The sequence below is a fragment of the Bacillus sp. RE35 genome, assembly GCF_052146655.1.
In the GTDB taxonomy this organism is placed as follows: Bacteria; Bacillota; Bacilli; order Bacillales; family Bacillaceae_G; genus Bacillus_A; species Bacillus_A cereus.
In genome coordinates this window covers 302,501-360,171 of the sequence record NZ_CP197377.1, presented here as the reverse complement: position 1 = coordinate 360,171, position 57,671 = coordinate 302,501, and the positions used below count along the sequence as shown (strand labels likewise).

Below are 57,671 nucleotides of genomic sequence, written 5' to 3'. Positions count from 1 at the left end.
CGAAAAATGGTCGTGGTAATTCACGCCAAAAATTATCTATCATTTCAAATTCAAATCCTCTCACTATGAATACAATTTCAAAATCTCAATTTATAATTTGTGAAAATCAGCAATATTTATTTTAACTAAAATCGCTTATGAATGGTATTTTTGTAAACCAAAAAGCAGGTGGTATAGATTTCCCCTATATCAACTGCTTTCCTATTATACCAACTTAAGCCAAGCCACACACTCCACATGCGTCGTATGCGGGAACATATCAACAGGCTGTACTTCCTGTGTTTTATATCCGCCTTCTTCTAGTACTTTTAAATCACGTGCTAATGTTGCTGGGTTACACGATACGTATACGACGCGGTTTGGCTTCATGTCGATGATTGTATTTAGTAATGCTTCGTCACAGCCTTTACGCGGTGGGTCTACGACCATTGTGTCGGCGATTACGCCTTCTTTGTACCATTTTGGAATGACTACTTCTGCTTCTCCTACGCCAAATTCAGCGTTTGTCATGTTGTTTAGTGCTGCGTTTCGGTTTGCGTCTTCGATTGCTTCTGGGACGATTTCAACGCCGTACACTTTTTTCGCTTTTTGCGCTAGGAATAACGAGATTGATCCGATTCCGCAATAGGCATCGATTACTGTTTCGTTACCATTTAATTTTGCGTATTCTAACGTTTTATCGTAAAGCACTTTCGTTTGCTCTGGGTTTACTTGATAGAATGAACGTGCTGAAATCGCAAATTTAATGTCACCGATAAAGTCATAAATGTATTCTGATCCGTACAGTACTGTCGTTTTGTCTCCGAAAATTACATTCGTACGCTTCGTATTTACGTTTTGAACAATTGATTTTACTTCTGGGAATTTCGCTGCAATTTCTTCAATAATTGCTTTTTTGTTCGGCAATTCTGCTGTACGCGTAATGAAGACAAGCATAATTTCTCCTGTTACTTGTCCGTAACGAGCCATTACGTGACGAAGTGTTCCTTTGTTACGCTCTTCGTTGTACGCAGTGATACCGTGCTTTTCACAAATACGTTTTACTTCTTGGATTAATGTATCGTTTTCTTCTGCCTGAATTAAGCATGATTCCATATTAATGATGTTATGCGTTCCTTGGCGATAAAAACCAGCTACAAGTCCGCCTTCACGTTCTCCGATTGGTACTTGTGCTTTATTACGGTATACCCACGGATTCTTCATGCCAAGTACAGGATGAACAGGAACATCAGCTAGTCCTCCGATACGCTGCATAACGTCACGTACTTGTTTTTCTTTCGCTTGTAATTGTCCTTCATAAGTTAAGTGCTGAAGCTGACAACCGCCGCACTGATTATATACTGGGCATTCAGCATCTTTACGATATGGACTTTCTGTATGAAGCTTCATTAAACGACCAAATGCGAAGTTTTTCTTCACTTTAATAATTTTAATTTGCGCTTCTTCACCTGGTAATCCGTTTTTAACGAAAATAGGATAGCCCTTTACTTTCGCAACACCGGCACCATCATGTGTTAAATCTTCAAATACTACATCTATAAACTCGTTTTTCTCAACTGGTGGCGTCATTTTAGTACTCATTTTCCGACCTCTCTTTTTCATAACACTGCGTTACATTTTATCATACTTATATGGTCTTTTTCTATTGGAAGAAAAAAAGCTATTGACGATACTTCTCTGTTAATGTTACGCTACTACTAATTTAATACGGACGATGTTACCTCATATATACTTGATAATATGGATCGAGAGTTTCTACCCGGCAACCTTAAATTGCTGGACTATGGGGAAAACTAATGAATATTAGCCTATGCGCAAAAAAGGACTCATATTGATTAGCTTTCTCTCATAGATGAAAGTGAATCCATATGGGTCTTTTTTTATTTTTATTTTTCTAAAAGGTCAGACATCTTACGTATGACATAAAACCTCATTCCTTTATTTTTAGTAATATAACGAGCGTTTTATGTACAAACTTTATACGAACTTCTGAAAGGGGCAACTACATGCAATATGTAATGAGCATTATCGGTATTATTGCCGTGTTAGGTTTATGTTTTGCTTTGTCAAACAACAAAAGTAAAATCAACTTCCGTGCAATTGCAATTATGATTGGTTTCCAAATTTTAATCGGTTGGTTTATGTTTGCTACAAAGATTGGTCAACAAATCATTATTTTCATTAGTAAAGTTTTCAACAAACTAATTAAACTTGGTACGACAGGTGTCGATTTTCTCTTTAATGGAATTCACAGAGATTTTGTCTTTTTCTTAAACGTATTATTAATTATCGTATTTTTCTCAGCACTACTTTCAATCTTTAGTTATTTAGGTGTTTTACCATTCATCGTTCGCGTTGTCGGCGGTGCTATTTCAAAAATTACTGGTTTACCACGTGTTGAGTCATTCCACGCAGTAAACTCTGTATTCTTCGGTTCAAGTGAAGCGTTAATCGTTATTAAAAACGATTTACAGCATTTCAATAAAAACCGTATGTTTATCATTTGTTGTTCTGCGATGAGCTCCGTTTCTGCTTCTGTTACAGCATCATACGTAATGATGTTAGATGCAAAATACGTACTGGCAGCTCTTCCGCTAAACTTATTCTCAAGCTTAATCGTTTGTTCGTTATTAACACCAGTTGATACGAAGAAAGAAGATGAAGTGATTCAGAAATTTGATAGAACTCTATTCGGGGACAGCTTTATCGGCGCAATGATTAACGGTGCGCTTGATGGTTTAAAAGTAGCTGGTATCGTTGCCGCATTAATGATCGCCTTTATCGGTGTGATGGAAGTTGTAAACTACGTAATTAGTGCAGCTTCAGGCGCAATGGGACATGCTGTTACTTTACAACAAATCTTCGGTTACGTACTTTCTCCATTCGCATTCTTAATGGGTATTCCAACTCAAGATATTATCCCAGCTGGTGGTATTATGGGTACGAAGATTGTTTTAAATGAGTTTGTAGCAATCCTTGATTTAAAAGACACAGCTACAACATTAGCTCCACGTACAGTTGGAATCGTTACAGTATTCTTAATTAGCTTCGCAAGTATTAGCCAAATTGGTGCAATCGTTGGTACAATCCGTGCCCTTTCTGAAAAGCAAGGAAGCGTTGTTTCTAAATTTGGTTGGAAAATGCTATTTGCATCAACACTTGCTTCTATTTTATCTGCGACAATCGCTGGATTGTTTATTTAATAAAAAAACACCTTACTTTAACAAGTAAGGTGTTTTTTTTGATTCTTTATGAAACCGAGTGAAATTCAACTGCTTCTTCTGTATTGATAATCCTATCTTTATATATACCTTTTATTGAAATGTAAATGATAGATTTGTTTATATTTTTTAACTTTCCTAATGAAAAATGATAAAGTAATCCATCGCTTTTTAAAGTCCACATCTTCCCACTCCATGGACCAGTAGCTTTTTGTTCATCCGACGCCTTTATTTCACCTTCATATTCGCATTCTCCCAAAGGAGTTTTAATTGTATTCTTCTCTGTATCAATTCGAATATTTTTAATTAGCTTCAAATTTTCATCAGAGAGAATTTGAATTTCATGATCTTTCTTTTTAAAAAAGAGTTTTCCGTCTTTGGTATTTATATATTCTGCATTATCCATTTTATCTATCATAAAATCATATTCTTCTTTTGTAATACCTAAGTTTTGATGATAAGGAAACGTTTTTTTCGGTATAATTTCTTCTTCGGCATACTTCAAATACCAATCTAAATTATTTGTAATACTATTGCTCATTTTATTTCCGATTTTCTCTAATTTCTCTTTTATCTCATAAGGAAATTCTATTGTCATAATATCCGCCGTCACTTCCGCATTCATAAGATGCGATGGAATATACTCTTCCACGCTATTCGCTTTACTCACTTCACTTTGACAACCAACTATAAATAGCGATATGAAAAAGATATATATTATTTTTTTATATTTCATTTCTATTCTCCACTCCATACATTATTCTTACTTAGTTTTATAGCGGTTTTCATTATAGTATAAAATCTTTATATTTTAATAAAATACATATCCTTATGCAAAATTGCATATTAATATGTATTCTTCTTACTTTAAAATTAGCTTAAATCACTTTCCAAATTATACAAATAACAAGTTAAAAATGTTATAATTTTCAAAAAACCATTGGAGGATATTATGAAAGCCCACGCAATTTTCGATTTCTTACATTTACTAGTCTTAACGCTGAAAAGCTATTATGTATGGGGAATGCCTATCTATGTCTTCATTATTCCTCTTATCTTTGTAGTCGGTTATATTATTATTAATTCTAATAAGAAACAAAAAAATACATCTATTCAAAGTCACTAATCTATTACCTTAATAGCCTCCTAAAAATCATATTCCCCTCATTTTCTTCAAATGATATGATGAACAAGGGTAAATCCCCACCACTCTTATAGCGGTGGGGATTTTAATGTCAATATGCAACATACTACACAATAGAAGGTGATTTTTATGAGAAAATACGCAGCAATTGCTTTATGTACGTCTGCCATTCTAGCAGGCTGCAATACTAGCAATGTAAGCCAAGAACCTAAAAAAGAGAAAAAGGTTCAAGAAGTAGCTATACAAAAAGAGGCTCTACAAGAACAAGGTAAAATTTCTTATACTCCCATCACACACGAATCTACAAACACAAGTATTCATATTACAGACTTAAAAGATTCTTTAAATGAAGTACAATATAAAATTTGGCGCACAGCTGATGGAAAGGAACGTGCTAAATCTTTTTCTTCTAAAGAAAAGGAGAAACAATTTACAATTCCTTTTGACATAAAAGAATTTGAAGGAAAACGCGGTGAGTTCCAAATTGAAGCAACAGGAATGAAAGAAGATGGGAAAACAATCCCGCTTACGAAATCTACTATTACTTTCGAACAAAAGGTTCCTGTTCTTATGTATCACGCAATCGATGATTATCATGGTCAAGGTATTAAAGACTTATTCGTATCACCAGCTAACTTTGAAGCACAAATGAAACATTTAAAAGACAATGGTTATACGCTTTTAACGTTTGAACGCTGGGGTGATATAAATAAAGTAAATAAGCCGATTTTCGTTACATTTGATGACGGTATGAAAAATAATATGAATGCATTTCGCGTTTTACAAAAGCTAAAAGATGATACTTTTAAACCGGCAGCAACAGAATATATGATTGTTGATAACGTTGATGTAGAAGGAGCATTGTCTACTTCTGAAATAAAAGAAATGGTTGATTCCGGCATTTTCTCGGTGCAATCTCATACTGCAACACATGCAGACTTACCGAAAATTACAAACTATGAGGAAGAGTTAAAAGGTTCAAAAGAAAAACTAGAAAAAATAACAGGTAAGCCTGTTATCGCGATTGCTTATCCATTCGGTCATGTAGATGATAAGGTTGTTACAGAAACGAAGAAGTATTATCAATTTGCGACGACGACAAAGCCTGGGCAATTCATTACGAAGGGTGAACCTGATGAATTGTTAAAGATGAAGCGCGTTCGTATACACCATACAACGACTGTAGAGCAGTTTGCTTCTTCAATTAAGTAAATATAAGGGCTCAATACATTTTGAGCTCTCTTTTTACTTTATATTTATATATATTTTTAGAATTTTCTTGTATTATATATAGTAAGAAATCTTTCAAATTAAAGGAGATTATACATATGTCATTTGAACAAACGTTAGAGAAATATGCTGCTCTTGCAGTTAATGTTGGTGTTAATATTCAACCTGGACAAACTTTATCAATTAGTGCACCTCTTGAAGCTGTACAATTTGTACGCCTCGTTACAGAAAAAGCATATAAATCTGGTGCAAAACACGTATATGTAGATTGGAATGATGAGACGTTAACACGCTTAAAGTTCGATCTAGCTCCTGAAGAAGCTTTCGCTGAATTTCCATCTTGGAAAGCACATGCTCGTGAAGAATTAGCAAAAGAAGGCGCTGCATTTATGTCTATCTATGCAGAAAACCCTGATTTATTAAAAGGTGTAGAAGCATCGCGTATTGCAACAGCTCATAAAGTAGCTGGAGAAGCAATGAAAGTATACCGTGATTACGTACAAGCAGATAAAGTAAGTTGGTGTGTCATTTCTGTTCCTACGAAAGAATGGGCTGCGAAAGTATTCCCTGACGTAGCGCCAGAAGAACAAGAAGCAAAGTTATGGGATGCTATTTTCAAAGCTACTCGTGCTGATTTAGAAAATCCTGTAGAAGCATGGAAAGAACATGATGAAACATTACATACAAAAGTGGATTACTTAAACGAAAAGCATTATAAAGCTCTTCACTATACAGGTCCTGGAACAGATTTAACAATCGAACTTCCAGAAAAACATGTATGGGCTGGTGCTGGTAGCTTAAATGAAAAGAACGTACCATTTATGGCTAATATTCCAACTGAAGAAGTATTTACAATGCCACTTAAAACAGGTGTAAACGGCCAAGTTTCTAGTACAAAACCGTTAGTATTTGCAGGTAATATTATCGATAATTTCACGTTAACATTTGAAAACGGGCGTATCGTAGACTATAAAGCTGAAGCTGGTGAAGAAGCTTTAAAACATTTAGTAGAAACAGATGAAGGTTCTCACTTCTTAGGAGAAGTAGCTTTAGTACCTCATGACTCACCAATTTCAAACACAAATGTTTTATTCTACAATACACTATTTGACGAAAATGCATCTTGCCACCTTGCAATCGGAAATGCTTATGCATTTAACTTAGTTGGCGGAAAAACAATGTCTAAAGAAGAACTTGCTGAAAACGGCGCAAACGCTAGTATCACACACAACGACTTCATGATTGGATCAGCTGAGCTTGATATTGACGGTATTACTGCTGATGGCAGACATGAGCCTATCTTCCGTAAAGGTAACTGGGCGTTTTAAATTTATTACCATAAAGAAACACATTGGATAATCAAATGTGTTTCTTTATTTATTTGGTCTCAATTCAAATTTTATCGTTCTATTTTCATGCGTAAACTCCGGTCTATACGTAGCGATATACGTATTTTCTTTCGCTACGTCAAATAGCATGATATCTTGAATTTTTTCATCTGGTGCTAACTTTTTACTAATAAAGCTATCAGGGTTATTATATTCTTTAAATCTTGTACCTTTCTTATCGGTAATCTCAAATTCATAAAATGCAAAAGGTATTTCCTTTTTACTATTATTTTCTACTTTGAAAATAATCCCCAAAATCTCCTCTTTCTTTTTATTCTCATCATAATCCGGATATCCTAATTTAACTGAATCGATAGTTACTTGCAAACCATCTACGTCTACTGTCTCCCCTATTTTATACACTTTATCTTGAACATCTTCTTGTTTACTTTCATTACTATCTTTAGTCTCAGTGCAAGCACTTAAACTAAAAGCTATGCCAAAAATTAAAACAATTTGACTTACCTTTTTTAACATACTCTTTCCTCCACATAAGACAATATTTCATATGTATCATAACAAAACGCTTTACTCTTTCTTGTCATATTTTGTCGTATTAATTGTTAACTGCACAAATAGAAAAAAGCTATCTTCTACAAAAGATAGCTTTCATGATGCCGATGAAACCTTAAGCCCAATGACACCCAAAACAATAAAAAGAATACAAAATGCTTGAAATAAACTAATATGCTCTTTAAAAAAGTACACACTAATGATTGTAATAAGTAATGTTCCAACGCCAGACCAAATAGCATAAGCAATACTTAAATGAATCTTTTTCACAACGATGGCAAACACGCTGAAACAAATCCCATAAAACACGAAAATCAGTACACTTGGAACGAGCTTTGTTAAACCATTTGATAGTTTCATCGCAATTGTTCCAGCTACTTCAAAAATAATTGTAACAAGTAATAATAGCCAATATACCATACTAGAATCTCCTTCTCTGTTACCTTATAGAGATTCTAGTATACTACTTATAGTCCCAATGAAATATATTTAATTTCTAAATATTCCTCGATGCCGAAATGGCCTCCTTCACGACCGATACCACTTTCTTTAAATCCACCAAATGGTGCTTGTGCAACTGATGGAAGACCATCGTTTAGACCGATAATACCGTACTCTAACGCTTCACTAATTTGGAATGCTTGGCTAATGTCTTTCGTGAAAATATACGCAGCTAAACCGTATGGTGTATTGTTTGCACGTTCGATTACTTCATCAACTGTTTTAAATTTCGCAACTGGTGCCACTGGCCCAAATGTTTCTTCATTCATACAAAGCATCGTATCATTTGCCAACCCAATTACAGTCGGTTGAATGAAATGTCCCTCTAACTCTGCGACCTTTTGACCACCATATAAAACTGTTCCACCTTTTTGAATAGCATCTTCAATATGTTCTTGTACTTTTGAAACTGCATTCTCATCAATAAGTGGCCCGACAGTCGTTCCGTCACCGAAACCGTCTCCTACTTTCAACTGCCCTACTGCCTTTTGGAACTTCTCTACAAATACTTCGTATACTTCTTCTTGAACGAATACTCGGTTTGTACATATACACGTTTGTCCTGCATTACGGAATTTCGAACCAATCACCGCTTCTACTGCTTTATCTAAATCTGCATCATTCATTACGATAAACGGAGCGTGTCCCCCTAACTCAAGCGAAACTTTTTTCATCGTTTGCGCCGCACTAGCCATTAACTCTTTCCCGATTTCCGTTGACCCTGTAAAGGACACTTTTCGAACGCGACCATCTTCCATCCATGTATCAGCAATTGCTTTTGCACTACCTGTTATGATATTGATTACGCCCTTTGGAATATCTGCTTCATGGGCTAATTCAGCTAATTTCAATGCAGTTAATGGCGTTTGACTTGCCGGTTTCACAACGGCTGTACAGCCTGCTGCAAGCGCTGGGGCTACCTTTCTCGTAATCATAGCAGCTGGGAAGTTCCAAGGTGTAATAGCTGCCATAACGCCAACTGGTTGCTTCATAACTAAAATGCGCTTATTCGGATGAGCAGCAGGAATCATTTCACCATATACGCGTTTCCCCTCTTCTGCATACCATTCAACAAAACTGTTTGCATAATTTACTTCACCAAGCGCTTCTGCAAACGGCTTCCCTTGTTCCTTCGTCATAATCGCTGCGATCTCTTCTTTATTTTCATCAATAAGCGTAAACCACTTTTTTAACTTCGTTGCACGATCTGCTGCCGTTAACTTAGACCACGTTTTAAAAGCTTCATGTGCAGCATCAACAGCTTGCTTTGCCTCTGTTACTCCGCCTTTTGGTACAGTTGCAAATATTTCCTTCGTCGCAGGATTATTTACTTCAATTTGTTCTTGTAGTGTAATCCACTCACCATTTATATACATCGCCTTTTTATCTATACTTACGAAAGTCGCCTTTTTATCCAATGTTTTCTTCCTCCTCTATGAACTTCTTAATTTTTCTAGTAGCAGCAGATTGACTAATTTGCAAAAACTCAGCCACTTTATAACTTGATCCATACGTTTTATATGCTTTAAGAATTATATTTCTCTCTACCTCTTCCAGCATTTTATAAAGGCTTTGCCCCGATTGTTCAACTGCAGCCTCTTGCATAGAGAGTGGCAAATCCTCTACCGTTACAACATCATCAACAGTAATAACAATTCTCTCAATTACATTCTCTATTTCTCTATTGTTCCCTTCCCATGGATATCCAACAAACATTTGTAACGTACTCGGCGCTAGTTTCACATCACGTCCGTACTTTTTATTAAAGTGCTGCAAGTAATGATAAATAAGCGGCAAAATATCTTCTGTTCTTTCCCTAAGCGGGGGAATTGCAATTGGAATGACATTCAAACGATAGTATAAATCTTTCCGAAATGTTCCTTGTTTCACCATCTCGCTTAAATCTCTATTTGTTGCCGCCACAATTCGAACATCTACTTTTTTTAATTCTCTTCCGCCTATAGGACGAAATGTTTTTTCTTGCAATACTTGCAAAAGCTTCGCTTGAATTTCAAGCGGCATTTCACCGATTTCATCTAAAAAAAGAGTTCCTTTATGCGCGGATTCTAATAGTCCCTTTTTCCCTTCACGATTCGCACCTGTAAAAGATCCACCTGAATATCCAAAAAGCTCCGATTCAATTAAATTAGTTGGTAATGCCGCACAATTAATTTCATAGAAACTTTCATGCTTACGGTGACTCACTTCATGTAAATGGCGTACTAATCGACTTTTTCCTACTCCAGTCTCGCCTAAAACGAGAACAGTACTATCCACTACAGATACTTTTTTGATTGTATCGACTATTTTTTGCATAGCTAGACTTTTAAAAATAAGTCCTTCATGCTCATATGTTTCTCTTAATTCTTTTTTATATGTTTTTAGCTGATTATCCATTTCCTCTACCTTTTGACGTAATTGATAGAGTTCAGTAAGGTCGCGAGAATAACTAATCACTCTTCTTAAATTTCCCTCATCATCAAAAACAGGCCTTGTACGAACGTGTAAATACTCTCCTGATTTTGTAGTTTGAACGAGTTCAATTGGCCTCTTTTTTTCAATCACTTCTAATGTCGCTGATGGATAAAAGATTCCATCCTTTTGTAGTTCTTTTACATGCTTACCAACTAACTCTTCTGCAGCTAGTTGGTAGTGCCTTTCACATGTACTATTTACACGTACAACGATCCCTTGCTCATCTGTAACAAAAATTTCGTCAAACGCATATTCAAATACATCTTTTAAATCCATTAACACTCGTTCCTTTTCTGCAACCATCCTAGCCACCCCTAACTTCAAATCCATCGATCCACTTCACTACCTTTATTATAAAGTGAATTTTCTGCATTTAATATAGAGTCAACCAGAATGTTTGCTATTTATACTTCAGTTTTTAAACGCGAGCGATGTTTGTTTGCTCATAACAAGCTTGCAATGATTCTTCAATTATTGTTAAACCTTCTTCAAGTTGCTCATCTGTAATAACTAAAGGCATTAACACACGGATAACATTTCCATATGTCCCTGCTGATAATAACAGTAACCCACGCTTATTTGCTTCTGCACATAGATTAGCCGTTAACGTTTTGTCAGGTGCTTTCGTCTTACGATCTTGAACGACCTCAAATGCACACATTGCGCCTAACCCACGCACATCACCGATGCAATGATATTTATTTTTCATCTCTTCGAATCGGTTCATTACGACTTTTCCTAATTCTATCGCTCTATCATTTAATTTCTCATTTTCTATTACATCGAGAACAGCTAATGCAGCCGCACATCCTAATGGACTTCCTGCATACGTTCCACCAAGTTCACCTGGTGCAGACTCATTCATAATTTCTTTACGTCCAATGACACCACTTATCGGTACACCAGCACCTAATGATTTAGACACTGTAATTAAATCTGGAACGACATCATAGTGATCAATTGCAAAATATTTTCCTGTACGACTAAAGCCTGTTTGTATTTCATCCGCTACAAATAAGATGCCGTTCTCTGAACAAATGCGGCGTACTTCTTGAACAAATTTCTTACTTGGGACGATAAATCCACCTTCCCCTTGAACAGGTTCCATTACAACAGCTGCAATTGTTTCTGGTGCTACTTCCGATATGAAGAAGTTCTTAAACTCTTCAATAATAAAATCATCATACTGCTCTTCCGTTAATCCCTCTGGGCGACGGTATTCGTATGGAAATGGCGCTTTATATACTTCTGGAGCAAAGGGACCAAACCCAAATTTATATGGCTTCACTTTACTTGTCATCGTCATTGTCATTAATGTACGCCCGTGGAAACCTTTAGAAAATGCGATAATACCAGGTCTCTTCGTATATTTACGAGCGATTTTCACCGCGTTCTCAACTGCTTCTGCACCACTATTTAAAAACAGGACTTGCTTATCGAAACTTCCTGGTGCCAATGCCGCAAGCTTTTCTGCTAATTCAATATATGGCTCATACATCATAACGTTAAATCCAGTATGAATGTATTGATCGACTTGTTTATGGAGCGCTTCTTTAACCGTTGGATGACAATGCCCTACGTTAATTGTCCCGATTGCTCCTGCAAAATCAATGTACTGATTGCCATCAACATCTGTTACAAGAGCACCATTTGCAGATTGTACAAACGTTGGGATGCCGTTACTTACTCCTTTTGGTACTATATTTTGACGGCGTTCCAATAAAGATGCCGCTTTCGGTCCTGGAATTTGTTCATTTACTTTAGCAAATTTTTTTGTATTCATTGCGTACCCCATCCTTTTCTTTACATTGTTTTCTCTTCTTATTGCAAAATATATGCCAACTTTCTTTTCTAGCATTTATCCTATATTCTTTGTATCCAGGCATAAAAAATAAGTCTATAAAGACTCATTAAGAGTCTTTATAGACTTATTTTCCTTACACATTAGACTTTTCTTTCTCCCAGAAAAACTCACCCGATTGAGAAATAAACTCTCCAACAGAATCTAACACTAAATCAGCAAGTGGTTCTAATGTTGGACGGTCTCCCGTACCAGATAGCACCCCAATTGCATAGCAATCGCCATTTTTAGCTAAATGTAAATCAGTTGGCGTATCTCCAACAACCGCAACCTCACATGATTCTAAATTAAATTTCTCACAAAACACTTCTATAATCTTTTTATCTGGTTTTTGCGCAAGGAATGTATCCGAGGCTATAATATAATCAAAAAAGTTCTCCAACTTATATTGTTTTAAAAATAATTCTGTTGGTGCGAAATCATCCGCCGTGACAACCCCTAATATAAATCCTTTATCTTTTAATGCCTGTAACACTTTCGGTAAATCCGCTGTCATTTTCATATGCGAACGATGCTCATACATAAGGGAAAATAACTTCTCACTTACCCACTGATGCACCTCTTCTTCTCTAGCAGACTCAATATAATTACAAAGCCCCTTCGCTACATCAAGGCTTGTTCCAGCAGCTATTGCACTCCTCGGATTAACAAATGCTCCCTCTACACCAATCTCTTCTAATAAGGTCTGCCCTATTGTACTTGGTAAATGATATAAACTTATACATTCAGCTACAAGTTCTTCAGCTACTTTTATCCAAATTGAATGAAAATCCATTAATGTCCCATCTTTATCAAATAGTATTGCTTTTACCTTCTCCATAGCATCCTACCTCTCGTTTCTTATCTCCTCCAGTGTATCAATAAAATATGGATGTAAAATAAAATAATTGTAAAAATACCATAAAAATCAAACTAACTCCCAATTTACAATTCATTTTAACAAAGTAAAAAAGGATGCCTTTACAGGGCATCCTCTTGATGTTCAGGAACAAATAGTTCTAAACAATGATATATATTTTCGAATTCCATCGGTGCATCTCCACCATACTCACCATCTAAATTAATCATTAGTTTATCTGGTGAATGTACTTTAATGCGGTTCGCTTGTGTATATAACACTTTTGGATTATTAATATGTTCACCACGTTGTGCTTGTGTTGCTGCTTTAATTAAATCAGCGATAGAACCTTTTTTCAGTACTAATAGGTCAAATAACCCATCGTTAATAGATGCATACGGTGCTACCTTTTCAAATCCACCTACTGAACGAGTATTCGTAATTAAAAACATCGTAATTTCTTCTTGTAGTAACTTTCCATCATACTCAATTTCAACATATGTCGGATGCAATGATGGTAACATCTCGATACCTTTTAGGTAATAAGCAAGCTGCCCTAATACTGTCTTTAACTTACTCGGTACTTCGTATGTTAATTCTGTAATACGACCGCCACCAGCGATGTTAATAAAATATGTATCGTTCGCTCTACCAAGGTCTAATGGCACTGTTTTTCCTTCGCAAATAATATCTGCTGCCTCTTCAATAGAACGAGGTACACCAATTGCACGTGCAAAGTCATTTGTCGTTCCAACTGGAATAATTCCAAATTTCGGACGGAATTCATGCCCAACTAAACCGTTTACTACTTCATTTAACGTACCGTCGCCACCAGCCGCAATAACAACATCAAACTTACGATCCGCAGCTTGCCTCGCCGCCACAGTAGCGTCTCCAGGACCCGTTGTCGCATGACAAGATGTCTCATAGCCAGCTTGTTCTAATTTTTGTAATACTTCTGGTAAGCTCTTCTTAAATAGCTCACGCCCAGAAGTAGGATTATAAATAATTCTTGCTCGCTTCATCATTTATTAGCACAGGAAATTTCTTTATGTATCGAAAAAGAACATACTGAACTTCTATTCAGTATTCCCATGCCTACCTCCTCTCATCTTGCTATCCTTCTTTTATCCCGCTCAAACAGGCAGTAAGAACCCGATTCGTGTAGTCCATCAAAAGTAAATATTCATTTCAATGGTTTTTTATTTGACCCCAAAATTTATCCCGCTATTTGCGGGCAGTAAATGCCCGATTGGTGAGGGCTAATAATCAGTGTTGGATGAACCTCCCACTGATTAAAGTTTCACTTTATTTCTATCCATTCTTCCATAAAAATTTACATATAACGAATAATAACTATCTATTATTTCATGAGATGAAAAAAACCTCTATGTTTAGATTTATCATTATTCCCACCTTTTTGCAACTATCATACCATAGTTGCTATACAAACATTTTTCCACTTTTGACAGTTAATCAAACGTTTGTTTAAACGATTTTGTCTCATTTAAACAAACGTTTGATTAACCTAGAAAAACACCCATGTACGGGTGTTTTTCTGCTTAATCTTTAAAAGTTACTACTATTATCGCTTATTAATCTCTTCAAGTAAGATTTTGTTAACAAGCGGTGGATTTGCTTGTCCTTTTGTAGCTTTCATAATTTGACCAACTAAGAAGCCAATTGCACGGTCTTTACCGTTTTTAAAGTCTTCGATAGATTGCTCATTATTATCAAGAATTTCTGTTACAACTTTACGAAGTGTACCCTCGTCAGAAATTTGAACAAGACCTTTCGCTTTAACGATTTCTTCTGGGTCTCCACCTTTTTCAATTAATTCATTAAATACTTTCTTCGCGATTTTAGAAGAAATTGTACCTTTTTCAATTAATTGAACCATTTTAGATAAACCAGCAGGCGTTAATGCAACGTCTTTTAATTCTTTTTGTTGTTTGTTTAAGTATGCAAGTACTTCACCCATTAACCAGTTCGATGTTAATTTCGCATCAGCACCGTCTGCAACAGTTGCTTCAAAGAAATCAGACATCTCTTTCGTTAATGTTAACACGTGTGCATCATAAGCTGGTAAGCCTAGTTCTGCAACGTAGCGAGCTTTACGTGCATCTGGAAGTTCTGGAATAGAAGCTCGAACTGCTTCTTTCCACTCATCATCAATGTAAAGTTCAACTAAGTCTGGCTCCGGGAAGTAACGGTAATCGTCAGATCCTTCTTTCACACGCATTAAGATTGTTTTCTTCGTTGCTTCATCATAACGACGTGTTTCTTGTTGGATGATACCACCAGATAACAGTTCTTTTTCTTGGCGCACTTGCTCGTGCTCAAGACCTTTTTGTACGTAAGTGAATGAGTTTAAGTTTTTCAGTTCCGCTTTTGTACCGAACTTCTCTTGTCCAACTGGACGAAGAGAAATGTTCGCATCACAACGTAAGGAACCTTCTTCCATCTTACAATCAGATACACCAGTGTATTGAATGATTGATTTTAACTTCTCTAAGTATGCATATGCTTCTTCTGGCGTACGCATATCTGGCTCAGATACGATCTCGATTAAAGGCATACCTTGACGGTTGTAGTCTACTAATGAACCATCAGCTGTATGCGTTGATTTACCAGCATCTTCTTCTAAATGAAGACGTGTAATACCGATACGTTTCTTTTTACCGTCTACTTCGATTTCAATCCAACCATTTTCACCAATTGGCTTATCAAATTGAGAGATTTGGTAAGCTTTCGGGTTATCTGGATAGAAATAGTTTTTACGGTCAAACTTCGTTTCCGTTGCGATTTCACAGTTTAATGCCATTGCAGCTTTCATCGCAAAGTTAACTGCTTCTTTATTTAAAGTAGGAAGTACCCCTGGGTATCCTAAGTCAATTACACTTGTTTGTGTATTTGGCTCCGCTCCGAATTCTGTTGGACTCGCAGAGAAAATTTTCGAATTTGTTTTTAACTCAACGTGAACCTCTAAACCAATAATTGTTTCTAAATTCATCTATGCTCGCCTCCTTACAGACTTGCTTTTTTTGTATGATAGTCTGTTGCTTGCTCAAACGCATGTGCAACGCGGTAAATTGTCGCTTCATCGAAGTGTTTACCAATGATTTGTAGACCAAGTGGCATGTTGTTAGCACCGAATCCACATGGAACTGAAATCGCTGGAACACCCGCTAAGTTTACTGGGATTGTTAAAATGTCATTTGCATACATTGTCATTGGATCGTCAACTTTTTCTCCCACTTTAAATGCCGGAGTTGGTGTTGTTGGTCCAATAATAACATCATAGTTAGCAAATACATTTTCAAAGTCGTTCTTAATTAATGTACGTACTTGTTGTGCTTTTTTGTAATATGCATCATAGTAACCAGAGCTAAGAGCAAATGTACCAAGCATAATACGACGTTTAACTTCATCACCGAAACCTTCACTACGTGTGTTTTTGTAAAGATCTAATAAGTTATTTACATTATCAGAACGAACACCGTAACGCACGCCATCAAAGCGTGAAAGGTTAGCAGATGCTTCAGAAGAAGATAGTAAGTAATACGTTGCTAGAGCGTATTTAGAGTGTGGAAGAGATACTTCCTCCCAAGTTGCACCCATACCTTCTAATACTTTTAAAGCAGCTAGTACTGACTCACGAGCTTCTTCGCCAACACCTTCGCCTAAGTATTCTTTCGGTACAGCAATGCGTAAACCTTTAACATCGCCTGTTAAACCAGCTAAATAGTTTCCAACTTCAACGTTTGCAGAAGTTGCATCCATTCGGTCAATACCTGAAATAGCTTGTAATAAGTATGCATTGTCTTCTACTGTACGTGTAATCGGTCCGATTTGGTCAAGTGAAGATGCGAATGCTACTAATCCGTAACGAGATACGCGTCCGTAAGTTGGTTTTAAACCTACAACACCGCAATATGCAGCTGGCTGACGGATAGAACCACCCGTATCAGAACCTAGAGAGAATAGTACTTCTCCTGCTGCTACAGCTGCTGCAGAACCACCACTAGATCCGCCTGGAACGTAATCTAAGTTCCATGGGTTTTTCGTAGCGTAGAATCCTGAGTTTTCATTTGAAGAACCCATTGCGAACTCGTCCATGTTTAATTTACCGATTGTAATTGTGTCAGCAGCTTTTAGCTTTTGCACAACTGTCGCATCATAAATTGGATCGAAGTTTGCTAACATTTTGCTCGCACAAGTTGTACGAAGACCGTTAGTTACAATGTTATCTTTTACACCAATTGGCATACCGAATAATAAACCATTATCTTCAGCGCCGATTTTTGCATCTAATTCTTTCGCTTTTGCGCGTGCATTTTCTTCATCTAATGTAAGAAAAGCTTTTACGTTATCTTCAACATCCGCAATACGTTTGTAAGATTCTTCTACTAAATCCGTAACGGAAATTTCTTTGCTGTTTAACTTCTTATGTAACTCTGATACTGAATGATCAAATAATGACATCGAAATTCCCCTCCTCTATTCTAATACTGCTGGAACACGGATTTGATTATCTTTGTGATCCGGTGCATTTTTTAATACTTCTTCGACTGGTAAACCTTTTTCTGGTACATCTTCACGCATAACATTTTTCATAGTTAATACATGAGTTGTTGGTTTTACATCTGTTGTATCTAATTCATTTAACTGTTCTGCAAATGTAACAATTGCATCTAGTTGTTTTTGAAATTTTTCTGCTTCTTGATCAGTAATTGCAAGACGTGCTAAATGTGCTACGTGCTTTACATTCTCAACGGAAATTCTTGACACGGCTAGGCCACCTCCATAATATATCGTTCAATCTACAATACTATTGATGATACCAAATTTTCAGTACTTCAAGCAAGTCAACACAGAGTACTTACGCCATTTTTACATAAAAAAAGAAAGGCAAATGCCTTTCTTTACAATTTACTCTTTATCTAACGGTTTATTTTTCGGAAATCTCTCGTTATCTTCTTCATTATCACGAATTGTTTTTTGTAATACAAAACAAGACATCGTTAAAAATAATGTTCCAATTAAATAGTATCCTTTTACACTAAGCGTTTCATCTAACGTATAAATCCCAATTAGCATACCTGAAAGCGCACAAACAAATGAAGTCCATGCTAAAAATGTGAACGCTTGCGTATTACGTCTTCTCATCGTTCTCCCCCTCGTTAGCTGTATACCCATTATAGATAAGTATATTTACCATGATGGATTTTTATGTAAATTCTAGTTTTATATTTATAAATCTATCATAAAAGAATACTATTTTAAAGAAAGTTTTCTGTCTAATCTGAAAAAACAATTAAAATCATTGACAATTTTTTAGACTTACTGCTAGATAACGCCAAGAAACTTTTCTATCCTGAAGAATGGGTAAGCCTAGATTTAACACTTTCTAAAACAGAAGTATTTTGTTTACTTTGGATGGAACGAAATACAGATATTACAATGACGAAAATTGCTGACCTTCTTGATATACCGATGAGTACAACGACGGGCGTTGTAAATCGCCTTGTAAAAAAGGGATATATTGAGCGCTACCGTGATGAAAACGACCGACGTATTGTATTAATTCGGTTAACAGAAAACGGCGTAATGCTCGTTCAAGAAGTAAAACAAAATGCAGCCCACTACTTTAGCTTAGTGACAGAAGCATTGTCAGAAGAAGAAAAAGCATTCTTACTACAAATCTTCCAAAAGATTATGAATCACATTGCTACGTCACAGCAAAAAACAGAAGAAAAAGTTTCTACACCTAAAATGAAAAACATTCCGATTGAATAAAACCCTATCTGGGTTTTTATTCAATCATTTACTTCGACACTCGTAATATTCGATATTCGAAACAAAGGAGATATGAATGATGAGAATTATTTTGTATACAGGTAAAGGCGGCGTAGGAAAAACTAGCATTTCAGCAGCAACAGCAATTCAAAGCGCAAAACAAGGATTAAAAACTTTAGTCATGAGTACAGATCCCGCTCATAGTTTAGGAGATTCATTTGGTATAAAGCTATCTTCTGAGCCATTAGAAATTCGTGAAAATTTGTGGGCACAAGAAATTAATACGATTTATGAGATGGAAAAAGGATGGGGAAAATTACAGAAATATATTACACTACTCTTCACTTCCAAAGCAGCCGATGATATTACAACAGAAGAATTAACGATGTTTCCTGGTATGGAAGATTTAATTAGCTTACTTCGCGTACTCGATTATTATAAACAAAACACATATGATGTTATCATTATTGATTGTGCTCCAACAGGAGAAACATTAGCAATGCTAAGCTTTCCAGACATGCTCGGCTGGTGGATGGAAAAATTGTTTCCTATTAAAAGAAAAGTTTTAAAAGTCGTTCGTCCTGTAGCTCAACCACTCCTTGGTGTCCCTCTTCCAACCGATGATATTATGGACGAATTAACAAATACACTTGAACAGCTCGGAGAAATGAGAGATATTTTATCAAACCGAGAAGTAACAAGTATCCGCATCGTTGTAAATCCTGAAAAAATGGTCATTAAAGAAGCTCAGCGTAGCTTTACTTATTTAAATTTATACGATTATAACGTAGATGCCATTATGATTAATCGCGTCATCCCTAACACCGTCACCGATCCTTATTTTCAAGCATGGAAAGATACGCAAAAGAAATATAAAACATTAATTCAAAATAGTTTTGATCCACTTCCTATTTACGAAGCTCCAATGTTTGAACAAGAAGTTGTTGGTTTACCCATGTTAGAGCGTGTAGGAGATGCTTTATTTAAAACTGATCATTGTCCTACTGAAGTGAAATTTAACGGCCGCACACAATATGTAAGAAAAGATGGCGATGATTATATTTTCATTCTTTCTATTCCCTTCTCAAACAAAAGTGAACTTTCATTAAATCAAAAAGGTGATGAGCTAATTATTCGAGCTGGCTCTGTGAAACGAAATATTACATTGCCAAAAACGTTAACACACCTTTCTATTCAAGGGGCAAAATTTGAAGAAGATATACTAAACATTCGGTTTGGAGGTGTAGTGCATGCATGAGGAACTACTACGAAGGGTAATTCGTACAAAAGTAAAAGTCGGGATGCATATATTAGATGAGCTACCTAATCCAATCCAGCAATCAGCTAAGCAAATATTAAATATTTTGCAAGAGGAGCTAACTGCTTATCCGAAAGAACGAGATCATCATGAAGTTAATTTAAAAAATATCATAATTGAATAACTATCTCTGTATAGAGAGCCTTTTTTAGGCTTTCTATACTTTATTGGAGTGATGTAAGTTGATGAAAAAGCATTCCACTACTATACTCTGGATCATTCCCTTATCATTTTTCATTCATAACCTTGAAGAAGCTTTCCAAATGCCACAATATCTTGCTAATCAATTTTCAATCCGTCTTATAACTAGCCAACAATTTTTCATTGCCATTTCCGTATTAACAATCTTTGTATTACTTATCGTCTTTCTATATCAACTTAACTTCTTGTCTTCTATATGCTGGATTATTTTTATACAAGGGGCCATCTTCTTTAACTCTGTTCAACATATTATTTTGTTTTTCATTTATCGCTCCTATAACCCCGGCGTAATATCAGCATTTTTCATTACTCTCTTTTCTATTTTCTTTTTTTTATCCAAAAAACACTTAATTCATCAAAAGCAATTCGTAATTACACTCCTTTTCAGCTTATTTTCTTATCCCATTATAATTTGGATTACCTTACTGTTCGCTAGCTATTTTCATTCATAAAAAAAGACCAGGAAAACTCCTGGTCCATTACTCTACTTAACAAACATTGGATTCTACGTTATACAAAATTGGAAGGTACAGAATTAGGGTTTGTTAAGTTTATATGTTGAACGAACTAACAGCGGAGGGGTTCCTTCTGTTAGTCCATTAAACCCAATCATTATTTTACGATTTTTTCAAGCTCCTCAAGTGAAAGATCTACTGAAATTGAACCATCATTTGTTTCTTTCTTAATTGCATCTGTTACTTCTTTTGAATGGTATAATTCAATTACTTTTTTCAGTGTTGGATCATCTTTATCTTTCGTACGAGCTGCGAAAATATTAATATAAGGCTTCGCATTTTCATTCTTTGGATCTTCTAAGAAAATAGGATCCTTCGCTGGATCTAATCCAGCTTGACCAGCAACACCGTTATTAATAACTGATGCCGCTACATCTTTTAACACACGAGGTGTTTGCTGTGCGATAACCGGTGTAATTTTTAATTTCTTCGGATTTTCAGCAATACCACTTGGATCTCCAAATAGACCAAAATCCTTTTTCAGCTTTAATAATCCAGCTGCATCAAGAAGTTTTAATGCACGTGCTTGGTTCGTTGGATCGTTTGGAATTGCAATTTCTGAACCATCTGGGATTTCATTTGATTTCTTATATTTTTCAGAGTATAAACCCATTGGTGCAATTTGTGTTGTACCAACAGCTGTAATATCTAACTTATGTTCCTTTTTAAATTGCTCTAAGAACGCAATATGCTGGAATGAGTTTAGTTCAATATCTCCATCAGCTAACGCTTTATTTGGCGTTGTGTAATCGGAGAACTCCACCAGTTTAATCTTAATCCCTTCTTTTTCAGCTTTTTTCTTCAAAATTTCCCAAGCGTCTCCATCCGTTCCAGTTACACCGACGCGAACTACTTTTTCTTTCGCTCCTGCACCCGTGTCTCCACTTGAGCAGCCGCTTAATGCTGAGACTCCTACAATCGCTGATAATGCAAATGCTAAAATTTTCTTCATTCTCTTTTCCTCTCTTCCTTTTTATGATCTGCGTAACAAGACTTTCGCAAAGTAATTCCCTAAATTTTGAGCTATCTGTACGAGAATAATAAGTAACACGACCGTTACGAACATAACTGATGTATCAAAACGTTGATAACCATATGTCATTGCTAAATCACCAAGACCGCCACCACCGACAAGCCCAGCAACTGCAGAAAATTCAATTAAACCAACTGTCATAAATGTGACACCTAAGATTAATGGTGCTAACGCTTCTGGTACAAGGATTTCAAAAACAATTCTAATTGGCGAGGCGCCCATTGCTTGCGCTGCTTCAATTACTCCTTTCGGAACGGAAACAAGGTTTGTTTCAACCATTCTAGCAATACCAATTGATGCGACTAACGTCATCGGGAAAATTGCTGCTGCTGTTCCAATCGTCGTTCCGATAACACTTCTCGTTAGTGGACTTAACGCTACTAAAAAGATAATGAATGGTACCGGACGAATTGTATTAATTATGATGTTAAGAATAGAAAAGACCCATTTATTTTCTAAAAAGTTTCCTTTTCTCGTTACATATAAAAGTAAACCTAGCGGTATACCGAGAATTGTAGCAAATATAAGGGTTACAATTACCATTAAGAGGGTATCCCCCGTCGCATCTAGTATGCGCGGCCAAAATATACTCCAATCAACTCGCATGAGCTTCTACCTCCTTCAGCTGCACTTGCAGTCTTAGATGTTGTAATGCTTTTTGAATTTCCCTCTGCTCACCTTGCAACTCTACAAGAAGATTTCCAAATAGCACATTTTGAAGTTCAATAATATTTCCGTACAGTACATTTACATCGACGTTATAGTTTTTTGCGATATATGATAGTACCGGCTGTCCTGTCTCCTCACCAGTAAATGTTAGACGATAAATTTGACCACCATTTTGAATTTTCGCTAGAACACTTTCCGGTAAATGATCATTAATGACAGAACGTACAAAGTTTTGAGTCGTCTTTGTTTTTGGTTGCGTGAAAACATCAAACAGTTTTCCTTCTTCAATAACTTTTCCCTTCTCCATTACAGCTACACGGTGACAAATTTCTTTCACAACATGCATTTCATGTGTAATAAGAAGAATTGTTAAATTGTATTCTCTATTTACTTTCTTTAATAAGTTTAGAATTTCTGTCGTTGTTTCTGGATCTAAGGCTGATGTTGCCTCATCACATATAAGAATATCTGGCGATGTCGCAAGTGCTCTAGCAATGCCCACACGCTGCTTTTGTCCACCTGATAGCTGCTCTGGGTAATAGTTTGCTTTATCTTCTAACCCTACAAACTTCAGCAGTTCATTTACTCTTTCTTTTATCTCATTCTTTGGTACTTTCGCTAACTTTAATGGATAAGCAATATTTCCAAATACTGTTCTTGAATTAAATAAATTAAAACTTTGGAAAATCATTCCGATTCTTTGTCTCAGTTTACGTAATTCTTTCGTCGATAATGATGTAATATCTTTATCATCTATTGAAATCGTTCCTGCCGTCGGTCTCTCTAACATATTTACTAAGCGTAATAACGTACTCTTTCCAGCGCCACTAAAACCAATAATGCCAAAAATTTCGCCTTTCTCAACTGATAATGTTACATCCTCCACCGCATGAACAGATTGCCCAGCTGATTCATACACTTTACTTACATTGTTAAAAGAAATCATTTTTTCCCCTCCTATATGCTGTAAAAACTTGAAGCAGAGCTTTCGAGGTAAAATAAAAAGTGCTCTCCTTCTTATCAACCATAAAGATAAGAAGGAGAGCACTTATATGTACTCATTCACATCTTCTCATCTTCCAAGCCTTTATATGGCTTGCTGGAGTTAGCACGGTATTAAAAAAACCCGTTGCTGAGGTATCGTAGGGCCAGTCCCTCCACCTCTCTGGATAAGAATGTATCGATTTAATTGTCGTTTAATTAATTCTCATTATAGAACTCAGAATAATAAGAGTCAATACATTTTTTAGAAAAATATTAATTATTCCTTTATTAAAATTTTCAGATGAAAATTCATGAGAAAATAGTAACTTTCAAGGTTATTTAAAATTCTTCTTCCTCATATTTTTAAACAGGAGAATCCTCTCTACGAATTGAATAAATTTATTTGAATATGAAACTCGGAGGAAGATAAATATATGAAAACAGCTCTTTTACTCGTCGATATTCAAAACGATTATTTTCCAAATGGAAAGATGGAATTGCGTAATCCAGTAGAAGCAAGCGAATATGCTAATCAGTTATTACAACACTTTAGAACAAACAGCGAACCTATTCTTCATATCCAACACGTAGCTATAAAAGATGACGCTACTTTTTTCCTACCTAATACAGAAGGTGTACATATTCACGAAAGCGTACGTCCACTTAGAGAAGAAACAGTTATAGTCAAACATTATCCAAATAGCTTCCGAGAAACTAATCTTCTAGAGCAATTAAAACGTTTAAATATTGAACATGTCGTTGTATGTGGGATGATGACTCATATGTGTATCGATGCTACAGTAAGGGCTGCATTCGATTTTGGCTTTCAATGTACCGTTATACATGATGCTTGTGCTACAAAAGACCTGTCTTTTAAGAACGCTACTATACCAGCTGTTTACATTCACAATACAATTTTAGCTAGTTTAAATGGCGTATATGCAAATGTAATAAGCACGCAAGAATTTTTAGCTACATAAAAAAACACTCCTTTCAGTGAGCAAAACCGAAAGGAGTGTTCCTTGTCGAACCATAGATTTTCTTTCAAATTGTATTATACAGGAAATTCTCAAAATGAATACTAAAAAATATGACTAATAAGTCAACTTTTCTCATCATTTTATTTCTGTTCACATGTTTATCCCGCTATTAATAGGTTTTAGCTCATTCCCTTCGAACGATGGTAATATATAGGATTTCAATTTTAAAAGGAGCTCTTCACATTCTGTGAAGAGCTCCTCTACTATTTCTTATAAAGTTTCAGAAGTAGTTTTTGCTTGCATATGAAGTGCTAAGTAATCAGGTCCACCAGCTTTAGAGTCTGTACCAGACATGTTAAAGCCACCGAATGGTTGGTAACCTACGATTGCACCAGTACATCCACGGTTGAAGTATAAGTTACCAACGTGGAAGTCTTCGCGTGCTTTTTCAATATGGTCACGGTTGTTAGTAATAACAGCACCTGTTAAACCGTATTCCGTATTATTTGCAATTGCAAGTGCATGATCGAAGTCTTTCGCTTTACAGAATGCTACTACTGGTCCGAAGATTTCTTCTTTCATTAAGCGAGCATCTTCTGCAACGTCAGCAACGATTGTTGGTTGGATGAACCAGCCTTTAGAATCGTCTCCTTCGCCACCTGCTAAGATTCTACCTTCTTCTTTACCAATTGCAACATAGCTCATTACTTTATCGAATGCAGCTTGGTCATTAACAGGACCCATGTTTGTACCTAATACTGCTGGGTTAGCAACTGTTAATTCTTTTGTTAATTCAACAGCACGATTTAATACATGATCATATACATCTTCATGGATTACTGCACGAGAACATGCAGAACATTTTTGTCCTGAGAATCCGAATGCTGATGCAACGATAGACTTAGCTGCTAATTCAAGATCTGCTTCTTTATCAACAACGATTGTATCTTTACCGCCCATTTCAGCGATAACGCGTTTTAACCAAATTTGTCCTGGGTTTACTTTCGCTGCACGCTCATAGATGCGGATACCTACATCACGAGATCCCGTGAAACTTACGAAACGTGTACGAGGATGATCTACTAAGTAGTCACCAACTTCAGAACCATTACCTGGAACGAAGTTTACTACGCCAGCTGGTAAGCCAGCTTCTTCTAATACTTCCATAAATTTCGCTGCCACTACAGGAGTTGTACTAGCTGGTTTTAGTAATACTGTGTTACCAGAAACTAAAGCAGCTGTTGTCATACCTGCCATAATTGCGAATGGGAAGTTCCAAGGAGAAATGATAACACCTACTCCTAATGGAATGTAAGAGAAACGATTATATTCAATTGGACGGCTTTCTACTGGAATACCGTCTTTTAATTTTAACATTTGACGACCATAATATTCCATAAAGTCGATTGCTTCTGCTGTATCAGCGTCTGCCTCATTCCATGGCTTACCTGCTTCTTTTACAAGAATAGCAGAGAATTCATGTTTTCTGCGACGAACGATTGCTGCAGCACGGAATAAAATGTCTGCACGCATTTCTGGCTTTGATTTTCTCCAAGTTTGGAATGTTTCATCCGCTACTTGCATTGCTTTTTCAGCTAACTCACGGCTTGCTTTTGAAACACGACCAACAAGTTCCTCTTTATTTGCAGGGTTTACAGAAACAATTTTGTCTTCTGTAGTGATTTTTTCTCCCCCAATAATTAATGGATAGTCTTGTCCAAGATAAGATTCTACTTTCTTTAAACCTTCTTCAAACGCTAATTTGTTAGCCTCCACTGAAAAATCTGTAAATGGCTCATGTTTGTATGCTACTACCATTTTTTTTAGCCTCCCCTTAGAAAAACGTTTACATTTTACAACATTATTCTACACGATAATTTAGATTTATTCAAATATTCCTAGACTTATATTTTAAAAATTAATAAATTTTTAAAATATAATAAAAAAAAGAGATTCATACATGCGTATGAATCTACAAAATATGAGTATATTCCAAAACATTTTTCCCGATCAATAATATAGTAACTAATAAAAATAAAGTCCTTACATATCCAACACCTTTTTGAACCGCAAACTTCGATCCAAAATAAGCACCTAAGATCATTGATAATCCCATGATAATACCGTATTCAAAATGAATTATATCTAAAAATAAAAAAGTAATTAAAGATACAATATTACTAACAAAGTTCAAAAGTTTTCCAGATGCTGCCGCTTGAATAAAATCCAAGCCAATTAATAAAAATGCAAAAATTAAAAACGATCCTGTCCCTGGTCCAAAAAATCCATCATAAAATCCTATCATTAAAATAGCAAAGAAAAATATTAATGTTTTTCTTTGCGTCATCTTCTTATAGGTAGACACACTTCCCCAATTCTTTTTTGCAATAATATAAATAGCAATAAATACCAACATTACAAGTACTAATGGGCGTAAAATATCCGGTGGAATAAATTTTACTACTAAAGCACCTGCAACAGCTCCAACAATAGTTAACGGGATTAACTTTCCTACAATTTTAAAATCAACTTTTCCTGATCGAATAAAATACATCGCACTCGTAAACGTCCCCATTGTTGCCGCTAATTTATTCGTTGCAATTGCCGAAGCTGGCGATAAGCCAACAAACATAAGCGCAGGAAGCGAAATTAACCCTCCTCCTCCAACAACGGAATCAATAAAAGCTGCTAAAAAACCGAATGCAATTAATAAAATAATGACTTGAAAACTTAATTCTTCCATGAGCTTTACCCCTTACCCCTATTTTTTACAACATTTTAAATTATAACAAAATTACATAAGAAAAAAAGCTGTTCCATAGAGGAACAGCCTTCATATTTAATCTAAAATCTTCACAAGTGGTTCATCTTGTTTTGCTTCACGTATAATAATAGCTTCTGGGCGTTCTACAGATTTAATCGTTACTTGTACTTTCATATAATTCGGGAAGTATTCCATAACAAGCCCTGCCACATATTGTGTAAAACCAACTATTTCAGCTTTTCCATTAAACTGGACAGGAATATCAAGCTTCATTTCTCTTAATTCATCATCTCTATACATACCAGTACCAATAACAGCTGTATAGTCGCCTTGGAAATAATCGCTTAGTTTTGCCTTAAAGTTGGATACTCTTGCAAGGTCTTCACGTTTATTATCTGTTTTCGCTTGCTCTGATGGGAACAAATAATATTTTTCATTAATTTGTTGCCAATCTTCAACCGTTTCACTACCTTTTTCAACATTCGCATAAGAAACAAAGTTACCTGGCACGAGCGAAGACTTTGGAGCTTGGCGATAAATCGCAAATGTTATTGGAATATTTTTGGTTTCAGGTTCTTTTTGATGTATGACTTTCAAAATTTCTTGCGCCATTTTTTTCCCTTCAGCTAACATCTTTTCATCCGGGATTGCAGCTTCACGTGGATAACCATGCTCTTCGTTAAAATATTGAACAGAATTCATTGCTAATCCAACTACCATACCAACGCGTTCCTCGCCGTTATCGCCTTTTTTCACATAATAATCATGCTCTAAAATATTTGAAATATATATTGGATTTTTTTTATTTTTCACTTCTAGTGATTCGGATCCTGTTCCTAATGCAGGGTTTAATCCTATATTAGGAAATTTAACTGCATCTTTTTTTAATTTGTCCTCTAGTTCCTTTTGTTCAGCATCTGTACGTTTTCTTTTAACAAGCATCTGTATAGTTTGAGTATCTAGAGCTTTTCCGCCTTTTAAAAAATTATCTTTCGTACTAAATGATTCTTTTGCAATTCGCATTAACCCTGTTTCAAATTCATCTATATCAAGACGACTATTTAACCCTTGCACCACTAAACCACGTGCATTTCCACCATCAAATGGAATAGTCGTCTTATAATATTCATCCGAAATAGCGTATTTTGGAACAACTGATTGTTCTTTTGCTTTCCCCGATTTCTCAGCCACTTTTTCATCTTTGTCGGCACCTGCACTACACCCACTTACAAGTAGGCCAAGGCTTAATACCGCTAATGCTATTTTTTTCATGGTAAGTTTGCACCTCTTACTTATTTAGCTCTTGTAAGAACCTCTCTTCATTCCAAACCTCAACATTATGTTTCTCCGCTTGTGCTAATTTCGAACCAGCCGCTTCACCTGCAACAACTAAATCCGTACTCTTACTAACACTTCCCGTTACTTTTCCACCTAATGCCTCAATCTTCTTCTTCGCTTCACTTCGCCCCATAACTTCTAGCTTACCTGTTAAAACAACCGTTTTTCCTGCGAAGTAAGATTCAACATTTTGTAAATCTGCAATTTTTATACCTTTGTATGTCATATTCACGCCATACTCTTTAAACTGCTGTAATAACTCTAATACATCTTCATTATCAAAATATGTCACAACAGATTGAGCCATTTTTTCGCCAATTTCATTAATTGCTTTTAGTTCTTCTTCCGTTGCTTTTACAAGCTCATCCATCGTTTCAAAGTGCTCTGCAAATGTACGTGCTGCTTTCGCTCCAACGTGGCGAATTCCAAGACCAAATAATAATCGCTCTAACGAGTTTTCTTTAGAATTTTCAATTGCTTGTATTAAGTTTGTTGCTGATTTTTCACCAAAACGTTCTAACTGTAATAATTGCTCTTTCGTCAATGCATATAAATCAGCAAATGTACGAATGTAATCAGCATCAAAGAGTTGTGTAATGACACGTTCTCCAAGTCCATCAATATTCATTGCATTTCTTGAAACGAAATGGATTAACCCTTCTCGAATTTGAGCAGGACAAGTTGGATTTATACAACGAAGTGCTACTTCTTCTTCTAAACGAACAAGTTCACTCTCACATGCTGGACAATGAGTTGGCATGCGGTATTCTTCTTCCTCACCAGTACGCTTATCAAAAATAACGTTCACAACTTCAGGAATAATATCTCCAGCCTTCTTCACAACAACGTAGTCACCAATTCGAATGTCTTTTTCACGAATTAAATCTTCGTTATGTAAAGAAGCACGACGAACAATCGTACCAGCAACTCTCACTGGCTCTAGTTCTGCAGTCGGTGTTACAACTCCTGTTCGGCCAACACTTAATTCAATGCCTGTTAATCTCGTTACAACTTCTTCAGCCGGGAATTTATAAGCAATCGCCCATCTTGGACTCTTCGCTGTAGTTCCTAGACTTTCTTGAAGGGCAACATCATCTACTTTTATAACGATTCCATCAATCTCATAATCAAGATGCGGACGTTTTTCTTGCCATTCTTCTACATAAGCTATAACTTCTTCAATTGTTTCACATGTACGGCGATTTGGATTTGTCTTAAATCCAAGTTCACCTAAGAAATCAAGCGATTCACTATGTGATGGAATTGTTTTTTCTTCTACATTCGCAAGACCATACACAAACATAGATAAGTTACGCTTCGCTGCAATTTTCGGATCAAGTTGACGTATTGAACCTGCTGCTGCATTACGCGGATTCGCAAATACATCTTCTCCATTTTGCTCTTTTTCTTCATTTAGTTTAACGAATGAACGCTTCGGCATATAAGCTTCGCCTCGTGCTTCTAACGTTACTTCTTCATTTAAACGAAGTGGGATAGCTTTAATCGTTTTTAAATTTTGAGTAATATCTTCACCCGTTACACCATCACCACGTGTCGCCCCTTGAATGAAGCGTCCTTTTTCATAATGAAGCGAAACGGCAAGCCCGTCAATTTTTAATTCACATATATATCTTACATTCGCACCATCAATTCCTTGACGTACTCTTCTGTCGAAATCACGTAAATCTCCTTCGTTAAATGCATTTCCTAAACTTAACATTGGTGACTTATGTGTTACTTTTTCAAATATATCAAGAACAGTCCCCCCAACGCGAACGGAGGGAGAATCTTCACTCATAAACTCTGGGTTCTCTGCTTCTAATTTTATAAGCTCCTGCATATTACGGTCATATTCCGCATCAGAAACAGAAGGATTGTCTAATACGTGATATTGATAGTTAAATGTATTTAATAAATCACGCAGTTCTTCTATACGTTTTTTTGCTATCTCTTTTGACATATCCTCATTCCTTTCTATTGTTTCGTCACAGGTGCAAATTTTGCTAACAAACGTTTAACACCAATTGGGCTTGGGAATGCAATATCTAATTCTTTTGCATCACCTTCACCTTTTACACTTACAACTGTACCGACTCCCCATTTTTGGTGGGAAGCTTTATCTCCTACTGCCCAGCCAATTTGTTCGCCGCCTGTCGTCTTAGCTGCAGGGCGCGCGAAAGCTGAACGAGAGCGTGTTGTCGTTGTGATTGTCGTTTTGCCGCTACTTGCCGTTCTGCCTTTTGCACCAAACGATGTTTCACGCTTTGGCGCTGTTTCATTTAATGATTCCACTAGTTCTGTCGGGATTTCTGTAATGAATCGAGACGCAGCGTTCATACTTGTTCTACCAAATAAAGTACGCATTTGCGCGTTAGATAAATATAGCTCTTCTTCTGCACGGGTAATACCTACATAAGCAAGACGACGTTCTTCTTGCATTTCATCCTCTTCCATAAGAGAACGAGTATGAGGGAATATCCCCTCCTCTAAGCCAACAATAAAGACAACCGGGAACTCTAATCCTTTCGCTGAGTGCATCGTCATTAAAATAACTTCTTCACCAGCAGTTGGGTCTTCATCTACACGATCAATATCAGCAACAAGTGCTAAATCTGTTAAGAATGCAACAAGGCTCTTATCTTCGCTTTGAGATTCAAATGTTTGCGTAACAGATAAGAACTCGTCTAAGTTTTCTAAACGACCTTCCGCTTCTAAAGAACGTTCATTTTTCAACATATCGCGATAGCCTGTTTTTTCAATAACTTCTTCTACTAATTCTGTAACAGATAAATACTCTTGCATATTTACCCAGTTATTTAATAAATTCGCAAATTCTTTTACTGCCTTTGTAATTTTTGCACTTACTCCAACATGCTCAATTTCATCAAATACAGCAGTTAATGAAATTCCGTTTTGCACACCGTAATTAATAATTTTATCGATAGAAGTCGCACCAATACCACGCTTTGGCATGTTAATAATACGTGCAAAACTAATTTCATCATCTGGATTACCGATTAAACGTAAGTACGCCAAAATATCTTTAATCTCTTTACGATCGTAGAACTTCGTACCTCCGACAATTTTGTACGGAATGTTAGATTTAAGGAAAATCTCCTCGACCATACGAGACTGAGCATTCGTACGATATAACACTGCAAAATCAGTATATTTTCGTTTCCCCATTTGAATATCGTCACGAATTTTTTTCGCAACAAAATACGCTTCGTCCTTTTCAGTTGCAGCACGATAATACGAGATTTTACTTCCAACTTGATTGTCTGTCCATAATTTCTTCGGCTTACGATTCGTATTTTTTTCAATAACAGCATTCGCTGCATTTAAAATATTTTGTGACGAACGATAGTTTTGTTCTAACAAAATTACTTGTGCATTCTCATAGTCTTTTTCGAACGACAAAATGTTAGAAATATCTGCACCACGCCAGCGATAAATAGACTGGTCAGAGTCACCTACAACGCAAAGATTTTTAAAACGCGCTGCCAAATGTTTAACAAGAAGATATTGCGCTTTGTTCGTATCTTGATACTCATCAACGTGAATATATTGGAACTTACGCTGATAAAACTCTAATACTTCTGGAACACGTTCAAATAACTGAATCGTGGTCATAATTAAATCATCAAAGTCTAATGAATTATTTTTCAAAAGACGTTTTTGATACTCTGTGTATACATCGCTCGTTAATTTTTCATATGGATCAGCCATTGTAATTTTTTTTGCATATTTATCCGCAGATAACAGTTCATTTTTCGCATTACTAATACCCGCTAAAATAGAGCGCGGCTCAAATTTCTTCGGATCAATATTGCGCTCTTTCATAATTTTTTTGACTACAGTAAGCTGATCGCCTGAATCTAAGATTGTAAAGTTACGATTAATACCAATACGATCGATATCCCGTCGTAAAATACGTACACACATAGAGTGGAACGTCGAAATCCAAATATCTTCTGCTTCTGGTCCCACAAGTGTATCAATACGCTCACGCATTTCACGAGCTGCTTTATTTGTGAAGGTAATAGCTAGTACATTCCATGGTGCTACACCTTTTTCACCAAGTAAATACGCAATACGATGTGTTAACACACGTGTCTTACCACTACCTGCACCTGCCATTAATAGAAGTGGTCCATTCGTTGTTTGAACTGCTTTTTGTTGCTGTGGATTTAAACCGTTTAATAATCTATCTGTCATACTCATATACGCCTGCACCTACTCTCCTTTTACTGCTTTAACTGTTTTTAACGCCAATTTTATATCATCATAAATAATATTTCCAACAACTACTGTATCAGCATATTGTGCCATTTCTTTCGCCTGTTCTGCATTAGAAATACCACCGCCATAGTATAACTTAGCTTGTTTCAATTCTGCTTTTACATTTTTAACAAGTTCAACATCTCCATACGTACCGCTATATTCTAAATAAAATATCGGTAAATGTAATAACTTGTCTGCTAAACGAGCATATGCAATAACGTCATCTTCTGTTAAATCACATTTCGCTTCTGTAAGCTGGGCTACTTTCGCTTCTGGATTTAAAACACAATACCCTTCCATAAAAATTTCGTCCCAGTCCATAATATCCCCAAATTCTTTCAATGCCTCATGATGAACACCTGTTACCCATTCTACTTTTCGGCTATTTAAAACACTTGGGATGTAATAAAAATCAAATCCTGGTGTAATTGCTTCTACATCAGAAACCTCTAATACACAAGGAACTGCATATCTACGAATGCTAACTAGCATGTGTAATACGTTATCAATTGTAACTCCATCACTTCCGCCTACAATAACCGCATCAGTTCCAGACTCACAAATCATTTCTAAATGTTCATCGCTTAACTCCTTATTTGGATCAAGCTTAAATACATGTTTCCATCCGGAAATATCGTACATGAAAACACCCTTCCTTTTCTCTAGTTATATATATTTCTGTTCAAAATAACAGTTTATTTTCATCATTATTGTTTTAACTTCATCTTAAATATTTGTTTAAAACGGAGAATTAAGTTTGGAATTACCTCTTCCATATTTTTTAAACTAGAGGATTTAATTTTGAAGTTCCTTTTATGCATTCTTTCATTATAACAAAAAAAGTTACTTACACACACGCACATTCCAACATCTTTTTCCACGTCAAATGTTGGATTACATATCCCAAAAATCAAACGGGATACTAATAAAAGAAATAGTATTATCTATTTCAACTTTCATAAAAAGGAGTGTTTTTCTAATGAAGCAAAATATCGGGACAATAAACGCTCTAATTCGAATTACACTTGGGCTTGTCCTCTTCGGATGTAGTGCAACTAAACTTGTACGCAAGCCGTGGTGCACTTGGTCTAACATTTTTCTATGGATTGGTGCAATGAAAGTTGCAGAAGGAATTGTTCGTTTCTGCCCTGTTGTTGAAATGTGGAAATTCGGAAAATACATGAATATGGGGGCATTTAAAATGCCTAGCATGAATTTTGCTGAAAAAGGACATGCTAAAGAAGAAGTGAATCAAACTTCCACTCATGACAAGCCAAAGTCAAAAGGAAGTTATGACGCTTCTGACAAAGAGATTGAGTCAGCGATTGAAAATATAATCCTGGCAAAACCGCTTTGAATCATTTGTCACGATGCAAGATGCTCTCAAAGGGACTTAGCTGCTGCAGTGGGCGGTTAAGTCTTCTTTATTTTACCATAAAACAGAACGTACATTCTCTTTTTCAGCCTTAAAATGTATATAAAAGATATCAATCAATAAAATTCAGAAAATTAGGTGCATACCTCTTGCTTAAAATGATATAAAAGTGATATCATTTTTATATCAGGAGGCGATCATATGAAAGAAAAACAAGTATTTTATGTAAATGGTTTTCTCGGTATTATTGGAATTTTGATTTTAGCTGCTATCGGTGTATTTTTCCTTGCACAAGAAATTTTCATAGGAGCGGCACTAACTATTATATTAGCCGCAGTTCTCGCTACAGGTATCGGTATTGTTCAACCGAATCAAGCGAAGGTTATTACGTTCTTCGGTAATTATTTAGGAACAATTCGTCAAAACGGTTTATTTTTAACGATTCCGTTCGCATTCCGTCAAACTGTATCTTTACGTGTTGAAAACTTTAACAGTAAAAAATTAAAAGTAAATGACGTTGATGGAAATCCAATTGAAATTGCAGCTGTTATCGTATATAAAGTTGTTGATTCTGCAAAAGCAATGTTTGGTGTTGAACATTATGATCGATTTGTAGAAATTCAAAGCGAAACGGCAATCCGCCATGTTGCAACAAAATATCCTTATGACAATTTCCAAGATGAAACCTGCGTTACATTACGCGGAAATACTGAAGAAATCTCTGAAGAATTAAAACGTGAGTTAGAGGCGCGTCTTGAAATTGCTGGTGTAGAAGTATTAGAAACTCGTTTAACGCACTTAGCTTACGCAACAGAAATTGCCCATGCAATGCTACAACGCCAGCAAGCAAAAGCAGTATTAGCTGCTAGAAAAGAAATTGTTGAAGGTGCTGTGAAGATGGCGAAAGATTCCATCCATATGTTAGATGAAGAAGGCGTACTAGAACTCGATGACGAGCGTAAAGCAAATATGGTAAACAACTTATTAGTTGCCATCGTTTCAGATAAAGGTGCGCAACCAGTTATTAATACAGGAAGCCTATACTAAGGGCTATAAGTAATTATGGCTAAAAAGAAAAGCTTTCCATTACGTATTGATCCTGAATTACACGCAGTCATCGAAAAATGGGCAAATGATGAATTTCGTAGCGTCAATGCACACATCGAGTATTTACTTCGAGAAATGGCAAAGCAAAAAGGGAAATTAAAAAAAGATAAAGATGCATAAAAAATCCCGCTGATTCCTCAGCGGGATTTTTACATATTAACTTTTCGTCATCTCATGCCCAATTGCACGATATCCTATATCACTTCGATAAAATAGACCATCACTCTCAATTTTACCGATTTCTTTATATACGTTATCTTTTGCTTCTTGTAAACTATTTGCCTTACAAGCAACAAATAATACACGGCCACCGTTCGTTACAAAGTCCCCATGTTTCATTGCTGTACCTGCATGGAAAACAATCACATCTTGCAGTGCATCTAGTCCACTAATAATATCACCTTTTTTATATGCTTCTGGATATCCTTTAGAAGCAAGTACAACACCGATTACAGCTTCTTCTGACCATTGTAACGTTAGTTCACTTTCATCTAATACAGCGTTACATACGTCAACTAAATCATTTTCTAAGCGAGGTAATACAACTTCTGTTTCAGGATCACCGAAGCGTGCATTAAATTCAATTACCTTCGGACCATCATTTGTTAAAATAAGACCTGCGTATAAAATACCTGTAAACGAACGGTTTTCTGCAATCATCGCCTTAGCAGTTGGATGTAATACGGTTTGAATCGCTTCTTGAACTGCTGATTCTGGAATTTGTGGTACTGGAGAATATGCACCCATTCCGCCCGTATTTGGACCTTTATCACCATCAAAAGCTCTTTTATGATCTTGGGCGATTACCATTGGATGTACAGTTGTTCCATTCACGAATGCCATTAATGAAAATTCTTGTCCATCTAAAAACTCTTCAATAACGATCTTCTTACTTGCCGCGCCGAATTTCACATCTTGTAGCATTTCTTTCACAGCTTGTAATGCCTCTTCAAGCGTCATTGCTACCGTTACCCCTTTACCCGCAGCTAGGCCGTCAGCTTTAATAACGATTGGTGCACCAACTTTTTGAATGTACTGTACTGCTTCTTCATAATCTGTAAAAGTTTCGTACGCCGCAGTTGGAATATCATACTTTTTCATAAGCTCTTTTGTAAAAGCTTTACTACCTTCAATAACAGCAGCCGCTTTATTCGGACCAAATACGCGAAGTCCCTCTTCTTTAAAACAATCAACAATTCCATTCATAAGCGGAATTTCTGGTCCAACGAAAGTTAACTCAACATTATTCTCTTTTGCAAATAAAACTAATGCATCAAAATCATTTTCATCAATATCAACTGGTGTTGCAACATCTCTCATACCTTCATTACCTGGTGCTACATATACCTTTTCTACTTTTTCAGATTGTGCAAACTTCCAAGCTAAAGCATGCTCACGCCCACCGCGGCCAATTACTAAAACATTCATATTTCATCCCCCAATAATTAAATAAGTACAAACTAGAAGCTATGCTCCTAGTTTGCTTTTTCATATCAATAAAAGGTTATCTCGACCGGACTTTTTAAACATCCTCTATTAGTGTTTGAAATGACGTACGCCAGTGAACACCATAGCAATCCCATACGTATCTGCCACTTTAATAGAATCTTCATCACGGATTGATCCGCCTGGTTGAATGATTGCTGTAATTCCTGCTTTTGCTGCTTCTTCTAATGTATCTGGCATTGGGAAGAAAGCATCAGATGCAAGTGCGCTACCTTGTGCTTTTTCACCAGCTTGTGTAATTGCGATTTTTGCAGAACCTACACGGTTCATCTGTCCCGCACCGACGCCAATTGTCATGTCATCTTTCGCTAAAACAATTGCGTTTGATTTCACATGTTTTACAACTTTCCAAGCTAGTTTTAAATCTTTCCATTCTTGCTCTGAAGGTTCACGTTTCGTTGGAATTGAAATTGTACTTTCATCTAATGATAACGTATCTTCTTCTTGAACGAGAAGTCCACCTTGTACAGAAGTTAGTTTTTTGCTTGCACTTGTCGCTTTTTCAATATTTATAGTTAATAAACGTAAGTTCTTCTTACTTTGCAACACTTCTAAAGCTTCTTGCGAGAACGAAGGTGCGATAACAATTTCTAAGAAAATTTCATGTAACTTTTCTGCTGTAGCTTTATCAATTTCACGATTTGCTGCAATAATACCGCCGAAAATTGATACTGGATCTGCTTCATAAGCGCGAGTATATGCTTCGTGAATATCAGTTCCTACTCCAACACCACATGGATTCATATGTTTTACTGCTACTACTGCTGGTTCTGTAAATTCTTTTACGATGCTAAGTGCTGCGTCTGCATCATTAATATTGTTATACGATAATTCTTTACCGTGTAATTGTTCTGCGTATGCAACAGAAGAAGTTGCTGCGAATGGCGCTTTATAGAAAGTTGCCTTTTGATGTGGGTTCTCGCCATAACGTAAGTCTTGCTTTTTCTCAAATGTCACAGTTAATGTTTCTGGACTTTCTTCACCCATTTGCTCTGTTAAGTAGTTAGAAATTAACGCATCATACGCTGCTGTATGACGGAATACTTTCGCTGCTAGTTTACGTTTTGTTTCCTCTGCTACTTCACCGTTCTCTTTCAGTTCTGCTAACACAATATCATAATCTACTGGATCTACAATTACAGATACGAATTTATGATTTTTCGCAGCAGAGCGAATCATTGTCGGGCCACCGATATCAATATTTTCAATTGCATCAGCAAATGTTACATCAGGCTTAGCGATTGTTTCTTTAAATGGATATAAGTTAACAACAACAAAGTCAATTGGCTCCATACCTAATTCATTCATTTGTGTTACATGTGTTTCATTATCACGAACTGCTAATAGACCACCATGAATATTTGGATGTAACGTTTTCACACGTCCATCCATAATTTCAGGGAAACCAGTTACTTCAGAAATACCAATTACTTGTAAACCGTTTTCTTCTAATAACTTTTTCGTACCACCTGTTGAAATAACTTCAATCCCTTGTTCTAGTAACCCTTTAACAAATTCTACTACTCCTGTTTTATCTGAAACACTTACTAATGCACGCTTTTTCATTTATCCTTCACCCCTGGTTGTATGTTAGTTAACAGTTGATTCTTTCACAGACTGAACAATTTGATTTACTGTATTTACGTATAATTTATGTTCAACTTGTTGAATTTTCTTTTGTAAACTTTCTCTCGTATCCCCTTCAGAAACAACCACTGCTTCTTGCGCAATAATTGGCCCTGTATCCATACCTGCATCTACATAATGAATTGTTACTCCAGTTACTTTCACACCTGCTTCTAACGCTTGACCGACAGCATCTTTACCCGGAAAGCTCGGTAGTAATGATGGATGAATATTAATAATCTTCCCGCCGTATGCTTCTAGTAACGTCGGCCCGATTAACCGCATATATCCAGCTAAAATAACATAATCAATTTCATATTCTTCTAGCTTCTTTAATATCTCTTTTTCAAATGCTTCTTTTGACTCATATGCTTTCGCTGAAAAAGCAAAACACGGAATATGATGATAATTTGCCCGTCCAACAGCGCGTGCTTCTGGTTTATCACATACTAATAAACTAATTTCTGCATCCAATCTTTTTTCTTCTACCGCATTAACGAGAGATTGAAAGTTAGATCCGCTTCCAGAAGCAAAAACTGCTAATCTACTCATAGTGCTGTGCCCCCATTAAAAGTAACGCCAGCTCCTTGTATAGTACGTCCAATAATACGAGCCATTTCTCCTTGCTCTTCAAGAAGACGAACAACATCTTTTGCATCTTCTTCCTTCACTGCTACTACCATACCAATACCCATGTTAAAAATATTGAACATTTCTTTTTCTTCCAGTTTTCCAACTTCTTGAAGCAAACTAAAGATCGGCTGAATTTCCCAAGATCCTAGTTCAATCTCGGCACCGATTCCTTCTGGCAACATGCGTGGAATATTTTCAATAAATCCACCACCTGTAATATGCGCCATACCGTATACTTCATGTTTCTTCAATAGTTCTAAAATAGGTTTGACATAAATTTTCGTTGGTTTTAATAATTCTTCACCAAGAGGTAGTTCTAAGCGGCCATAAATACGCTCTAAAGATAGTTCCCCATCTTCTAGTAACACTTTTCGTACTAAAGAGTAACCATTGCTATGAATACCGCTAGATGCTAAGCCAATTAGCACGTGACCAGCTTCAATCTTTTCACCTGTTACAATTTTCTTTTTATCAACAATCCCAACTGTAAAACCAGCTAAATCATATTCTTCCGTAGAATACATTCCTGGCATTTCAGCTGTTTCTCCACCGATTAATGCACAACCAGCTTGGCGACAGCCCTCTGATATACCTTTGACGATGTTTTCAATTTTACTAGGTTCAGCTTTACCACAAGCAATATAATCAAGGAAGAAAAGCGGCTCTGCTCCTTGGACAACAATATCATTTACACACATTGCTACTGCATCAATACCAATTGTGTCATGTTTATCTGCCATAAAAGCGAGCATCAATTTCGTTCCCACGCCATCTGTTCCAGATACTAATACAGGTTCTTCTAATGCAAATTTTGATAGATCAAACATACCTCCAAAACCGCCTAAACCGCCTAGTACTTCTTTTCTCATAGTTGTTTGTACGTGTTTTTTCATGCGAGATACCGCTTCATATCCAGCTTCAATATCTACTCCTGCTTGCTTATATGCATTCGCCATCGTTATTTACACCTCGTCTTTTAATTTCTCCCCATCCAGGGCGGGCTATTTTAAGAAAGGAGCTAGCTTCTACATCAAAAGAAGTAGAAGCTTGTTTCACTTTTCTTATTTCATACTTTCTAAAAGCTCTTGCTCATAATCATAAAGAGCTGTTGGATAGTCCCCATTAAAGTAAGCCATGCATAGGCCACCATATTTCCCTTCATATGGACGTCCAATTGCATCTACTAATCCATCTTCGCTTAAAAATGTTAAAGAATCTGCTCCGATCATTTCACGGATTTCTTCTACTGTATGATTTGCTGCAATTAATTCTTTTCTCGTTTGAATATCAATGCCATAGAAACATGGATATTTCAGAGGTGGTGAAGCAATTCTTACGTGAACTTCTGTCGCTCCAGCTTCACGAAGCATACGAACAATTCGTTTACTTGTCGTTCCTCTTACGATAGAGTCATCAATCATAACAACTCGTTTCCCTTCAACTACACCTCTTACTGCGGAAAGCTTCATCTTAACCCCTTGCTCTCGCAGTTCCTGAGAAGGTTGAATAAACGTACGTCCAACGTAGCGATTTTTAATTAATCCTAACTCATATGGAATACCTGTTGCCTCCGCATAGCCAATCGCAGCTGAAATACTAGAGTCTGGTACACCAGTAACAACATCTGCTTCAATAGGAGCTTCTGCCGCTAAACGTTTCCCCATATTCTTACGTGCTGCATGAACGTTAACGCCTGCAATATTAGAATCTGGTCGTGCAAAGTAAATGTATTCCATACTACAAATTGCATGTTCTACATCGTTTGTGAAACGATCTACGTGAATTCCTTCATCATTAATGATAAGTAATTCACCCGGTTCTACATCACGAATGTATGTTGCACCTACTACATCAAAAGCACATGTTTCAGATGCTACAACGTAAGCATCCCCCATCTTTCCAATTGAAAGCGGACGGAACCCATTCGGATCTAATGCAACGATCATTTCATTTCCAGTTAGTAAAAGATACGCAAACGCACCTTTCACTTTGTTTAAAGCTTCTTTTACACTTTCAATTAAAGAATCTTTCGTACTACGTTTAATAAGATGTAAAAGTACTTCTGTATCTGAACTAGTTTGAAAAATACTGCCCTCTGCTTCTAATTCACGACGAAGCATTTTTGCGTTAATTAAATTTCCGTTATGAGCTAACGCCATACTATGATCGGAAAAACGGAACAACAATGGTTGAACGTTAGCAACTTCACTTCCACCAGCCGTTGCATATCGTACATGTCCGATCGCTGATTTTCCATTTAATCCTTCTAGCTCACCTCTTGAAAACACTTCTGATATTAAACCTAACCCCTTGTGACCGACGATTTTTTCCCCATTATTTACGACAATGCCTGCGCCTTCTTGCCCACGGTGCTGTAAACTGTGCAATCCGTAGTATGAAACTTGTGCTGCATTTTCATGCCCCCAAATTCCGAAAACGCCACATTCTTCGTTTAACCCCTTTATTTCAGCAAGCATGGGATTGCCCCTTTCCAAGCCTTTCTCATTTCATCTACATTTGCTGTAAGTAATACTTCATTTTCTTCATTATGAATTGTTACTTCATTTGTACTTGTTACTTCTCCAACTTGGATTGCTTCTACCACTTTCTCAAACGCCTCTTTATTTTCACGTTTTACAGTTATCACGAAGCGAGACTGTGATTCAGCGAATAATGCTGCTGTTGCTTCTCCATCTAATTTCACAGTAGCACCTAAGCCTTTAGCACCAATTGCACTTTCTGAAATCGCAACTGCTAAACCACCTTCAGCAACATCATGTGCAGATTGAACAAGACCAGCTTGAATTGCTTCTAATACTTGTTTTTGGCGTTTTAATTCTACATCTAAATCGATACTTGGTGATTGACCGAAAATTTTGCCGTGAATCATTTTCTGTAATTCACTTCCGCCAAACTCAGCTTTCGTCTCACCAATTACATACACTAAATCACCAGCTTGCTTAAACTCTTGTGTTGTTACATGTTTTAAGTCATGCACAAGTCCGACCATCCCAACAGTTGGTGTTGGATATACAGCTTCACCACTACGCTCGTTATACATCGATACGTTTCCGCCGATAACTGGTGTTTGTAATGTGCGACAAGCTTCACTCATACCGTCTACTGATTTCTCAATTTGCCAGAAGATTTCTGGTTTTTCTGGGTTACCGAAGTTTAAGCAATCTGTAATTGCAAGTGGCTCTCCGCCAGAACATACGATATTACGCGCTGCCTCTGCTACTGCAATTTTACCGCCCATCTCTGGGTCTAGATAAATGTAGCGAGAGTTACAATCTGTCGTCATTGCTAATCCTTTTTCTGTACCGCGTACACGTACAACTGCAGCATCTGAACCTGGCGTAACAACTGTGCTTGTGCGAACTTGGTAATCGTATTGATCGTATACCCACTCTTTACTTGCAATTGTTGGTTGCTGTAATAAAGCGAATAACGTTTCTTTATAATTTTCTACTTTTGGCGTTTCCATTTTCATTGCTTGGAATTCAGCAAAGTATGCTGCTTCTTTTGATGGCTTATGATAAATTGGTGCTTCTTCTGCTAAAGCATCTGCTGGAACTTCAGCTACCTTTTCACCTTTATGGAATAAACGAAGCATTTTATCTTCTGTTACTTTCCCCATCGTAACCGCTGCAAGACCATACTTCTCAAATAAATCTACTATTTCTTGTTCTCTACCTTTTTTCACGACAATTAACATACGCTCTTGTGATTCAGATAGCATCATTTCATATGGTGTCATTCCTGTTTCACGCTGTGGTACATCATCTAAGTACATTTCAATACCCATTCCTGCTTTACTTGCCATTTCTGCAGATGATGATGTTAAACCAGCCGCACCCATATCTTGAATTCCAACAAGTGCATCAGATTGAATTAATTCTAAACACGCTTCAATAAGAAGTTTTTCCATAAATGGATCCCCTACTTGAACCGCTGGACGTTTCGCTTCTGAGCTTTCAGATAGTTCTTCCGACGCGAATGTTGCACCGTGAATACCGTCACGACCAGTTGATGCTCCTACGTACATTACTGTGTTACCAGCACCATGTGCTTGCCCTTTTTTAATGTCTTCGTGGTTAATCAAACCTACGCACATTGCATTTACAAGTGGATTTCCTTCATAACATGGATCAAATTGTACTTCGCCGCCAACAGTCGGAATACCGATGCAGTTACCGTATCCTGCAATTCCTGCTACTACTTCTTCGAATAAATATTTCACACGTGGTGACTGTAATTCACCGAAACGAAGTGAGTTTAATAGAGCTACCGGACGTGCTCCCATAGAGAATACGTCACGAATAATACCACCAACACCTGTTGCAGCTCCTTGATATGGTTCAATAGCTGAAGGATGGTTATGACTTTCCATTTTAAATACAACTGCTTGATTATCACCGATATCTACAATTCCAGCACCTTCCCCAGGCCCTTGTAGAACACGCTCACCTGTTGTTGGGAATTTTCGAAGCACTGGTTTTGAATTTTTATAACTACAATGTTCAGACCACATTACAGAGAATAACCCTGTTTCTGTATAATTTGGCAGACGACCTAAAATCTTTTCAACCATGGCAAACTCTTCGTCTGTTAACCCCATTTCCGCATATATACGCTCTTCTTTAATTTGTGTTGGATTTGGTTCAAGCATTAACGACATATGTTTCCCTCCACTGTTTTAAGATAGATTGAAAGACTTTTAACCCTTCAGCACCGCCAAGTAATTCATCTACAGCACGCTCTGGGTGCGGCATCATACCAAGTACATTTCCTTTTTCATTTACAATACCAGCAATATCTGAAACGCTACCGTTAGGGTTTTCTACGTAACGGAATGCGATTTGATTGTTCTCTTCTAATTGTTTAAGAGTCGCTTCATCACAATAGTAATTCCCCTCACCATGCGCGATTGGAATATTAATTATTTCATCTTTTTCATATTGTGATGTAAACATCGTTTCATTATTTTCAACACGTAACTGAACAGTGCGACACATAAATTTTAAGTTTTCGTTTCTTATTAACGCTCCTGGTAGTAATCCTGATTCAACAAGAATCTGGAATCCATTACATACACCTAAAATCGGCTTTCCTTGCTCAGCAGCTTTTTGCACTGCTTTCATTGCATTAGCAAAGCGAGAGATAGCACCGCAGCGTAAGTAGTCACCATAAGAAAATCCACCTGGTAGTAGAATTGCATCATATTCATCTAAATTCTCTGTATCGTGCCAAACGTAATCTACTTCTTCGCCAAGCTCATCTTTAATTGCATGGAACATATCGACATCACAGTTCGAACCCGGAAATACTATTACGGCAAATTTCACTGTGCGACAACCTCCTCAACTTCATAACGGAAGTCTTCCATTACAACGTTCGCTAATAGTTTTTCACACATTTCTTTTACCTTGCTATCTAAATCAGATACAGATTTATCAATTGTTAGTTCCATGTACTTTCCGATTCGAACGTCTTGTACTTCTGTGAATGAAAGACTATGAAGTGCTCCTTTTACTGCTGTTCCTTGTGGATCTAATACGCTTTCTCTTAATGTTACATATACCTTAACTTTATACATGTGAAATTCCCCCTAAACGTTTTAAAATCTCTTCATAAGCATCTGTTAAATTTCCAAGATCACGACGGAATACGTCTTTATCAAACTTTTCATTGCTCGTTTCATCCCATAAACGGCAAGTATCTGGTGAAATTTCATCCGCTAAAATGATTTCTCCTTCTTCCGTTACACCAAACTCTAATTTGAAATCTACTAATCTTACACGACAGCTTGCGAAATGATCAATCAACACTTGATTGATTTGTAGAGCCATATCTCGTAATACACTTACTTGCTCTGGCGATGCAACGTTTAATACACGAATATGATCTTCCGTTACAAGCGGATCTCCTAAATCATCATCTTTGAAGTAAAATTCTACGATTGGTTCTGCAAGTACAGTTCCCTCTTCCATTCCTAATCGTTTTGAAAGACTTCCTGCAATTACATTTCTTGTGACAACTTCTAAAGGAATAATACTCACTTTTTTAACAAGTTGTTCTGTTTCAGATAACTTCTCAACAAAGTGTGTTTTAATTCCAACTTCTTGTAACTTTCTGAACAATAAAGTTGTAATTTCATTGTTCAAACGACCTTTTCCTGTAATCGTCTCTTTTTTCTCCCCATTGAAAGCAGTCGCACTATCTTTGTACTCTACCCAAACCATATCTGCTGATTCTGTACGATAAATTCTTTTTGCCTTACCTTCATACAGCAATTCTAGCTTTTGCATTTCGCAAGCCCCCTGTAGTTTGAAAAATGTGAATAATATTTTTATAAAGAATGGCACAGAATGACTCTATTCTGTGCCATATGAAATTTTATGCTTCGTTTAATCCAAGGCGTTCAAAGATTGTATCAACGTGTTGCATATGATGCTCATAGTTGAAGCATTCATTAATTTCTTCTTGTGTTAACTTGCTTGTAATACGCTCATCAGCTTCTACAAGCTCTTTAAATTGTACTTGTGTTTCCCAAGCTTCCATCGCTTTAGGCTGTACGATATCATAAGCTTCTTCACGTACCATACCTTTGTCGATTAGTGTAAGCATTACGCGCTGAGAATAAATTAAGCCGTATGTTCTTGTCATATTACGTTTCATATTCTCTGGGTATACAGTTAAGTTTTTAACAATATTACCAAAGCGATTTAACATGTAATTTAATGCGATTGTAGCATCTGGTAAAATTACGCGTTCTGCCGAAGAGTGAGAAATGTCACGCTCATGCCATAATGGAACATTTTCGTAAGCTGTCATCATATAACCGCGGATAACACGAGCTAAACCAGTCATATTTTCAGAACCAATTGGATTACGTTTATGTGGCATTGCAGAAGAACCCTTTTGACCTTTTGCGAAAGCTTCTTCAACTTCACGTGTTTCACTCTTTTGTAAACCACGAATCTCAACTGCCATCTTTTCGATAGATGTTGCAATTAGTGCAAGTGTTGACATGTAGTGTGCGTGACGATCACGTTGCAATGTTTGTGTTGAAATTGGTGCTGCTTCTAATCCTAAATTTTCACAAACATATTTTTCTACGAATGGATCGATATTTGCATATGTACCAACCGCACCAGATAGTTTACCAACACGAACTGTATCAGCAGCTTGTTTGAAACGCTCTACGTTACGTTTCATCTCTTCATACCAAAGACCAAGTTTTAAACCAAATGTCGTTGGTTCTGCATGAACACCGTGTGTTCTTCCCATCATGATTGTGTATTTATGCTCTTTCGCTTTGTTAGCTAAAATGCTTACAAAGTTCTCTAAGTCTTTTAATATAATTTCATTCGCTTGTTTTAAGATGTAAGATAATGCTGTATCTACTACATCTGTAGATGTTAAACCGTAATGAACCCATTTACGTTCTTCGCCTAATGCTGGCGTTTCTGATACAGCACGAGTGAATGCAACTACGTCATGACGTGTTTCTTTTTCAATTTCATAAATACGATCAATATCAAATGATGCATGTTCACGAATTTTTTTAACATCTTCTTTTGGAATATCGCCAAGCTCAGCCCATGCTTCACAAGCTAAAATCTCAACTTCTAACCACGCTTTAAATTTGTTCTCTTCCGTCCAAATCGCACCCATTTCAGGGCGTGTATAACGACTAATCATCTTTTTCCCTCCAACAGTTGTTCTTGATGGTCCCAAATATGCAAACTCTTCGCTTTTTCTAGAGCGACTTCAATATTATCATTTAAAATATTAACATGCCCCATTTTTCGCTGTGCTTTTGCTTCTTCTTTTCCATACAAGTGTAAATAGCACCCGGTTAATCTATTCACTTGTCTTAGGACCCCTTCTATATGTTCGCCTAAAATGTTTACCATGACAACTGGTTTTAACAAATTTGTTTCTCCTAGAGGTAAATTACAGATTGCTCGAATATGTTGACCAAATTGACTCGTTTCACATGCATCCTGTGTATAGTGTCCTGAATTGTGAGGTCTTGGCGCTAATTCATTAATATAAATCTCACCATTATCTGTAGCAAACATCTCTACAGCTAGTGTTCCCACAAGTTCTAATTCATCCGCAAGTACCTTTGCATACGCAATTGCTTTTTGAGAAAGCTCTTCTGTAATGCGAGCTGGAACGATAGATTCATGTAAAATGTTATTTACATGAATATTTTCTGCTACTGGAAACACTTTTGTTTCACCACTTACACTACGAATCACAATAACTGATACTTCTTTTTCAAAAGGCACCCATTTCTCTAAAATACATTCTGCTTTATCCACAAGATTTCTTGCTGCCTCAACATCAGCTTCACTTCTTAAAACAACTTGCCCTTTCCCATCATATCCACCTGTCGTCGTTTTTAAGACGGAAGGGAATGATAACCCAGCAATTGCTTCTGTAAGCTGATCTTGATTTTGAACTAATCTATACGTTGCTACTGGTAACCCAGCCTTCTCAATCGCATTCTTTTCTGTAAAACGATTTTGTGTTGTATTTAACAACTGACTACCTTGTGGTAAGTACGCATGTTTTTCAAGCCATTGTAAACATCTATAATCAATATTCTCAAATTCATATGTGACAACATCACTTATCTCTGCTAAATGCTGAATTGCTTTTAAATCATCATATGGTGCAACAATTTCAATATCAGCAACTTGTGCACATGGTGAATGCTTTGTAGGATCTAAAACAGCAATTTTATATCCCATCTCCTTAGCTGCCAATGCCATCATTCTTCCTAGCTGGCCGCCTCCAATAATACCGATTGTTTTTCCAGGTAAAATGATTCTCGTCATACTAGCTCACTACCTTCACGCACATCTTTTTCAATCGCTTCTCGTCTCAATTCTAATGCATCATGTATATCATCATGAAATGATCCAAGTATTTGTGCGGCAAGTAATCCAGCATTCGTTGAACCGGCTTTACCAATTGCAACAGTTGCAACTGGAACACCTCCTGGCATTTGGGCGATGGATAATAATGAATCTAAGCCGTTTAATGCTTTTGATTGAACTGGAACTCCAATTACAGGAAGATTTGTCTTCGCTGCAACCATTCCTGGTAAATGTGCTGCTCCACCAGCTCCAGCAATAATAACTTTCAATCCACGTTCACGAGCCGTCTCTGCATATTCAAACATATAATCCGGAGTCCGATGAGCGGATACAACTTTTTTCTCATACGGTATATTTAATTCATCTAAAATGTCACAAGCATATTTCATTGTTTCCCAGTCTGACGTACTTCCCATTATGACTCCAACTAGTGATTTCATATTAGAATCCCCCCGATTCAAATAAAAAAAGCCTGAAATAGAACAGTTTCTCTTTTACTATGAGAGAAAGCGCTCTACTCAGGCATACGTATCCCTTGTGAATAGAAAAATACCGAGTGACTTTCCCTCATAGTCTAACGAATAACGGTCGTTAGGTAGAGACTTGCAGGCCATATCCCCGCGATTATATGAGGTCTTATATTATTGTTTCTATGGCTATATTAACAATATTTCATAAACAATGTCAATAAATAATCGAATGTTTTTTTATTAGCAGTCAATAACGTTCGTGTTTTAGTTATATTCAAAAGAAGAATTGCAACTATATACAAGAAGAAAAGGGAATTAGAATATATATTTCTAGAGATCTATTTTATGTATTTATCGTTTAAATAGCACTTCAGTATGTTTTTAATCAAAATATATACACTCTTGTATTATTATAACGATTTAATTTCTAAGGAGGATAACTGTTAAAGAAAGAACTTTGCTATTATCCTATTTATTTTTCTCTATTGCAGTAATTTCTGTAATTATTAAATATTTATTTATAGCATCTCATTATTTAAAATATATACTTATGATAGAAATAATGTGTCCTATTTTAAGTATTACTTTAGCGACATTAGGAAAATCAGGAACACAAAAAATCATTACTATTATTTTAAAGAGTCTCTACTTCATTCTTTTTTCGTCTGTAGCTTTATTAAATTTACGGATTATAGCATTCGGTAAATAAAAATAAACACAAAAAAACCTAAGTCAAAATAACTTAGGTTCTTGCTTGGCGACGTCCTACTCTCACAGGGACAAGGTCCCAACTACCATCGGCGCTAGAGAGCTTAACTTCCGTGTTCGGTATGGGAACGGGTGTGACCTCTCTGCCATCATCACCAAACTATGAAGGCATATTCCTTCAAAACTAGATAACATTGCTACATATTATATGGTTAAGTCCTCGATCTATTAGTATTCGTCAGCTCCACATGTCACCATGCTTCCACCTCGAACCTATCAACCTGATCATCTTTCAGGGATCTTACTAGCTTACGCTATGGGAAATCTCATCTTGAGGGGGGCTTCATGCTTAGATGCTTTCAGCACTTATCCCTTCCGCACATAGCTACCCAGCTATGCCCTTGGCAGAACAACTGGTACACCAGCGGTGCGTCCATCCCGGTCCTCTCGTACTAAGGACAGCTCCTCTCAAATTTCCTACGCCCACGACGGATAGGGACCGAACTGTCTCACGACGTTCTGAACCCAGCTCGCGTACCGCTTTAATGGGCGAACAGCCCAACCCTTGGGACCGACTACAGCCCCAGGATGCGATGAGCCGACATCGAGGTGCCAAACCTCCCCGTCGATGTGGACTCTTGGGGGAGATAAGCCTGTTATCCCCGGGGTAGCTTTTATCCGTTGAGCGATGGCCCTTCCATGCGGAACCACCGGATCACTAAGCCCGACTTTCGTCCCTGCTCGACTTGTAGGTCTCGCAGTCAAGCTCCCTTATGCCTTTGCACTCTACGAATGATTTCCAACCATTCTGAGGGAACCTTTGGGCGCCTCCGTTACACTTTAGGAGGCGACCGCCCCAGTCAAACTGCCCACCTGACACTGTCTCCCGGGTCGATAAGACCCGTAGGTTAGAATTTCAATACAGTCAGGGCGGTATCCCACCAGCGCCTCCACCGAAGCTAGCGCTCCGGTTTCAATGGCTCCCGCCTATCCTGTACAAACTGTACCAAAATTCAATATCAGGCTACAGTAAAGCTCCACGGGGTCTTTCCGTCCTGTCGCGGGTAACCTGCATCTTCACAGGTACTATAATTTCACCGAGTCTCTGGTTGAGACAGTGCCCAAATCGTTACACCTTTCGTGCGGGTCGGAACTTACCCGACAAGGAATTTCGCTACCTTAGGACCGTTATAGTTACGGCCGCCGTTTACTGGGGCTTCAGTTCAGAGCTTCGCTTACGCTAACCCCTCTCCTTAACCTTCCAGCACCGGGCAGGTGTCACCCCCTATACTTCGCCTTACGGCTTCGCAGAGAGCTGTGTTTTTGCTAAACAGTCGCTTGGGCCTATTCACTGCGGCTTTCCGTTAAGAAAGCACCCCTTCTCCCGAAGTTACGGGGTCATTTTGCCGAGTTCCTTAACCAGAGTTCTCTCGCACACCTTAGGATTCTCTCCTCGCCTACCTGTGTCGGTTTGCGGTACAGGCACCTTTTATCTCGCTAGAAGCTTTTCTTGGCAGCGGGGAATCAAAGACTTCGCTCCATAAGGAGCTTCCCCATCACAGCTCAGCCTTTACGATAAGCGGATTTGCCTACTTATCAGCCTAACTGCTTGGACGTGCACAACCAATCGCACGCTTCTTCTATCCTTCTGCGTCCCTCCATTGCTCAAACGATAAAGAGGTGGTACAGGAATATCAACCTGTTGTCCATCGCCTACGCCTGTCGGCCTCGGCTTAGGTCCTGACTAACCCTGAGCGGACGAGCCTTCCTCAGGAAACCTTAGGCATTCGGTGGACGGGATTCTCACCCGTCTTTCGCTACTCATACCGGCATTCTCACTTCTAAGCACTCCACCAGTCCTTCCGGTCTGACTTCACTGTCCTTAGAACGCTCCCCTACCACTGATACCATTGGTATCAATCCGCAGCTTCGGTGGTGTATTTAGCCCCGGTACATTTTCGGCGCAGAGTCACTCGACTAGTGAGCTATTACGCACTCTTTAAATGGTGGCTGCTTCTAAGCCAACATCCTAGTTGTCTAAGCAACTCCACATCCTTTTCCACTTAATACACACTTTGGGACCTTAGCTGGCGGTCTGGGCTGTTTCCCTTTTGACTACGGATCTTATCACTCGCAGTCTGACTCCTAAGGATAAGTCATTGGCATTCGGAGTTTGACTGAATTCGGTAATCCGATGAGGACCCCTAGTCCAATCAGTGCTCTACCTCCAAGACTCTTACACTTAAGGCTAGCCCTAAAGCTATTTCGGGGAGAACCAGCTATCTCCAGGTTCGATTGGAATTTCTCCGCTACCCACACCTCATCCCCGCACTTTTCAACGTGCGTGGGTTCGGGCCTCCATTCAGTGTTACCTGAACTTCACCCTGGACATGGGTAGATCACCTGGTTTCGGGTCTACGACCACGTACTAAACGCCCTATTCAGACTCGCTTTCGCTGCGGCTCCGCCTCTTCAGCTTAACCTCGCACGGGATCGTAACTCGCCGGTTCATTCTACAAAAGGCACGCCATCACCCGTTAACGGGCTCTGACTATTTGTAGGCACACGGTTTCAGGATCTCTTTCACTCCCCTTCCGGGGTGCTTTTCACCTTTCCCTCACGGTACTGGTTCACTATCGATCACTAGGGAGTATTTAGCCTTGGGAGATGGTCCTCCCAGATTCCGACGGAATTTCACGTGTTCCGCCGTACTCAGGATACATTCAAGAGAGAACGAAGTTTCGACTACGGGGTTGTTACCCTCTACGACGGACCTTTCCAGGTCGCTTCGTCTACCTCGTTCCTTTGTAACTCCGTATAGAATGTCCTACAACCCCAAGAGGCAAGCCTCTTGGTTTGGGCTATGTTCCGTTTCGCTCGCCGCTACTCAGGAAATCGCATTTGCTTTCTCTTCCTCCAGGTACTTAGATGTTTCAGTTCCCTGGGTCTGTCTTCCTTACCCTATGTATTCAGATAAGGATACCATACCATTACGTATGGTGGGTTTCCCCATTCGGAAATCTTCGGATCAAAGCTTACTTACAGCTCCCCGAAGCATATCGGCGTTAGTCCCGTCCTTCATCGACTCCTAGTGTCAAGGCATCCACCGTGCGCCCTTTCTAACTTAACCAAACTAAAAATTAAAAAATATGAGCTACACTGTTATCTAGTTTTCAAAGAACATACATTTATATATGAGAGATAGTTCTCTCAAAACTGAACAAAACGAAACACGGAAACTTATATTGATGAACAGCGTTCATCAATTCTCCATAGAAAGGAGGTGATCCAGCCGCACCTTCCGATACGGCTACCTTGTTACGACTTCACCCCAATCATCTGTCCCACCTTAGGCGGCTGGCTCCAAAAAGGTTACCCCACCGACTTCGGGTGTTACAAACTCTCGTGGTGTGACGGGCGGTGTGTACAAGGCCCGGGAACGTATTCACCGCGGCATGCTGATCCGCGATTACTAGCGATTCCAGCTTCATGTAGGCGAGTTGCAGCCTACAATCCGAACTGAGAACGGTTTTATGAGATTAGCTCCACCTCGCGGTCTTGCAGCTCTTTGTACCGTCCATTGTAGCACGTGTGTAGCCCAGGTCATAAGGGGCATGATGATTTGACGTCATCCCCACCTTCCTCCGGTTTGTCACCGGCAGTCACCTTAGAGTGCCCAACTTAATGATGGCAACTAAGATCAAGGGTTGCGCTCGTTGCGGGACTTAACCCAACATCTCACGACACGAGCTGACGACAACCATGCACCACCTGTCACTCTGCTCCCGAAGGAGAAGCCCTATCTCTAGGGTTTTCAGAGGATGTCAAGACCTGGTAAGGTTCTTCGCGTTGCTTCGAATTAAACCACATGCTCCACCGCTTGTGCGGGCCCCCGTCAATTCCTTTGAGTTTCAGCCTTGCGGCCGTACTCCCCAGGCGGAGTGCTTAATGCGTTAACTTCAGCACTAAAGGGCGGAAACCCTCTAACACTTAGCACTCATCGTTTACGGCGTGGACTACCAGGGTATCTAATCCTGTTTGCTCCCCACGCTTTCGCGCCTCAGTGTCAGTTACAGACCAGAAAGTCGCCTTCGCCACTGGTGTTCCTCCATATCTCTACGCATTTCACCGCTACACATGGAATTCCACTTTCCTCTTCTGCACTCAAGTCTCCCAGTTTCCAATGACCCTCCACGGTTGAGCCGTGGGCTTTCACATCAGACTTAAGAAACCACCTGCGCGCGCTTTACGCCCAATAATTCCGGATAACGCTTGCCACCTACGTATTACCGCGGCTGCTGGCACGTAGTTAGCCGTGGCTTTCTGGTTAGGTACCGTCAAGGTGCCAGCTTATTCAACTAGCACTTGTTCTTCCCTAACAACAGAGTTTTACGACCCGAAAGCCTTCATCACTCACGCGGCGTTGCTCCGTCAGACTTTCGTCCATTGCGGAAGATTCCCTACTGCTGCCTCCCGTAGGAGTCTGGGCCGTGTCTCAGTCCCAGTGTGGCCGATCACCCTCTCAGGTCGGCTACGCATCGTTGCCTTGGTGAGCCGTTACCTCACCAACTAGCTAATGCGACGCGGGTCCATCCATAAGTGACAGCCGAAGCCGCCTTTCAATTTCGAACCATGCGGTTCAAAATGTTATCCGGTATTAGCCCCGGTTTCCCGGAGTTATCCCAGTCTTATGGGCAGGTTACCCACGTGTTACTCACCCGTCCGCCGCTAACTTCATAAGAGCAAGCTCTTAATCCATTCGCTCGACTTGCATGTATTAGGCACGCCGCCAGCGTTCATCCTGAGCCAGGATCAAACTCTCCAATAAAGTTAGTTTGTCTAGCATCTAAAATAAAAATTGACGTTTCACGTTGTTTGTTTCGTTCAGTTTTCAAAGAACTACTTGGTCGCTCATTTGCGACTTCCTTATGTTAACATCTTCGTTAGTTAATGTCAACTAAGTTTTTTTATTTCGTTTGTCGCTTGCGACGTTATTGTCATCGGCGACTTGTCCTATATTACACCTCTATATAATAATAGTCAATAATAATCTTTCATTTTTTTAAAAAAGATGAAAAAGACTCTCATACCCCCCTTTTATTTCTCATACATATCAATAAGATAACTGAAAGGAGTGTAGAACTTGTTCAATCCTTCTTTATTACACATCATAAGCTCCCATTCAAGAAGCCCACACTATCATAGGAAGTTTCCAATCATTCTATTTTGGAGTCAAAAAAGCGGCTGTACTTCTCTTGCTAAGTGGTTCTTTTACCAGATTGATTTATTACAAACCGCTCTAAGCTATAGTCCTTTCATTCATAATTATGAATATGATATATACAAAAGTACACCTGCCTATAGTGTACGACTAGGAGTAGCGTTACGAGAAAAACAAAAAGAAACTTTTAAACTTGTTCGTAACCCTTATAGGAGAGCAGTCAGTTCTTTCGTGTCCTTAATTGGACCTCCTTATATGGAAAATCCCGAATGGAAACCCATCCGAAAGTTTTTATATCAAGATGAAAATTCCACCAAAGGGATCTCATTTAAACAATTTTTATACTATCTATTTATAAAAGGGGCTCACGCAAGTGATATTAACCCACATTTCACACAACAATATATAGCTGGTGAAGAAGAATATGTGACCAATTATATATACTTAGAAAACTTCGATCACGAAATGAAAGAATTAGAAAAGCGTTTCGAATTAAAAACCGCACCAATAAATGAGTTCTCAACATCATGGCATCATCAAACTCCCGCCATGATTTATAAAGGGAATTTTAGCGAAGGCGATATTACTGATCCTTTATTTCCACGTCATCCAACTTTTGAAAGCTTTTATGATACTGAATGTATACAACTTGTCCAAACAATATTTCAAAATGATTTCGACACATATAAATACAGCAAAGAATATCCATACTAACTTTAGTCTATTATCTTTGCTAAATAAAAAAGATACCTCATATATAAGGTATCTTTTTAACATTTCAATTATATAAATCATACTGTTTAACAGTCTCTATTCTCCACCTTGTTACCTTTTAATAGATTACATAACTTTTGCTTATCCGCCCATCCTACTCCGATTAAAACTAAACTCGCTCCCATTATTACTCTCCATGTCAGAGATTCATTTAATAGAATAATTGAAGTAACAATACTTATTAATGGTAATGCATTTAAATATAATCCGCTTACTGATGCTGAAACTCTCTCTAGCGCTTTATTCCAAAACCAATATGCTAAAATTGTTGCTCCAATAACAAGGTATATTACACTAAGTCCCGTTTTCCAAGTTTCAACCTTTGGAAGACCGTAATAAAAAATTTCTATCAGTGCAAACGGTAAGAGAATAACAGCTCCAATAATTAAAGTTAATGTTGTAAAAACCTCGTTTGATAAATACTGTTCTTGTTTTGGTCGTTTTAGCAAAACTGTGTAGAAAGCAAATAGAAAAGTACTTAATAATATTAGTATATCCCCTATTAAGGACACTTCTTGATTAGCACTTTTAGATGGAATCGTAATAAAGAGTACTCCTATAGCACCCAATATAATTCCTATCCAATAATTCAATCGAATTTCCTCTTTTAAAAAGAGTGCTGAAAAAAGAATTGTAACCAATGGTAACGCAGCATCTATAATACTCACATGTAATCCACTGGTTAAAGAAATGCCGTAGGATGTAAACATAAAATAACCAGCTACACCGGTAAAAGCTAACAAACTCATTCTTTTCCATGGAACTTTTTTATGTACAACTGATTTTTGTAGTTCCTTAAATGAGAATATCATACAAATTCCACCTGCAAAGAAAAGACGAATAAATAACAAAGTAAACGGCTGAATAGATTCTAACGCCCATTTTGTTGGCGCAATGGCTGTACCCCATAATATAACAGCCACTAATAACATGCATATTTCTTTCATAATTCCCCACACCCATCAAAAATATATGTTAACTACCTTAATTATAGATTTTTTCTAATGTAAAATCCTTTAAAAGCACAAAAGGTTATGTAAGATCACAAACATTCTTTTTACATCTGGACTATATTCTTGAAAAGGTAATTCTTACCTTTAAATTTAAAATAATAAAATAAACACAAAAAAACCTAAGTCAAAATGACTTAGGTTTTTGCTTGGCGACGTCCTACTCTCACAGGGACAAGGTCCCAACTACCATCGGCGCTAGAGAGCTTAACTTCCGTGTTCGGTATGGGAACGGGTGTGACCTCTCTGCCATCATCAACCAAACTATGAAGGCATATTCCTTCAAAACTAGATAACATTTGCTACATATTATATGGTTAAGTCCTCGATCTATTAGTATTCGTCAGCTCCACATGTCACCATGCTTCCACCTCGAACCTATCAACCTGATCATCTTTCAGGGATCTTACTAGCTTACGCTATGGGAAATCTCATCTTGAGGGGGGCTTCATGCTTAGATGCTTTCAGCACTTATCCCTTCCGCACATAGCTACCCAGCTATGCCCTTGGCAGAACAACTGGTACACCAGCGGTGCGTCCATCCCGGTCCTCTCGTACTAAGGACAGCTCCTCTCAAATTTCCTACGCCCACGACGGATAGGGACCGAACTGTCTCACGACGTTCTGAACCCAGCTCGCGTACCGCTTTAATGGGCGAACAGCCCAACCCTTGGGACCGACTACAGCCCCAGGATGCGATGAGCCGACATCGAGGTGCCAAACCTCCCCGTCGATGTGGACTCTTGGGGGAGATAAGCCTGTTATCCCCGGGGTAGCTTTTATCCGTTGAGCGATGGCCCTTCCATGCGGAACCACCGGATCACTAAGCCCGACTTTCGTCCCTGCTCGACTTGTAGGTCTCGCAGTCAAGCTCCCTTATGCCTTTGCACTCTACGAATGATTTCCAACCATTCTGAGGGAACCTTTGGGCGCCTCCGTTACACTTTAGGAGGCGACCGCCCCAGTCAAACTGCCCACCTGACACTGTCTCCCGGGTCGATAAGACCCGTAGGTTAGAATTTCAATACAGTCAGGGCGGTATCCCACCAGCGCCTCCACCGAAGCTAGCGCTCCGGTTTCAATGGCTCCCGCCTATCCTGTACAAACTGTACCAAAATTCAATATCAGGCTACAGTAAAGCTCCACGGGGTCTTTCCGTCCTGTCGCGGGTAACCTGCATCTTCACAGGTACTATAATTTCACCGAGTCTCTGGTTGAGACAGTGCCCAAATCGTTACACCTTTCGTGCGGGTCGGAACTTACCCGACAAGGAATTTCGCTACCTTAG

The 57,671-nt window shown here is 37.9% G+C and carries 49 protein-coding genes, 5 rRNA genes, 1 pseudogene and 3 riboswitches (2 of these 58 running past the window's edge); of the genes and pseudogenes, 14 read left to right on the top strand and 41 right to left on the bottom strand.

Annotated elements, in window-relative coordinates; genetic code table 11:
• Window positions 1-43: the start of a tRNA dihydrouridine synthase gene (locus tag ACTL4X_RS01950; protein WP_000566708.1), read on the bottom strand. It extends 947 nt beyond the left edge of the window; only the first 43 of its 990 coding nucleotides appear in the window; its start codon is at window positions 41-43; its stop codon lies off the left edge, out of view.
• A gap of 161 nt (window positions 44-204) precedes the next feature.
• Entirely contained in the window at window positions 205-1,581 is a 1,377-nt protein-coding gene (gene rlmD / locus ACTL4X_RS01945) for a 23S rRNA (uracil(1939)-C(5))-methyltransferase RlmD (protein WP_086400871.1), read from the bottom strand.
• A gap of 121 nt (window positions 1,582-1,702) precedes the next feature.
• Window positions 1,703-1,804: riboswitch (purine riboswitch) on the top strand.
• Between the two features lie 202 nt (window positions 1,805-2,006).
• On the opposite strand from rlmD, the gene ACTL4X_RS01940 reads away from it, so the two are divergent.
• Window positions 2,007-3,203, top strand: a complete 1,197-nt coding sequence (locus tag ACTL4X_RS01940) for a NupC/NupG family nucleoside CNT transporter (RefSeq protein WP_001200484.1) — start codon at window positions 2,007-2,009, stop codon at window positions 3,201-3,203.
• A gap of 46 nt (window positions 3,204-3,249) precedes the next feature.
• Here the strand turns inward: ACTL4X_RS01940 and ACTL4X_RS01935 are convergent, their stop codons facing one another.
• Window positions 3,250-3,957, bottom strand: a complete 708-nt coding sequence (locus tag ACTL4X_RS01935) for a hypothetical protein (protein WP_000875591.1) — start codon at window positions 3,955-3,957, stop codon at window positions 3,250-3,252.
• A gap of 216 nt (window positions 3,958-4,173) precedes the next feature.
• Between ACTL4X_RS01935 and ACTL4X_RS01930 the strand changes: the two genes are divergently transcribed.
• The 3 genes from ACTL4X_RS01930 to ACTL4X_RS01920 all read left to right on the top strand — a co-directional run bounded on the left by ACTL4X_RS01930 (window position 4,174) and on the right by ACTL4X_RS01920 (window position 6,923).
• Window positions 4,174-4,347, top strand: a complete 174-nt coding sequence (locus ACTL4X_RS01930; RefSeq protein ID WP_000643592.1) for a hypothetical protein — start codon at window positions 4,174-4,176, stop codon at window positions 4,345-4,347.
• 147 nt (window positions 4,348-4,494) lie between these two features.
• The gene (locus ACTL4X_RS01925) at window positions 4,495-5,577 is read left to right on the top strand and encodes a polysaccharide deacetylase family protein (RefSeq protein WP_001233731.1); all 1,083 of its coding nucleotides are present in this window, start codon (window positions 4,495-4,497) and stop codon (window positions 5,575-5,577) included.
• 116 nt (window positions 5,578-5,693) lie between these two features.
• Complete coding sequence (locus tag ACTL4X_RS01920; RefSeq protein WP_000007349.1) at window positions 5,694-6,923, top strand: aminopeptidase; 1,230 nt, start codon at window positions 5,694-5,696, stop codon at window positions 6,921-6,923.
• Window positions 6,924-6,968: 45 nt separating this feature from the next.
• On the opposite strand, the gene ACTL4X_RS01915 is transcribed toward ACTL4X_RS01920, so the two are convergent.
• The 11 genes from ACTL4X_RS01915 to ACTL4X_RS01865 form a co-directional block, all read right to left on the bottom strand.
• A complete protein-coding gene (locus tag ACTL4X_RS01915; protein ID WP_000915110.1) occupies window positions 6,969-7,460 on the bottom strand; it encodes a DUF4352 domain-containing protein in 492 nt (163 codons plus the stop codon).
• 132 nt (window positions 7,461-7,592) lie between these two features.
• Window positions 7,593-7,916: a DMT family transporter gene (locus ACTL4X_RS01910; RefSeq protein ID WP_000263262.1), complete on the bottom strand. Its 324-nt coding sequence runs from the start codon at window positions 7,914-7,916 to the stop codon at window positions 7,593-7,595.
• A 47-nt stretch (window positions 7,917-7,963) separates the two neighbouring features.
• On the bottom strand, window positions 7,964-9,415 hold the full coding sequence (gene gabD / locus ACTL4X_RS01905; protein WP_000358132.1) for an NADP-dependent succinate-semialdehyde dehydrogenase: 1,452 nt from the start codon (window positions 9,413-9,415) through the stop codon (window positions 7,964-7,966).
• Complete coding sequence (locus ACTL4X_RS01900) at window positions 9,408-10,775, bottom strand: sigma-54 interaction domain-containing protein (protein WP_000225136.1); 1,368 nt, start codon at window positions 10,773-10,775, stop codon at window positions 9,408-9,410. Before ACTL4X_RS01900 ends, gabD begins: the two co-directional genes overlap by 8 nt.
• Window positions 10,776-10,890: 115 nt before the next feature.
• A complete protein-coding gene (gabT, locus tag ACTL4X_RS01895) occupies window positions 10,891-12,255 on the bottom strand; it encodes a 4-aminobutyrate--2-oxoglutarate transaminase (RefSeq protein WP_001093019.1) in 1,365 nt (454 codons plus the stop codon).
• Window positions 12,256-12,409: 154 nt separating this feature from the next.
• A complete protein-coding gene (locus ACTL4X_RS01890; protein WP_134208583.1) occupies window positions 12,410-13,153 on the bottom strand; it encodes an HAD family hydrolase in 744 nt (247 codons plus the stop codon).
• Between the two features lie 140 nt (window positions 13,154-13,293).
• Entirely contained in the window at window positions 13,294-14,199 is a 906-nt protein-coding gene (locus ACTL4X_RS01885) for a diacylglycerol kinase (protein ID WP_000977679.1), read from the bottom strand.
• 557 nt (window positions 14,200-14,756) lie between these two features.
• Window positions 14,757-16,184, bottom strand: a complete 1,428-nt coding sequence (gene gatB, locus ACTL4X_RS01880) for an Asp-tRNA(Asn)/Glu-tRNA(Gln) amidotransferase subunit GatB (RefSeq protein WP_001047685.1) — start codon at window positions 16,182-16,184, stop codon at window positions 14,757-14,759.
• Between the two features lie 14 nt (window positions 16,185-16,198).
• Window positions 16,199-17,656 (bottom strand): Asp-tRNA(Asn)/Glu-tRNA(Gln) amidotransferase subunit GatA, encoded by a 1,458-nt coding sequence (gene gatA, locus ACTL4X_RS01875; RefSeq protein WP_000051455.1) that lies wholly within the window; start codon window positions 17,654-17,656, stop codon window positions 16,199-16,201.
• 15 nt (window positions 17,657-17,671) lie between these two features.
• Window positions 17,672-17,962, bottom strand: a complete 291-nt coding sequence (gene gatC, locus ACTL4X_RS01870; RefSeq protein ID WP_000086999.1) for an Asp-tRNA(Asn)/Glu-tRNA(Gln) amidotransferase subunit GatC — start codon at window positions 17,960-17,962, stop codon at window positions 17,672-17,674.
• 141 nt (window positions 17,963-18,103) lie between these two features.
• Window positions 18,104-18,340 (bottom strand): YiaA/YiaB family inner membrane protein, encoded by a 237-nt coding sequence (locus ACTL4X_RS01865; protein WP_001254393.1) that lies wholly within the window; start codon window positions 18,338-18,340, stop codon window positions 18,104-18,106.
• A gap of 147 nt (window positions 18,341-18,487) precedes the next feature.
• Between ACTL4X_RS01865 and ACTL4X_RS01860 the strand changes: the two genes are divergently transcribed.
• The 4 genes from ACTL4X_RS01860 to ACTL4X_RS01845 all read left to right on the top strand — a co-directional run bounded on the left by ACTL4X_RS01860 (window position 18,488) and on the right by ACTL4X_RS01845 (window position 20,941).
• On the top strand, window positions 18,488-18,970 hold the full coding sequence (locus tag ACTL4X_RS01860) for a MarR family winged helix-turn-helix transcriptional regulator (RefSeq protein WP_086400869.1): 483 nt from the start codon (window positions 18,488-18,490) through the stop codon (window positions 18,968-18,970).
• A gap of 76 nt (window positions 18,971-19,046) precedes the next feature.
• The gene (locus tag ACTL4X_RS01855; protein ID WP_002182396.1) at window positions 19,047-20,228 is read left to right on the top strand and encodes an ArsA family ATPase; all 1,182 of its coding nucleotides are present in this window, start codon (window positions 19,047-19,049) and stop codon (window positions 20,226-20,228) included.
• Window positions 20,221-20,412, top strand: a complete 192-nt coding sequence (locus ACTL4X_RS01850) for a DUF3926 domain-containing protein (protein WP_000544103.1) — start codon at window positions 20,221-20,223, stop codon at window positions 20,410-20,412. The genes ACTL4X_RS01855 and ACTL4X_RS01850 overlap by 8 nt, the downstream gene beginning before the upstream one ends.
• Before the next feature lie 61 nt (window positions 20,413-20,473).
• Window positions 20,474-20,941, top strand: coding sequence for an HXXEE domain-containing protein (locus ACTL4X_RS01845; RefSeq protein ID WP_002204877.1), 468 nt, complete (start codon window positions 20,474-20,476; stop codon window positions 20,939-20,941).
• Between the two features lie 160 nt (window positions 20,942-21,101).
• Here the strand turns inward: ACTL4X_RS01845 and ACTL4X_RS01840 are convergent, their stop codons facing one another.
• The 3 genes from ACTL4X_RS01840 to ACTL4X_RS01830 are packed head-to-tail and all read right to left on the bottom strand — an operon-like array spanning window position 21,102 to window position 23,652.
• Window positions 21,102-21,956 carry a MetQ/NlpA family ABC transporter substrate-binding protein gene (locus ACTL4X_RS01840; RefSeq protein WP_000721599.1) on the bottom strand — a complete coding sequence of 285 codons (855 nt, stop codon included), beginning with the start codon at window positions 21,954-21,956 and terminating at the stop codon, window positions 21,102-21,104.
• Between the two features lie 21 nt (window positions 21,957-21,977).
• Entirely contained in the window at window positions 21,978-22,643 is a 666-nt protein-coding gene (locus ACTL4X_RS01835) for a methionine ABC transporter permease (protein WP_001261865.1), read from the bottom strand.
• Entirely contained in the window at window positions 22,633-23,652 is a 1,020-nt protein-coding gene (locus tag ACTL4X_RS01830; RefSeq protein WP_000622969.1) for a methionine ABC transporter ATP-binding protein, read from the bottom strand. The genes ACTL4X_RS01835 and ACTL4X_RS01830 overlap by 11 nt, the downstream gene beginning before the upstream one ends.
• 123 nt (window positions 23,653-23,775) lie before the next feature.
• Window positions 23,776-23,882, bottom strand: a riboswitch (SAM riboswitch).
• 242 nt (window positions 23,883-24,124) lie between these two features.
• Between ACTL4X_RS01830 and ACTL4X_RS01825 the strand changes: the two are divergent.
• A pseudogene (locus ACTL4X_RS01825) lies at window positions 24,125-24,690 on the top strand (cysteine hydrolase family protein).
• 250 nt (window positions 24,691-24,940) lie between these two features.
• Here ACTL4X_RS01825 and pruA read toward each other — a convergent pair.
• The 6 genes from pruA to ACTL4X_RS01795 all read right to left on the bottom strand — a co-directional run bounded on the left by pruA (window position 24,941) and on the right by ACTL4X_RS01795 (window position 33,698).
• Entirely contained in the window at window positions 24,941-26,488 is a 1,548-nt protein-coding gene (pruA, locus tag ACTL4X_RS01820) for an L-glutamate gamma-semialdehyde dehydrogenase (RefSeq protein ID WP_000259555.1), read from the bottom strand.
• A 154-nt stretch (window positions 26,489-26,642) separates the two neighbouring features.
• Window positions 26,643-27,413, bottom strand: a complete 771-nt coding sequence (locus tag ACTL4X_RS01815; protein ID WP_000391974.1) for a TSUP family transporter — start codon at window positions 27,411-27,413, stop codon at window positions 26,643-26,645.
• Between the two features lie 96 nt (window positions 27,414-27,509).
• A complete protein-coding gene (locus ACTL4X_RS01810; RefSeq protein WP_000717031.1) occupies window positions 27,510-28,706 on the bottom strand; it encodes a CamS family sex pheromone protein in 1,197 nt (398 codons plus the stop codon).
• Between the two features lie 16 nt (window positions 28,707-28,722).
• Window positions 28,723-30,732, bottom strand: a complete 2,010-nt coding sequence (gene ligA, locus ACTL4X_RS01805; protein WP_000031450.1) for an NAD-dependent DNA ligase LigA — start codon at window positions 30,730-30,732, stop codon at window positions 28,723-28,725.
• 14 nt (window positions 30,733-30,746) lie between these two features.
• The gene (gene pcrA, locus ACTL4X_RS01800) at window positions 30,747-32,996 is read right to left on the bottom strand and encodes a DNA helicase PcrA (RefSeq protein ID WP_002164784.1); all 2,250 of its coding nucleotides are present in this window, start codon (window positions 32,994-32,996) and stop codon (window positions 30,747-30,749) included.
• Window positions 32,997-33,008: 12 nt separating this feature from the next.
• Window positions 33,009-33,698 (bottom strand): heptaprenylglyceryl phosphate synthase, encoded by a 690-nt coding sequence (locus tag ACTL4X_RS01795; protein ID WP_000272098.1) that lies wholly within the window; start codon window positions 33,696-33,698, stop codon window positions 33,009-33,011.
• Between the two features lie 337 nt (window positions 33,699-34,035).
• Here ACTL4X_RS01795 and ACTL4X_RS01790 point away from each other — a divergent pair, with 337 nt between their 5' ends.
• From ACTL4X_RS01790 to ACTL4X_RS01780, 3 genes are all read left to right on the top strand, one after another.
• Complete coding sequence (locus ACTL4X_RS01790; RefSeq protein WP_000812346.1) at window positions 34,036-34,413, top strand: YgaP family membrane protein; 378 nt, start codon at window positions 34,036-34,038, stop codon at window positions 34,411-34,413.
• Window positions 34,414-34,632: 219 nt separating this feature from the next.
• Window positions 34,633-35,478: an SPFH domain-containing protein gene (locus ACTL4X_RS01785; RefSeq protein ID WP_000660669.1), complete on the top strand. Its 846-nt coding sequence runs from the start codon at window positions 34,633-34,635 to the stop codon at window positions 35,476-35,478.
• Window positions 35,479-35,493: 15 nt separating this feature from the next.
• On the top strand, window positions 35,494-35,658 hold the full coding sequence (locus ACTL4X_RS01780) for a toxin-antitoxin system HicB family antitoxin (protein ID WP_001085171.1): 165 nt from the start codon (window positions 35,494-35,496) through the stop codon (window positions 35,656-35,658).
• Between the two features lie 36 nt (window positions 35,659-35,694).
• On the opposite strand, the gene purD is transcribed toward ACTL4X_RS01780, so the two are convergent.
• From purD to purE, 12 genes are all read right to left on the bottom strand, one after another.
• Window positions 35,695-36,966, bottom strand: a complete 1,272-nt coding sequence (gene purD / locus ACTL4X_RS01775) for a phosphoribosylamine--glycine ligase (RefSeq protein ID WP_086400867.1) — start codon at window positions 36,964-36,966, stop codon at window positions 35,695-35,697.
• A 108-nt stretch (window positions 36,967-37,074) separates the two neighbouring features.
• Window positions 37,075-38,610, bottom strand: coding sequence for a bifunctional phosphoribosylaminoimidazolecarboxamide formyltransferase/IMP cyclohydrolase (purH, locus tag ACTL4X_RS01770; RefSeq protein ID WP_000745439.1), 1,536 nt, complete (start codon window positions 38,608-38,610; stop codon window positions 37,075-37,077).
• 24 nt (window positions 38,611-38,634) lie between these two features.
• Window positions 38,635-39,222, bottom strand: coding sequence for a phosphoribosylglycinamide formyltransferase (gene purN, locus ACTL4X_RS01765; protein WP_000088589.1), 588 nt, complete (start codon window positions 39,220-39,222; stop codon window positions 38,635-38,637).
• On the bottom strand, window positions 39,219-40,259 hold the full coding sequence (gene purM / locus ACTL4X_RS01760) for a phosphoribosylformylglycinamidine cyclo-ligase (protein ID WP_001262439.1): 1,041 nt from the start codon (window positions 40,257-40,259) through the stop codon (window positions 39,219-39,221). Before purM ends, purN begins: the two co-directional genes overlap by 4 nt.
• A 105-nt stretch (window positions 40,260-40,364) precedes the next feature.
• Window positions 40,365-41,780, bottom strand: a complete 1,416-nt coding sequence (gene purF, locus ACTL4X_RS01755) for an amidophosphoribosyltransferase (protein WP_000879025.1) — start codon at window positions 41,778-41,780, stop codon at window positions 40,365-40,367.
• The gene (gene purL / locus ACTL4X_RS01750; protein ID WP_000055564.1) at window positions 41,765-43,984 is read right to left on the bottom strand and encodes a phosphoribosylformylglycinamidine synthase II; all 2,220 of its coding nucleotides are present in this window, start codon (window positions 43,982-43,984) and stop codon (window positions 41,765-41,767) included. The genes purF and purL overlap by 16 nt, the downstream gene beginning before the upstream one ends.
• On the bottom strand, window positions 43,968-44,651 hold the full coding sequence (purQ, locus tag ACTL4X_RS01745) for a phosphoribosylformylglycinamidine synthase subunit PurQ (protein WP_000666774.1): 684 nt from the start codon (window positions 44,649-44,651) through the stop codon (window positions 43,968-43,970). The genes purL and purQ overlap by 17 nt, the downstream gene beginning before the upstream one ends.
• A complete protein-coding gene (purS, locus tag ACTL4X_RS01740) occupies window positions 44,648-44,902 on the bottom strand; it encodes a phosphoribosylformylglycinamidine synthase subunit PurS (protein ID WP_000278823.1) in 255 nt (84 codons plus the stop codon). Before purS ends, purQ begins: the two co-directional genes overlap by 4 nt.
• Window positions 44,895-45,614 carry a phosphoribosylaminoimidazolesuccinocarboxamide synthase gene (gene purC, locus ACTL4X_RS01735; protein ID WP_001170544.1) on the bottom strand — a complete coding sequence of 240 codons (720 nt, stop codon included), beginning with the start codon at window positions 45,612-45,614 and terminating at the stop codon, window positions 44,895-44,897. The genes purS and purC overlap by 8 nt, the downstream gene beginning before the upstream one ends.
• 88 nt (window positions 45,615-45,702) lie before the next feature.
• Entirely contained in the window at window positions 45,703-47,010 is a 1,308-nt protein-coding gene (gene purB / locus ACTL4X_RS01730) for an adenylosuccinate lyase (protein WP_000625682.1), read from the bottom strand.
• Window positions 47,007-48,158 (bottom strand): 5-(carboxyamino)imidazole ribonucleotide synthase, encoded by a 1,152-nt coding sequence (gene purK / locus ACTL4X_RS01725; RefSeq protein WP_000196774.1) that lies wholly within the window; start codon window positions 48,156-48,158, stop codon window positions 47,007-47,009. The genes purB and purK overlap by 4 nt, the downstream gene beginning before the upstream one ends.
• Entirely contained in the window at window positions 48,155-48,640 is a 486-nt protein-coding gene (gene purE, locus ACTL4X_RS01720) for a 5-(carboxyamino)imidazole ribonucleotide mutase (RefSeq protein ID WP_000839365.1), read from the bottom strand. The genes purK and purE overlap by 4 nt, the downstream gene beginning before the upstream one ends.
• A gap of 110 nt (window positions 48,641-48,750) precedes the next feature.
• Window positions 48,751-48,852, bottom strand: a riboswitch (purine riboswitch).
• Window positions 48,853-49,127: 275 nt separating this feature from the next.
• On the opposite strand from purE, the gene ACTL4X_RS01715 reads away from it, so the two are divergent.
• Window positions 49,128-49,379 carry a hypothetical protein gene (locus ACTL4X_RS01715; protein ID WP_000927500.1) on the top strand — a complete coding sequence of 84 codons (252 nt, stop codon included), beginning with the start codon at window positions 49,128-49,130 and terminating at the stop codon, window positions 49,377-49,379.
• Window positions 49,380-49,422: 43 nt separating this feature from the next.
• Here the strand turns inward: ACTL4X_RS01715 and rrf (ACTL4X_RS01710) are convergent.
• The 3 genes from rrf (ACTL4X_RS01710) to ACTL4X_RS01700 form a co-directional block, all read right to left on the bottom strand.
• Window positions 49,423-49,538, bottom strand: a 5S ribosomal RNA gene (gene rrf, locus ACTL4X_RS01710).
• 48 nt (window positions 49,539-49,586) lie between these two features.
• Window positions 49,587-52,508 (bottom strand): 23S ribosomal RNA (locus ACTL4X_RS01705).
• 146 nt (window positions 52,509-52,654) lie between these two features.
• Window positions 52,655-54,206: ribosomal RNA gene (locus ACTL4X_RS01700) — 16S ribosomal RNA — on the bottom strand.
• The 16S, 23S and 5S rRNA genes sit together here, the layout of an rRNA operon.
• 315 nt (window positions 54,207-54,521) lie before the next feature.
• Here ACTL4X_RS01700 and ACTL4X_RS01695 point away from each other — a divergent pair.
• Window positions 54,522-55,313, top strand: coding sequence for a sulfotransferase family 2 domain-containing protein (locus ACTL4X_RS01695; protein ID WP_000483018.1), 792 nt, complete (start codon window positions 54,522-54,524; stop codon window positions 55,311-55,313).
• Between the two features lie 86 nt (window positions 55,314-55,399).
• On the opposite strand, the gene ACTL4X_RS01690 is transcribed toward ACTL4X_RS01695, so the two are convergent.
• The 3 genes from ACTL4X_RS01690 to ACTL4X_RS01680 all read right to left on the bottom strand — a co-directional run.
• On the bottom strand, window positions 55,400-56,320 hold the full coding sequence (locus ACTL4X_RS01690) for a DMT family transporter (RefSeq protein WP_000658270.1): 921 nt from the start codon (window positions 56,318-56,320) through the stop codon (window positions 55,400-55,402).
• Between the two features lie 210 nt (window positions 56,321-56,530).
• A 5S ribosomal RNA gene (gene rrf, locus ACTL4X_RS01685) occupies window positions 56,531-56,647 on the bottom strand.
• Between the two features lie 49 nt (window positions 56,648-56,696).
• Window positions 56,697-57,671, bottom strand: a 23S ribosomal RNA gene (locus ACTL4X_RS01680) (it continues 1,947 nt past the right edge of the window).

What these genes read in the sequence shown, in the direction of transcription:
- ACTL4X_RS01845 (WP_002204877.1), top strand. Translation starts at nt 20,474, where the DNA reads ATGAAAAAGCATTCCACTACTATACTCTGGATCATTCCCTTATCATTT.
- purB (WP_000625682.1), bottom strand. Translation starts at nt 47,010, where the DNA reads ATGATTAGTCGTTATACACGCCCTGAAATGGGTGCGATTTGGACGGAA.
- purL (WP_000055564.1), bottom strand. Translation starts at nt 43,984, where the DNA reads ATGTCGTTAATGCTTGAACCAAATCCAACACAAATTAAAGAAGAGCGT.
- ACTL4X_RS01915 (WP_000915110.1), bottom strand. Translation starts at nt 7,460, where the DNA reads ATGTTAAAAAAGGTAAGTCAAATTGTTTTAATTTTTGGCATAGCTTTT.
- ACTL4X_RS01890 (WP_134208583.1), bottom strand. Translation starts at nt 13,153, where the DNA reads ATGGAGAAGGTAAAAGCAATACTATTTGATAAAGATGGGACATTAATG.
- ACTL4X_RS01790 (WP_000812346.1), top strand. Translation starts at nt 34,036, where the DNA reads ATGAAGCAAAATATCGGGACAATAAACGCTCTAATTCGAATTACACTT.
- ACTL4X_RS01850 (WP_000544103.1), top strand. Translation starts at nt 20,221, where the DNA reads ATGCATGAGGAACTACTACGAAGGGTAATTCGTACAAAAGTAAAAGTC.
- ACTL4X_RS01830 (WP_000622969.1), bottom strand. Translation starts at nt 23,652, where the DNA reads ATGATTTCTTTTAACAATGTAAGTAAAGTGTATGAATCAGCTGGGCAA.
- pcrA (WP_002164784.1), bottom strand. Translation starts at nt 32,996, where the DNA reads ATGAGTATGACAGATAGATTATTAAACGGTTTAAATCCACAGCAACAA.
- purF (WP_000879025.1), bottom strand. Translation starts at nt 41,780, where the DNA reads ATGCTTGCTGAAATAAAGGGGTTAAACGAAGAATGTGGCGTTTTCGGA.
- gatB (WP_001047685.1), bottom strand. Translation starts at nt 16,184, where the DNA reads ATGAATTTAGAAACAATTATTGGTTTAGAGGTTCACGTTGAGTTAAAA.
- ACTL4X_RS01815 (WP_000391974.1), bottom strand. Translation starts at nt 27,413, where the DNA reads ATGGAAGAATTAAGTTTTCAAGTCATTATTTTATTAATTGCATTCGGT.
- purC (WP_001170544.1), bottom strand. Translation starts at nt 45,614, where the DNA reads ATGCAAAAGCTAGAATTGCTGTATGAAGGTAAGGCAAAAAGAATTTAT.
- ACTL4X_RS01795 (WP_000272098.1), bottom strand. Translation starts at nt 33,698, where the DNA reads ATGTACGATATTTCCGGATGGAAACATGTATTTAAGCTTGATCCAAAT.
- pruA (WP_000259555.1), bottom strand. Translation starts at nt 26,488, where the DNA reads ATGGTAGTAGCATACAAACATGAGCCATTTACAGATTTTTCAGTGGAG.
- ACTL4X_RS01920 (WP_000007349.1), top strand. Translation starts at nt 5,694, where the DNA reads ATGTCATTTGAACAAACGTTAGAGAAATATGCTGCTCTTGCAGTTAAT.
- ACTL4X_RS01930 (WP_000643592.1), top strand. Translation starts at nt 4,174, where the DNA reads ATGAAAGCCCACGCAATTTTCGATTTCTTACATTTACTAGTCTTAACG.
- ACTL4X_RS01925 (WP_001233731.1), top strand. Translation starts at nt 4,495, where the DNA reads ATGAGAAAATACGCAGCAATTGCTTTATGTACGTCTGCCATTCTAGCA.
- ACTL4X_RS01940 (WP_001200484.1), top strand. Translation starts at nt 2,007, where the DNA reads ATGCAATATGTAATGAGCATTATCGGTATTATTGCCGTGTTAGGTTTA.
- purH (WP_000745439.1), bottom strand. Translation starts at nt 38,610, where the DNA reads ATGAAAAAGCGTGCATTAGTAAGTGTTTCAGATAAAACAGGAGTAGTA.
- ACTL4X_RS01810 (WP_000717031.1), bottom strand. Translation starts at nt 28,706, where the DNA reads ATGAAAAAAATAGCATTAGCGGTATTAAGCCTTGGCCTACTTGTAAGT.
- ACTL4X_RS01835 (WP_001261865.1), bottom strand. Translation starts at nt 22,643, where the DNA reads ATGCGAGTTGATTGGAGTATATTTTGGCCGCGCATACTAGATGCGACG.
- ACTL4X_RS01910 (WP_000263262.1), bottom strand. Translation starts at nt 7,916, where the DNA reads ATGGTATATTGGCTATTATTACTTGTTACAATTATTTTTGAAGTAGCT.
- ACTL4X_RS01785 (WP_000660669.1), top strand. Translation starts at nt 34,633, where the DNA reads ATGAAAGAAAAACAAGTATTTTATGTAAATGGTTTTCTCGGTATTATT.
- ACTL4X_RS01780 (WP_001085171.1), top strand. Translation starts at nt 35,494, where the DNA reads ATGGCTAAAAAGAAAAGCTTTCCATTACGTATTGATCCTGAATTACAC.
- purN (WP_000088589.1), bottom strand. Translation starts at nt 39,222, where the DNA reads ATGAGTAGATTAGCAGTTTTTGCTTCTGGAAGCGGATCTAACTTTCAA.
- ACTL4X_RS01865 (WP_001254393.1), bottom strand. Translation starts at nt 18,340, where the DNA reads ATGAGAAGACGTAATACGCAAGCGTTCACATTTTTAGCATGGACTTCA.
- ACTL4X_RS01935 (WP_000875591.1), bottom strand. Translation starts at nt 3,957, where the DNA reads ATGAAATATAAAAAAATAATATATATCTTTTTCATATCGCTATTTATA.
- ACTL4X_RS01855 (WP_002182396.1), top strand. Translation starts at nt 19,047, where the DNA reads ATGATGAGAATTATTTTGTATACAGGTAAAGGCGGCGTAGGAAAAACT.
- ACTL4X_RS01840 (WP_000721599.1), bottom strand. Translation starts at nt 21,956, where the DNA reads ATGAAGAAAATTTTAGCATTTGCATTATCAGCGATTGTAGGAGTCTCA.
- ligA (WP_000031450.1), bottom strand. Translation starts at nt 30,732, where the DNA reads ATGTCAAAAGAGATAGCAAAAAAACGTATAGAAGAACTGCGTGATTTA.
- purE (WP_000839365.1), bottom strand. Translation starts at nt 48,640, where the DNA reads ATGAAATCACTAGTTGGAGTCATAATGGGAAGTACGTCAGACTGGGAA.
- gabT (WP_001093019.1), bottom strand. Translation starts at nt 12,255, where the DNA reads ATGAATACAAAAAAATTTGCTAAAGTAAATGAACAAATTCCAGGACCG.
- ACTL4X_RS01900 (WP_000225136.1), bottom strand. Translation starts at nt 10,775, where the DNA reads ATGGTTGCAGAAAAGGAACGAGTGTTAATGGATTTAAAAGATGTATTT.
- purS (WP_000278823.1), bottom strand. Translation starts at nt 44,902, where the DNA reads ATGTATAAAGTTAAGGTATATGTAACATTAAGAGAAAGCGTATTAGAT.
- gatA (WP_000051455.1), bottom strand. Translation starts at nt 17,656, where the DNA reads ATGTCATTATTTGATCATTCAGTATCAGAGTTACATAAGAAGTTAAAC.
- rlmD (WP_086400871.1), bottom strand. Translation starts at nt 1,581, where the DNA reads ATGAGTACTAAAATGACGCCACCAGTTGAGAAAAACGAGTTTATAGAT.
- purK (WP_000196774.1), bottom strand. Translation starts at nt 48,158, where the DNA reads ATGACGAGAATCATTTTACCTGGAAAAACAATCGGTATTATTGGAGGC.
- ACTL4X_RS01690 (WP_000658270.1), bottom strand. Translation starts at nt 56,320, where the DNA reads ATGAAAGAAATATGCATGTTATTAGTGGCTGTTATATTATGGGGTACA.
- purD (WP_086400867.1), bottom strand. Translation starts at nt 36,966, where the DNA reads ATGAATGTTTTAGTAATTGGCCGCGGTGGGCGTGAGCATGCTTTAGCT.
- ACTL4X_RS01885 (WP_000977679.1), bottom strand. Translation starts at nt 14,199, where the DNA reads ATGATGAAGCGAGCAAGAATTATTTATAATCCTACTTCTGGGCGTGAG.
- purM (WP_001262439.1), bottom strand. Translation starts at nt 40,259, where the DNA reads ATGGCGAATGCATATAAGCAAGCAGGAGTAGATATTGAAGCTGGATAT.